Origin of the sequence: Saccharopolyspora sp. ID03-671, from assembly GCF_045278815.1 — a bacterium.
Lineage (GTDB): Bacteria > Actinomycetota > Actinomycetes > Mycobacteriales > Pseudonocardiaceae > Saccharopolyspora > Saccharopolyspora ipomoeae.
This window is the reverse complement of record NZ_CP134054.1, coordinates 7041206-7098876: the sequence shown is the minus strand read 5'-3', so window position 1 is coordinate 7098876 and position 57671 is coordinate 7041206. Positions and strand designations below refer to the sequence as shown.

Sequence of the window (57671 nt, the reverse complement as noted above, 5' to 3'; positions counted from 1 at the left end):
AACCGTCGTCGGAGATGTCGTGAACCTTGTTGGCGCTGATCCGATGTCCGGTGCCGAAGAACCGGATCCCGTCGGCATCGTTCGACTCGCGCATGACCGAACGGCTCACGTCATTGGTCAGCACGGAGATCCGGTCGCCCTCGATCCTGATCCCGGTGCCGTCCGTCTCGCGCACGACGTTGTCCGTGATGTCCGTGTGGGTGCACTGGCAGCTGATGCCGTCGTCGCGCGCACGCAGCACTTCGTTTCCCCGGGCGGTGAGGCCCGTCCCGTCGAGCGTCAGGCCGTCGCCGTCGACGGTGGTGAAGCCGTCAACGATCACGTGGTCGGCCTCCACCGAGACCGCGCCGACGGTGGTATCCCGACCGACCAGCACGATCGGTTGCTGCGGAGTGCCCGACGCCGTCGCCTTCAAATCGGCGCCGTGGAATCGATCGCCCGCGAAGCACAGAGTCTGACCGGGCGCGGCCTGAGCGAGCAGAGCGCTGGCCTGCTCCGGATCGGTCGCGGTGTGCGTGCAGGTGATGGGGGGCAGGGCTCGCGGAGGCTGGGCAACCGCGGCCGGAGCTCGTTCCGGCCGGGACGGCCCCTCGGGTCCGCCCCCACTGCCGGTGCACGCGCCCGCGAGCAGCACCACCGTCGTCCCCACGACCGCGATCAACATCTTGACGCTCATGGTTTCCCTCCCCATCTGAAACCCGAGCAGTTGTTTTCCGAGATTAGAGCCTGGCCCCGATTCATGCAGCGACGACGGGGCGGCCCGACGTGCTCGGAGCTCGGCCGATCGCGCGCACCGCTCAGTGGTTCTTCGGCCCGCACGCGCCCTGCGTAAGAGCATCCAGGAGCTCGTGTGCGAACTCAGCGGGGTAGGCCAAGTAACCGACGTGACCGCCGGGTAGTTCGATGACGTCGAGACCCAGCTTGCTCCCCAGTACGACGTTGACTTCACGGGACGGGTAACCACGCGCTTCCCGTCCGGCCGCCAGCATGATCCGCTCGGCGCGTGAGGCGAGCGTGTCCAGGTCGAGGTCGACTTTGGGGTATTGACGCAGTTCGTGCTCGAACCAGTAGCTCGCGTTGGCTTCGTTCTTCGGGGCACGGGCCATGACCTGCCGGTCCGCGTCCGGGAAGGCGTGCTGACGGAACCTTCTCATGGCCGGCTCGATGCCTGCTTCGCGGTAGAGGTCGTAGACCTCGTGGAAGAAGGCCACCCACTGCTGCCCGTCGGGCAGTTGCAGCACGGCCGCCGGCTCGAAGGGAACTAGCGTGTGCACCACCTCGGGGTGGCGGGTCAGTAGGTCCAGGGCGACGACCCCTCCGGAGCTGGCTCCGAACACGACCGCGGGTACGTCACCGACGTGCTCGATCAGGCGCCGCGCGTCGTCGGCGTCGGTCTGCAGACGGCGGGAGTAGTCCTGCGGACCGTCGAGCTGGCTTCGGGAAAAGCCACGCCTGTCGTAGAGGACGACGGTGTAATGCGCCGCCAAATGCTCGGCCGCCCTGCGGAAACCCTCAGTCACGCCGTTGGCCCCGGGAATCATGAGCATGGTCCTGCCATCGCCGTGGACCTCGTAGTAGAGACGGGCCCCGGGCACACCTAGGACAGTCATGGACGCTCATCGCTCCGCACGCTCCCGGCCGCGGACGAGATCGCGGCTGCTTCGGAGGTTGACCGCCTCAGTTTCCAGCGGGTGTGGACGGCTTTGCCCTGACGAAAGGCGAAGCGACCCAGAACGAGGTGGCCAGCCACAAAAACAGCCTTGATCAGGATGATCGCCACGATGGCGTTGCTGGTCCAGCCCGCCCACGCCGCGGCAGAGACTGCGGGTCCGAAGAGCCCCAGGTGCACGGCGATGACCAACGCACCACCTACCACCAGGGCGAGCGTGCCGAGTCGGCCGCACCATCGGTTCTTTCCGGCTGTCGAGTCAGGTGCAGATGCCGCGCCGGGGGCTTCCTCTCCGGACGGGGTTGTGGACGTCGGCAGTCGTTGCCAGGTCACCACCAGCTGGTTGCGCCGGCCGATCTTCTCCAAGCGGGCGCCGATGCCGTCCTGGAGTCGCCGCAGGATGGCCTCATCGGCTGCTTGAACGCGAAGCGTCAGGATGCCCTCGGCGGCCTCCAGGGTGCAGCGGCCCTCCGCAAAGCGAACGCTCCCATAGGTGTCGGAGTAGTCCACGTGGTCCACGCCGGGGGGCATCAGACCACCGCCGTGATGGGTAGGCGGCTGATGCCGCATCCGGCGCATGTGGTCGATGTGCCGGCACAACTGAACGAGATAGCGGCTCGCGCGGTCAGTCGGGACACGGGCTTCTGCGATGAGCATGGCATTCCTTTCCTGATCTGCGGCGCAGGTACTCAAGGCCGTGCGCCTAGCAAATGGTCAGATCCTGATGCCGACGACCCGAGCGCGTGTACCGGCCCCCGGGCCGGAACCCGCGGTCGAAACGACGCCCGAAGTGCAGTGCAGATCCGTGGCCGACTGCTCGGCGTTCGACACCGCCCGGACCGTCGCGACACCCCAATCTGATCGATACAAACTGTCTCCCTCCGGACAGAGTGTCACGCCGGGGGCGACACGCATACTCCGGAGATGACCATGCTGTCCACGAGCAACGGCACCTTCACGCCATGGTCCGTGACTTGATCAGCGAGGTGGCCCGGGCCAGGCAGATCCGCAGCGACATCGCGCCCGAAGAAACTGATCCGCTACCGCCTGCACGCCCTCACCGCCGCCGGTGACCTACCCTCGTCCGCAGCGGTCCACCGCCTCGTCCAAATCACCTTGGCGGGGCTACGCCCTCCCTCCTGACGCGCGCTCCCTCAACTGTCCCCGCCCAACATCAAGCAATCGCGAGCACAGCCACATCCGCAACGAAAACCATCGCACAGGCCGCCATGGTCACTACGCGCCCTTTCTTGGTCCGCGACTCACTGCGGAGCGGGAACAGCAGCTGCCTGCCGAAGGTGTAGATCGCGATCGCTCCGACGAACACCGCGCCACGGACAGTGGGATGGCCCTGCAGCACCACGTACAAGGCCACGAGCCCGATCAGCAGGGCCATCGCAGCCTCTACGAGCTGGACGGGGAAGCGTCGAATCGCAATACGCCGATCAGAAGACCACAGTCCCCACTTCGAACTGGTCGGACGACCGGCGCAGCAGCCGGTGAGGAAGCAGCCTGGACGGCCGATCGCCATCCCGAGGAAGACCCCTGGCGCGGTCGCGTCCAACAAGGTTCCGACCGGGAGCTGAAAGATCGCTGCACCGAGCAGCACGACGGCGAAGGCCCCGACCAAGAAACCTTGAATGCAGGCCCCGGCCGTCATGAAGTGGCGTGGGTGCTTCCGGTGCAGGCCGAGCCACCAGCCCTTGGCGCCGGCGACACCGACGACGCATGCGAACAGCGAGAGCGCGACGGCGCTCAGAACGCTGACGTTCTCACGGGCCAACAGCAGCGTCTGTAGCGCGATGGCGACAATCGCGCCGACGCCAACCAGGGTGGGCCAGCTCGGGAGTCGTACGCCGGGGCCTTGCACCAATGGTGCGTAGCGTGTTCGTGCCGTCACGGTGCGGTGCGAGAGGAGCTTGACGTCGGGCGCGTATGGATCGTCTGCCCCGTCCTGCTTGATGGGGGTCGCGGTCACTCGCCATTGACCTGCGTTGAGTCCGGACACCCTCGTCGTGACCGCGACCGGCCCTCGAGCCGCGGCGATCCCGTGGAACTGCTCGATCTTCTCGAAACGATCACGCGGCTGTCGTGAGCCCTTGATCCCGATGCGGGTGCCGGCGAACCGAATCGTCAGCGTGTAGGGCTTGGGCGAGGGCACCGGGTCGACCCAGTAGGTCACGGCCACAGCCTGCGGTTCGACCTCGGCAATCGCCGAAGCGCAGCCGCCGGCGCCCGACTGCGCCGGTTCAGCCGCACCATGCGTCACTTGCGACTGCTCTCTCGCCTCACGCTCGGGTGTGACCTCGGACCGCACCGTCGTCTCCGCTGATGCCCTCGTGACCGGTGTCGACCCCTGCACGGCGCGACCTGCCAGCGCTGGCGGGATCCCACTCGCCTGGTGCGGCTGCTGACTCGGGCCAGACGAACGAACGCTGGCCGTCCTCTTTCGCGGTTTCTTGCCCACGACCGGTCCTTCCCGGCAGAGCTACATCCGAGTTAGCCGGATTCAGGACGCTCCTGTCACCCAACAGCTCTGCCTACCGCCACCCTACTATTACACCTAGTAGGGTGGCGGTGTGGCAGTGCGCGATCGACGAAACGCCAACGAGGTGGCGCCGATAGCTCATTGGTTCGAGAGGAGCTTCGCCAGCACGCGCTCGAACTCGTCGAGTTCTTGAGTCGTGTTGTAGTAGTGCACCGACGCCCGCACCACCGCGTCGAGCCCGCGAGTCTCCATGTCGAGCCGTGTCGAGGGCGCGCGCGAGACACTGACGTTGATCCCGTCGTTGCTGAGGCTTTCCTTCACCTCCATCGGCGCAACCCCATCGGCGGTGAAGGCCACGATCCCGCACCGGTCTGCGCCGTGATCACGAATCTCAACCCCGGCGAAGCCCGACAGCCGTGCTCTGAGTTCGTTCGCCAGCGCGTTGACCCGGGATTGGATGGCGGCCAGGCCCCACTCCAGCGCATAGTCGATCGCCGCTCCCAGACCGACCTTCGCTGCGTAGTTGCACTCCCAGGTCTCGAATCGACGAGCGCCCGGGGCCAGTTCGTAGGTGTCCGACGATGTCCAGGTTGCGGCGCGCAAGTCCAGCATGGGCGGCGTCAGTTCTTCGAGAACCTTCCGCCGGACGTAGAGCAAGCCGGTTCCCCTCGGGCCACGCAGGTACTTGCGGCCAGTGATCGAGAGCATGTCGCAACCGATCACGTCAACATCGAGCGGGATCTGACCTGCGGATTGGCAGGCGTCGAGCAGGTAGAGCACACCAGCCTCACGGGCGACCCGACCCACTTCGACTGCGGGGTTGACCAGGCCGCAGTTCGTCGGCACGTGGGTCAGAGAGATCAGCCGCACCCGGTCGTCCATCATGTTCTCCAGCGCTTCAACGGAAAGCTGCCCGGTTTCATCGTTGGGCACGACATCAACGGTGAGATCGAACCGCTGCGCGAGTTGGAGGTAGCTGATGAAGTTGCTCGCGTATTCCGCGGTACTGGTCAGGATTCGATCGCCGCGCTGGAACGGGATCGAGTAGAAGGCCATGTCCCAAGCCCTCGTTGCGCTGTCCACGACGGCGATCTCGTCTGTCGCGCAACCCAACAAGGAGGCCGCAGAGGTGTAGACGCCATCGATCGCGCGTGCCGATGCCGCAGCAGCCTCGTAGCCACCGATGTTCGCCTCTTGGTGCAGATATTCCACCGTCGCATCCAGCACCGGGGAAGGCATCAAGGATGCTCCGGCGTTGTTCAGGTGGATGACGTTGGTGCAGCCCGGCGTGTCCCGCCGCGCACGTGTCACGTCGAAGGACTCGCTGGTCATACGTGCTCCTGTTCAGCTGACCGGGGCTTGGGCAGAGGTTCTGTCCAAGGCTCGGAATGTTCGAGTAGCCGAAGGAACGATCGGGTCCTGGGGTTGCTGGGATTTGTGAAGAACACGCTCGGCTCGGCCTCTTCCAGCATGACACCGCCTTCCATCAGCACCACGCGATCCGCCAGGCCGCGGGCGAACTGCGTCTCATGCGTCACGACCACCATCGTGAGGCCGTCATCAGCGAGCTCACGCATCACCTCCAGGACCTCCGAGCGCAGTTCGGGATCCAGCGCCGAGGTGGGCTCGTCGAACAACACGACCTCAGGCTCCATGGCGAGTGAGCGAGCGATGGCGACGCGCTGCTTCTGCCCGCCCGACAGACGCGAAGGATAGGCGTCGCGTTTGTCAGCGAGCCCGACACGATCCAACAGCTTCTCACCGAGCTCAACAGCTTGTGCTTTCGACAGGCCGCGCACGTAGCGAGCACCCTCGATCACATTGGCCAGCGCTGACATGTGCGGGAACAAGTTGAAGTGCTGGAAGACCATGGCCGTGTGGCGCCTGGCCTGCATCACCAGCCGATTCCGCTGACGTTTCTGCGCCGCCTTGGCTCCGCATTCGACGGAACATCCGCAGATCTCCACCCGACCGCTGTCCGGTTCCTCTAGGAGGTTCATACACCTCAGCAGCGTGGTCTTACCCGAGCCGGATGGGCCCATGAGCACCACGACCTCGCCACGGGAGACCGACATGTCGATGCCCTTGAGGACTTCCAACTCGCCAAAACACTTGCGTAACTCATGTACTCGGATTGGCGACTCATTCATGATCAGTATGCCCTTCCCAGCCGTCGTTCCAGAGCTCCCTGGCCCACGGAGAGCACATTGTTGATCAGCCAGTAGACCGCGCCGGCGAGAAAGAACGCCTCCATGTAACGGAACGTGGAGCTTCCGACGCTCTCGGCAACCCGTGTGAGCTCCACGACGGTGACCACTGACGCAAGCGAAGTGTCCTTCATCAGCGCGATGAACCGCCCTCCCACCGCGGGGGTGGCGATGCGTGCCGCCTGCGGCGCCACCACCCGCCGGAAGGTCCGCCAGTACGGCAGTCCCATCGACGAGGCAGCCTCCCATTGCCCCTTGTCCACTCCCAGGATCCCGCCGCGGAAGTTTTCACTCAGATAAGCCGCCGCGAACAGGGTCAGGGCCAGGATGGACGAGGGGATCGGCGATATCTGCACGCCGATCTGCGGAAGTCCGAAGTAGAGAATCATGATCTGGATGAGCAGTGGCGTCCCCCGGAACACGGAGACGTACGCGATAGCCACCGCGCGCAGCAACCTGAATCGCGACAGCCGGGCAAGCGCGATCAGCGCTCCCAAGATGCTGCCGAGCACAAAGGACGCCACACCGAGAAAGAGAGTAATTCCCAAGCCTTGCAACAGAAGCGGAATGGAGTTGGAGATCAAGTCCACGATCTCCTCCTTTCAGCTGAGCAGATCGCGGTCAGTTAGGAGGCTGCGCCGGGATCTGCTTGAGCTCAGCCGCCATGTCGAGCCCGCCCAGCCACTTCTTCGATATCGCCGCGAGCGTGCCGTCGTTGATCATGTCGTTGATGGCCTGATCGACCGCGGGCTTGAACCCTCCAGCGTTCTTGCGGAACGACATGCCGTTGACCTCGCGGTCCAACAGCTCCCCCACTGGTTTGACGGGAAGTTTGTTGTTGCTGGCCAAGTATGCGCCCTGGAAGCGGGAGACGAGCATCGCATCCGCATTGCCGCGAGCCAGATCGGTCAAGCCGAGCGTGGCGTTCTGGTAGGTCTTGGGCTGAGCCCCCGGGACCTTCTCGCGGACGTAGGACTCCTGCGAAGTGCCGGCGGACACCGCGATCGTCTTGTCAGCGAGATCGCTGGCACCACGAACCTCGTTGTTGTTCGGGCCTACGAACACCGAGACGCCATTGACCTGATACGGACGGGAGAAGTCCACCTGCTGCGCGCGCTCCGCGGTGATCGTCTGCCCAGAAATCACGATGTCGAACCGGTTGGCTCTCACGCCTTCGATGAAGCTCTGGAAGTTGGAAGCAACGAACTCAACGTTGCCGACGCCCAACCGCTTCGCGAGTTCGCGCGCGACGTCGACGTCGTAGCCCACCGGTTTCCCGCCACTGTCGACGAAGTTCCACGGCGGGTTCGCTTGAGTAAGGGCCACCCGGAGCGTACCGCTCTGCCGCACCTGCGAAAGCACGTCACCAGCTGCCGAACCACCCCCGCCAGAACATGCGGCCAGGATGGCCATCAACGGCGCCAACAGCGATAAGGATAATAATCTGCGATATCTACCAGAGCGAGTTCTGTTCATACCGCTCGCCTCTTCCTCGCACGAAGGAACAACGGCCAGGTTGCGGGACTCGTGTGCATAGCGATGGCCCCGCGTCCATCAACTATCGATCATCGGACCTGAGGCCCCGTTGCACGTGACCCGGCGGTCAACAACGTGTATCCGTTGGCCGGTCGGATCTTTCATTCTGGCTCTCGCGAGTGAATGGACTGTATGCCCCCGTACGGTATGTGGTCAACGCTTCACCGAAACGAGCGAAGCGGACGACCACGTCGGAGCGAACCAGCTGGATACCACGGAAGGCCCAGAAGGTCGATAGTGGACGCCCCTCTACCTGGCACTATGCAATCAAGGCCACTGAGCGTGATCTCGCTTGGATCGACAACTCGGACACGGATGATTGCTCCCAACCCGATAAGCGCAGGTCCAGGGGCCTGCGAACCAGGCACCTCCGCCCCGGTCAGCACGTGACTGCTATACCCCCCTCGGGTCTAGCGGATTGCGAAAGCAGACGAGGACGCCGGGCGCGAGGAGGAAGGAAGCGCTTCCAGGGTGCGCCAGCAATCGCGCCCCGATCGCAACGTTCGACAACTGCTTCCAGAACAACCATCCGGACCCGGCGAGCAAGAAGCCTTCGCAAGCGGGCCGCGGTCAGCCCTGCGCGAGCCGACGCAGCCGGCCCCACCGCGAACGCCTGCTGACGGTAAGCGAGCCTGCTCGCCGGAGAAGAGCCGCCAGCGACATAAACGATCCAATTCTGATCAAAGGCGAGATCAGCACCCAAACCACGATCGAGGCGGAGATTCGTGGCAGCAAAACGACGCCTTTGCAGGCCGGGCACCCGACGGACGCGCAGCGGGCAGGAACAGCCCGCCGGCGACGCAGGCCCCAGCGAAGAGACCGTCGGCGTCATCGAGCTGACCTCACGGCAGGAACGCTCAGCCGCGCCGACGCCACCGACTGGAGCCCTCGAAGCGAGCTCAAACACGACCACGTAGAGCCCGAACTACCGCAGCGTCGTGTCGCTGCCCGTACATGGCCGACACCACCGCGGTGCTTTCCGGCGCGCTGCCCGTCCCCAACCAGACGCCGAAGCTGGTCGAGGTCAACGCCCAGCCCTTCGACCTGCGACGATTCCTGTAGTTGCACGCGACCCCAACACACCATGAGCCCGAACCCCTACCCGGACGACAGCTACGCACGATGATCGACTATCGTCGGTAGTATGCGACTCCGCTCCTCCCGGATTAGCACTTGAACTTGGTTGCGGCTTACCGAGCGACTTCGAAACTGAAATGCCTTCGCCTCATGCAGGAAACCATCGTGCGAGAGATGACGTGCCAGTTAGCGAGCTTCCGAACTCACTTCTAGTGTGGTGGCCGTGAGGAAGCCAACCGCAGGGCCACACAGTTGGGGGAAGCTTCTTGCGCTTTCCCTGCTACTGTGCTTCCTCGTTGTCCCATTTGTCCTGCTGCCAGCACATTGCCTTCCCGGTCACGCGAGCGAAATGCTGACATCAGCTTTTGCTGCTGCCCATGACGACACGCACCACACCGCAGGAGCCGTTCATACGGCAGCACCGACGTTTGTCGATGACACCCTGTCAACGGATCACGATGAGCAGGGCCACGAAGGCCCCTACTGCGACGCAAGCCCGCACTACCTCAGCCTCGCATCCGGCCGATCACCCTCCGAGAAGCTTCTTGACCTGGCGTTTCTTCTCCTAGCTCTAGCCGCTGCCACTTTCGCAAGCGGAAGCTCCACTCGCCTTTTCGCATGGAGCTCATCCCTCCGAAAGTGGCCGTCAAGGCCGAGTTGGATACCGTCCAGCAGGGCTTTTCTGTCACTCGCGAGCATCTCGCGAACCTGATTCACATCAGGCAGTGCTCGTTCAGGTGAACGTCGGGGTAATCCAACCCGAATTTCGAACCTAGTGCAGTTGCCCGCTTTCAGCGGCACTGCCGAAGCCCGCGATGAGCACGCCAGTCCAGCGCGCAACCGCCATCCCGAACCTGGGATATCGGTACACGAGCGCGCCGTTTTCACGCGCACGAGTTCGTCCTTATCTCATCTTCTCGCACCCGGTCTTGTCGTCGGCGTGCGCCCAAAATCAGGAGGTTCGCGTGATCCACGATTCCGTGATCGACTGCGTTGGCTCGACCCCGATGGTCCGGCTCAACCGATGCTTTCCCGAACCCGACGTGGAAGTGCTCGCCAAGCTTGAGATGCTCAATCCCGGCGGCAGCATGAAGGACCGTCCGGCACGGTTCATCGTCGAGCAAGGGCTTCGGGATGGAACCCTTCGGCCCGGCATGCGGTTGGTGGAGAGCACGTCCGGGAACCTGGGCATCGCCCTGGCGATGGTGGCCGACCTGCATGGCCTTTCCTTCACCGCCGTGGTGGACCCGAAGACGTCGCCGACGAACCTGCGACTCTTGGAACTCTTCGGTGCCGATGTCGAGATGGTGACCGAGCCCGACGAAGCGGGCGGTTACCTGCACACCCGAGTCCGCCGCGCCCGCGAACTGGTCGAGACGACCCCGAATGCGGTGCAGATCAACCAGTACGCCAACGAGCTCAACTGGCGCGCCTACCACGAGACAGCAGGTGAGGAAATCCTCCGGGCCGTGGAAGAGCCGGTGGACTACCTCGTGGCGGCGGTGTCCACCACGGGTTCCATTCAGGGGATCGCGCGTCGCCTCCGCACGGAACACCCCAGGCTCAAGGTCGTCGCCGTGGACGCCATCGGTTCCGTCATCTTCGGAGCGCCAGCTGCGCCCCGCCAGATCCCGGGATTCGGCGCCAGCCGGGTGCCCGAGATCCTCAACGAGGAGGAAATCGACCGCGTTCTGCATGTTGCCGACGCGGAATCGGCAGCGGGATGCCGACGTCTGTTGAGCACGGAGAAGATCTTCGCTGGGGGCTCCGCCGGTGCGGCCATCGCGGGCATCGAACATCTGATCTCGAGGCTGGATGAGCCAGCGCGCATCGTCACGGTCCTGCCGGACCGGGGTGAGCGTTACCTCGACCTGGTCTACAACGACGAGTGGGTCGCGAATCTCCCAGACCCGTGGCAGGAGCCGGAAGCGGCGGTCACCTCATGACCCGCACACTCCAGGCCAAACCGCAGGGAAGACCAGGGCATCATGCTTCGGACGGCGGTCGTTGGAATCTGGTGCTGCTGTGGGCGGGGCAGTTCGTCAACACCGCCGGCCTGATGATGCTGGTACCGATCATGCCCTTCTACCTCGAACAGATCGGCACCAACAGCACCACCGAAACCCAAACCTGGGCGGGAGTGGCCATCGCCGCCCCCGCCCTAGCCCTCACCATCGCCACACCACTCTGGGGCCGACTCGGCGACCGAATCGGCCGCAAATGGATGGTCGTACGCGCCCTGGTCGGACTCGCAGTGGCCATGCTCGTCATGGCCACCGCCACCACCCCACTACTCCTCGTCGCCGGACGCCTCCTCCAAGGCACCCTCGGCGGCGTCGTCGAAGCCGCCGCAGCCTTCGCCGGATCAACCGGATCCGACAAAAAACGCGGCTCATCCCTCGGCAAATCCTTCAGCGCCACCGCAGCCGGAGCACTCGCCGGCCCCATCGCCGGCGGACTCCTCATCGGCACCGGCGGACTACCCCAACTCATGATCACCATCGCCGGCACCGCAACACTACTAGCCATCGCATGCGCAATCGGCCTACACGAACCCCAACGGGAACCCGGTAAGGAAGCCGTCTCACCGAAGAGGGACCGCGCACGTCCGTCGGCGATGCGGGTGCCGAATGCTGTTCCACTGGCGATGGCGGCAGCGTGCGCATACTTCGGTGTCTACGGACTCATCCCGGTCTTCGCCGAACACGTCCGCGAAATCGTCCCCGAGCCCAACGCTGCGAGCCTGTGGGTTGGTGTGCTCCACTCCGTGATGTGGGGCGCGACCTTGATCGGGTCGTTCTGGTGGGGCAAGCACAACGACCTCACTCAGCGCCCGCTGCGCACGTTCGCCCTCGCGGCGGCGGGATGCGCTGCAAGCATCGCGATCCTCAGCTTGCCGCTCGACCCGTTCGCGCTCATCCCGTTCCGGCTAGCACAAGGCTTCTGCTTCGCAGCACTCGCCCAGTCCCTCTTCCTGCACTTCAGCAAGCACGCACCGAGTGAGAACAAGAGCGCCTTCGTCAGCACCGCCAACAGCTACCTCCTCATCGGTCAATCTGCCGGCCCACTGCTGGCCGGCCCGATGGTGGGGGCACTTCCGGTAGCCGGAACGGTCCTCGTGATGGCCGCAATGGGCGGGCTCGGTGCCATCTTGGCGCTCGGGCCGACACGTGCCGAGAAGTACTCGATGGACGAGCTCGACGACGAGGTCACCGAAGGACAGTCCGAGCCGACGGCGGACGAGACCTTGTCGCTACCCGTCATCACTGAACCAGTTCGCAACGGCGTTACGATCGTCCCCTACTGCGGTTGGCACATCGCTCCCCACAGGCTCGGCACGCTCGCCGCTCGCTATGCCACGCCGTGGGACCAAAGTGGCGAAGCCCCGCCTGATGAAGCTGCACGCACCTTCGATGCCTGGCAGCGAAGCGGCACGCTCTTCCGCGACCACCAGCCGGCCTTCTACGCCTACGAGCAGAGCGGCCCGCGGGGAACGTTGCGCGGCGTGCTCGGAGCAGTTCACCTCGACAGCGGACTCCTCCCCCACGAAGACGTAATTTCCGAACGCATCGACCGCATAGTCGACCTCATGCACGAAGGTGCGATGAACCTCGACCCCCTGCTGCTCGGCTATTCCGGCGAGGGCCGGACGACAGCCTGCCTGGCACGAGCGGCACGGGCAGCACCCGTGTCGGAGATTCTCGCCGACGACGGACAACTGCACCGCGTATGGCGCATCAGCGACCGCAGCGCGCAGGACGAGGTCATCGGCGAGATGGCGGGCCGTGCTGCCTTCATCGCCGACGGCCACCACCGTCACGCCGCAGCACGGCAGCTCCGCCGCGAGTACTACGCCACAGGCAACGGACCAGGGCCGTGGGACTACATTGCAGGGCTACTGGTTGACGTCAAACGCAATCCGATGCAGCTGGCGCCCATGCACCGCGTTCTCCCGTACACGGATCCGCAGGCTGCGTTGAAGGCTGCATCTACCCGATTCCGCATTCGACCACTGCGCGGAGAACTCCGACAATGGCTACCTGTGCTCAAAGAGCACGCACGCGGCGGACCTGCCTTTGTTGTGGCCACGCCAAGAGGTGCTTTCCTGCTGAGCGAGCCGAACCAAGCGCTCTTGGACGCAAGCCTCAACAACTGCCCGCCGTCGCTTCGGCCGATGCACCTGTCGGTCCTGCACAATCTGCTGATCGACGAGCTGTGGCGAGTCCCTGATTTGCCCGAGTACGTCTCTTACGACGCGAGCGCGATCAACGCGGTCCGCCGGGTCCAACGGCAGGGAGGTTTCGCGGTCCTCCTCACCCCGCCTACCCAGAAAGACCTACGAACAGCCGCGGCGGCAGGTATGCGGCTACCCCGGAAGTCCACGTCATTCGGACCGAAGCCCCACCCGGGCCTGGTCTTCCGCACTACCGGCAAGCGGTGAACTCATGGCTGAGCGACAACTGCAGATCGTTTTGATGACACACCCCGCGGCCAGAGGCATCTCGCACCCACGCACCTCGGGCGGGTGCGCATGTCAGCCGCCCGTCGGCATGTACCGTCGCACGGCGTCTGCGACCTCGTCGGCGGTGCTGAAGGTGGCAGGCTCGCTGATGCGTTGCAGGCTGCCGTCGGGGCGCAGCAGATACGTGACCGGAAGAACGGGAGGCACCTGCAGCGCGCCTTGGAGCTGTCCGTTCACGTCTACGACTGACGGGTAGTGCACCCCGACTTCAGAGATCAGCTCCAATGCCGCGGATCCGCGATCCTGCACGTTGATGCCCACGACCGGGATCGCTTCCGCCCTGTTCGCATACTCCGCCAAGGCGGGCATTTCTTCCCGACACGGCAGGCACCACGATGCCCACACGTTCAACAGAGCCGGTCTGCCGGCGAGCGCAGCACTCAACTCCACTGGTCGCGTATCGCCGAGGCAAGGAACAACCACACCAGCCAGAGGTCCGGCCCCCCGTGCACCTTCGCCGGCGGTGGGACACGGCAACAATGCGGCCCTCTGCCGCAACGACGCCAGCACATCATCGCTTTCCAGCACAGTTGTTCGACCGCTTCGAGGCAGAGGACCACCCAGGTCATTTCCTCCTGGCGGGACGGCGGAATCCCGTGGCCACAAAGCGATCCCTCCCGCCACGGCGAGCACAATCACCACAATCGTCACTCGGATTTCGCGACCCCACCCGCGCACGCTCATGCACCTCCGCTTTGGCCGCCCCACCTGATCGGCGACTCTGCCACCACCTCAACGGGCCACCACGGGAGGGTTCAACGGGCATCCCGCTCGGCAGCTCGAAGCTGATCCACTTCAGCACGCAACCGCGCGATCTCGACATCATGATGCTGAACGGTGGGCTGCGGACCGTGCCGCTGCCCGCGCATCATCAACCACATCATGACGCCCATACCGATGGGGCACGCCAGCAAGGCCAGCAACGTCAGCGACTCCATTTTCGACACCTCCACGTAGGCCCGGCCCCAACAGTACTATGCTCAATCGTATGCTTCCCAAGACAGCAGATGAGGCTGTCGAGCAGGGACAAGCCGACTTCCAGACACTCCGAGGACCAGCGAGGCTGCCCGGGCTAGAGCCAAGTTCGCACTAGCCGAAACGCAGCGGCGTACCAGCGCGAAATCACGTGGGCGACTGACCTGGCGCGGGCTGGACGGTGCCCTGAACACGGGCGCCGGGTTGGCGCCCGGCGCGCATCTCATCGAGCGCAGCGGACAGCACGGGGTACGTAGCGGGTCCGGTAATCTTCCCCACGATCTTTCCGTTCTGGTCGATGAAGAAGGTCTCCGGTACGCCGAATACACCGAACTCCAGAGCCAGCTTCGAGTCCGGGTCCGTGACGTACCGGTAGCCGTCACCCCGCCCGAGCTCGTCGAGGAACGAAATCGCGGAGTCGCGCCGGTCCTGGTAGTTGACACCGACGAACGTCACGCCCGCCTGCTTGTAGTTGGTGGCAGCCGAGGTCAGGACGGCATGCTCCTCCCGGCACGGGACGCACCACGAGGCCCAGAAGTTGACCACGACGATCTGCCCGCGCAAGTCGTTCAGAGAGAGCGAACCCGTGCCCTCCAGCTCTGGCACTCGCTGGTTCGGCGCTGGCTTGCCGATCAACGGGCTGTCCACGAGCGTGGGATCCTTGCCCAGCTGGGCCCCGAACACCGCCCCGATCCCGATGGCCAACACGGTGACAAGAAGAGTGCTCCACCTCGCTATGCGCCAGGCAGTCCAGCGGTGCGGCTTTTCGGCTGGCTCGTGCGCGGGGCTGGTCCGGGTCACGATCCTCCCTCCCCAGCTGTCGCCGATACTTGCCGCAGCATCTCGTCGACCTGCTGCCGCAACTCCGGCGGAAGATCCGAGCGTTTCTGGAGTTGCCGCAGGATCTCGTGCGCCTGCGCAGAACCTCCACCCGCGACGGCGCTATTGGCCTTGAACCAGGCCGCGGACACGGAGGACGAGTCGATGGCAAGCGCCTTGTCGATGAAGCGCCCCGCCTCAGCCGGTTTGCCGATCTTGAACAACAGCCAACCCGACCAGGCCTGCACCTCAGGGTTCTCAGGCTGCTGCTTGATGGCGGTGCCGAGGTGTACGGATGCCTTGTCGAAGTTCTCCTCTGCGAGGTAGCGCTTGGCGAGTGCCAACCGCATGCCCACGACCTCGGGGTTCTGCGCGATCACGGCTTCCATCTCGTCGTTTGTCACCCTGGACAGATCACGCGGAGGCATCCCGGACTGCGCAGCACCACCCGGGGGTGGGGTGAGCGCCTCGTTGCCCGTCACGTAGCCGTTCTGCGGGCGGGTACCGACGTAACTCGGCAAAAGCACAGCGACCGCGAACACGGCCACCACCCCAGCTGCGACGTACAGGAGCAACCAGCCCCGCGACCGTTTCGGTCGGCTCACGCTTGATGTTGCTGAAGGCTGATTCTCCAGTTGCCTGATCGCCTCTGCCGCCCGCCGCTGGTACTGGACGCGTAGCAGGTCGGCTTCGTCCTGGGGGATTTCTCCCAGCGTGACCTGCTGATCCAAGCCCCGCAGGTCACCCAGGGCCTGGTCCCGTCGTTGTTCCAGTTCTGTCAGGTCGGCAGTCACGGCTCGTCGTCTCTCTTAGCGCCTGCGGGGAATTCCTGAAGGGCTGCTTCTACACGCTGACGGTCCTCGTCTGTGAGCTCGGCAGCCGCCATCGAGGACGGACGAGTCCGAGTCACCACCACCAGCGCCCCCACCACCCCGATGACGGCCGGGATCGCCCACACCAGAAGAGTGTTTCCACTGGCTGGCGGCTCCAGCACGACCCAGTCCCCGTACCGAGCCCGGAAGTAGTCGATGATCTCCTGGTCACTGCGTCCGGCGGCGACCTGTTCCTGAACCACGCGCCGCATCGACTGGGCGGTATCCGACATGGACTCCGCAACGGAAACGCTCTTGCACACCGGGCAGCGCAACTTCTGTTCGAGCTCGTACGCGCGGTCGGATTGGGCGGGTCCGCCGGTCATCAGTCCGATGATGGTGATGGCCAGCAGCGCGAGGATCGCACCGCCGATCAGGGCTTGGATGTATCGGTTTCGCAGTTCGATCACCTCGCCCCGACAGGTGGTTCAGGACTCGCATCCAGCAGCCGTGCACGAGCGCGCCGGCGTCCGCTCAACGCCCAAAACCCCCCAGCAGCGATAAGTGAGCCGCCCAGCCACATCCACACCATGAGCGGATAGCGGTAGAGGTTGATCGTGACCCGGTCCGGGTTGAACTGAGCCAACGCGACGTAGATGTCCTGGGTCGACGTCGACCACACCGAGGGGGCTGCCACGGCCTGGGCCTGACCGCGGAAGGAGCTCATGCGGGGCGTTGCCACCTGCAGCACTCCTCCGTCATCGCTGATCCTGATGTCAGCGACCGTGATCGCCCGTCCCGGCTCACGAACCTCACGTACACCGTCGAAGGTCACCTGGTATCCGGCGAACTCAGCCGATTGCCCACGCTCCAGGGTCACCGTCGAACGCTCGGCCATCGACCCAGAAACGGCGATGATCACAGCGACGAGCGCCACTCCAAGATGCGCGAGCTGGCCGCCCCAGTACCCGCGTTGTCCGCGCAAAAGACGGAACACAGCCAACGGCCGAAGACTTGGTGCGGCAGTCACCAGCTGTTGGACGGTGCCGACCACCATGGCGACCGCGATCGCGCACACGGCAACCACGCTGGTAACCCGGACCCCAGCCAGAACAAGCGCAGCTGCGCTGGCGCTGGCCGCCAACAGAGGCCACCGCAGGCGTCTCCAGATGAGCTGCCCGGTCGCCTTGCGGTAGGGGATGAACGGACCAACCCCCATCGCCAAGAGCAGCGCGAAGGACAACGGCACCGCCATGCGGTCGAAGAACGGACGGCCCACCGACACCTGGCTACCTGTGATCCCCTCCACGAGGATGGGGTAAACGGTGCCGGTCAGCACGACGAATGCGAACAAGGTCAACAAGAGGTTGTTGACCAGGAAAATTCCCTCGCGGCTCGCCAGTGACTCGGGACGCGCACCGGAAGCGAGGCGCTCCCCGCGGAAGGCGAACAGGGCGAACCCGCCTCCCAGGACGACCGCGAAGAAGGTCAGGAATGCCGGCCCGATGCTGGACTCCGAAAAGGCGTGGACCGAGGAAACCACGCCGGACCGGGTCAGGAAGGTCCCGAGGATCGTTAAGGCGAACGTCGCCAACACCAGCACGAAGTTCCAGGCTTGCAGCATGCCGCGCTTGACCTGCACAACAGCGGAATGCAGAAACGCAGTCGCGACCAGCCAAGGGATCAACGCGGCGTTCTCCACGGGATCCCACGCCCAGTAGCCACCCCAGCCCAGCACCTCGTAGGACCACCAGGCCCCGATGACGAGTCCGACGGTGAGGAAACTCCAGGCGACCAGATTGGCGCGGCGAGTCCGCTGCAACCACTCGACTCCACCTCGCTTCAGCAACAGGGCCGAGATCGCGAACGCGAACGGGACCGTGAACCCGACGTAGCCCAAGTACAGAGCAGGTGGGTGGAATGCGACGAGGATGTGGTCCTGGAGCAGCGGGTTGGGGCCCGGTCCGTCTGCAGGAGGCTTTTCCACGATCTTGAAGGGATTCGCAACGGTCGCCACAAGCCCGAAGAAGAACGCCGAGACCACGCCCATCACCCCGAGGGCCCCAGTACCGAGTCGATCCTCGGTGTCGCGCACTCCACGCAGCACGGCCGCCGTGTATCCGGCGAGTATGAGCGTCCACAACACGAGGCTGCCACCCAGCGCTGACCAGGCCGTGGTGATCGTGAACAGCAGCGAGCTCGTCCGGGAGTGCGTCTCCGCGACGTAGGACATCGAGAAGTCGTCCGTCAGGAGCGCGATCTCCAGTGCTGCCATGGAGAACGTTCCACCACCGACCATGCACCACACCGGGACGCTCAGCTGTCCACGCCGGACGGAAGCCGGGCGGTACTGGGCGCGAAAGCCCTGCAGGGCCAGAGAGAGCGAGGCCGCCACGCCGAGGAACGCCCCCACCCAGCCGACGGCAGGCAGGACACTGTTCATCGAGCATCACTCCCCGCGTTCTGTTCGGACTTGGGTGGCTTGTAGTTCTCATCGTGCTTGACGATCATGGAGTCCGACACGAATCCGGCTGCCTGCCAAGAACCTTCCAGCACGACACCAATTCCCGCACGGAACAGCTGCGCCGGCGCCCCGTTGTGGATGACGTGAATTTCCTCGCCCCCGCCAGCACTCTGAGATGCCACTGTGAACTCGATGCCCTGGGGGGTGCGAGCCACGCTGCCCTCCCGAACGAAGCCGCCGAGCTGAAATCTGCGCCCGTCGGGAAATTCCGCTCTCTTGGCGACCGCTTCCGTCGGTCAGGTAGTAGACCAGGTTCTGGTTGAGATTCCCAAAGGTGAGCAGCCCGACCAACGTCAGCAGCAAGCCGGCGAGGGAGATCACGAGGAGCCGGTAGCGTTTCACGACACTTCCTTGTTCTTGCGCTCGACGGCACGCCACCTGTGGTGCATTGCCGCGAAATACACCGCGAGCGCGCCATATGCGATGCTGTAGCCCAGTGCAACCCACATCCACTCAGACATCGACTTCCGAACCTTTCAGACGGGGAGCGACAACTGCATCTCCTGCGAGTGCCGGGTCTGCACTGGCCATCCGTTCCTGGACTGCGTCCTCGAGCACCGAGACGCGGATGCGTGCGCGGACTGCGACCGCGTACAGCAGCGTGAACACCAGAACATTGGCGACCAACGCCAGAAGCATCGTGTGGTCGATGCTGGGATCACCGGGTTTAAGCACCGTGGGCGGCTGGTGGAGTGTCCGCCACCAGATCACCGACATGTGCACGATCGGGACCTGGACGAACGCGACGATCCCGAACACCGCCGACCTGCGGGCGCGGGCGATCGGATCGAGGGTGGCGCGTCGCAAGGCGAGGTACCCCAGGTACACGAAGAACATCACCGCAGTGGTCACGAGTCGCGGGTCCCAAACCCACCAGACTCCCCACACCGGCTTGCCCCACACAGATCCGAGCACCAGAGCCAGGCCGGTGAAGAACACACCGGCCTCGGCACTTGCGGCAGCCAACCGGTCGTAACGGACGTCCCTGCGCCACAACCACACAACGCTGCCGACCAAGGTCACCGCAAAGCTCAGGTACGCGATCCACGCCGCCGGAACATGCACGTACATCAACCGCTGCAGATTCCCCTGCAACTGGTCCGGAGGAGCGACGAAGGCAGCAGCCAAGGCGATCACCAACGCGACCCCGGACACGATGGGCAGAGTCCGACCGAATGGCTTCATGCCATCTCCTCCAGATAGTCCGCAGTCAGCAGAACACCCAACGCCACGACGACATCCACGATCGCGATCAGCAACACCCATGGCCAGGCTCGTCCCAAGTCAACGCTGCGCACGATCTGAGTCGCGGCCAACAGCATCGGCACGGCAAGAGGAACGACCAGCAATGGGCCCAACGCGGTCCGCCCGGCCAAGCCCCGCGCAAGGGTGTTCGCCAGCGTTCCGAGCAAGCTCAGCCCGCCCGCCACCAACACCACGGGGACCAGCATCCAAGCCCAGCCGGTCAGCTCCGGGCTGTACAGCGCGATCGCGACCGGCGCGAGCAGCAGCTCGAAAAGCAGCAACAACACAGCGTTGGCCAACGCACGCCCGGCCAGCCGGACTGCCGGATCCACACCGCACAGCCGCAGCACTGCCAGCTGTTCGGGCCTCTCGACAGCCGTGTCGCGGAACGTGACCAACACCCCGAAGAGGAGAACGACAACCCAGTACAAACCTGGGCCGAGTTGGCGCAGCAGCGGGGTGTTCGTGTCAATCGCCATCGGGATCAACAACAACGACACCGCACCGAACGGTGCGATGACTAGCCCGACCTCCCTGGCCCGCATTTCCAGCCGAAGATCCTTGAGCGCGATCTCGAGGAATTGTCGGAAGTCGCCAGAGTCCGCAACTGGTAACAACTTCGTTTTCCCGCCGGTCATCCAGGACGCTCCAAGCTCGTCGCGGGAAGCGTGCTTCCACGGACAACGCGCACAGTGCGGTCAGCAACGGCATCTAGTCGATGCATGTCATGCGAGACGACCACGGCCGCGCCAGCGCGGCGCCGCACCTCGCTGATCAAACCGTCCACGAGACCAGTCGCAGTGACGTCAAGACCCGAGTAGACCTCGTCGAGAAGCAGCAGGTCAGGTTCGGTAAGCAGCACACGCGCCAGATCGGCGCGGCGCAGCATGCCCTGCGAGCACCGGTCGGCGGTCCTATGCGCCGCGCGCGCCAAACCAACCTCCCCAAGGGCCTCGTCGACCAGCGCATCGCTACGACCGAGGAGGCGTCCGACGAACCGGAGGTTCTCACGCAGCGTCAACTGCGGGTACAGCGCTGGCACGTGACCCACGAGGCTGATTCGGCGTCGAACATCGCGTACCGCAAGGCTTCCCAGCGGTACGCCCAGGACGGTGCCACTTCCGGCGTTGATCGGTCGCAGCGTCGCGATGACCGACAGCAGAGTGCTCTTGCCGGAGCCGTTCGCTCCCACCACTCCCAGGCACTCTCCTGCAAGTACCTCGAGGCTGAGACCCCGGAGAACAGAAGTCCGCTCCACATCGACCGAGACCCTCTCCAGGTCGACGACAGCAGCGTTTCGCGCCGGACCGGAGTCGTCGTCCAGTTCGGTCGGATGATCCTCCTCCCGGGCGCGAACCTGCATCTCTACCTCCGTCCGACGCCGCCTGCAGTAGGGCACCACGTCAGCTAGTACTACTGCCACTAGTAAGGTACCTGTTGCTCGAACCGCTACACGACGGGGGATCTGGCTGTATGCCCGAGGCAGCACGATTCACGGAATCGGACGAGGACTGAACGGTGGAACTGTTCGCGTTGATGTCACTGGCCGTCGTCGCCGGCGTGGTTTCGTTCAGTTCGCCCTGCACGCTCCCGCTGTTACCGGGGTACGTCTCCTACGTCGCGGGACTGTCGTCCGACGAAGCTCAACAGCGGCCAAAGCGAGACCGTCGACGGACGGTATCCGGCGCGCTACTGTTCACGCTGGGATTCTCCGCAGTGTTCACCGCGCTCGGGGCGACGGCCTCCGCACTCGGGTCCCTGCTATCCCGTCACGCACGCGCGCTGGAAATCGCCGCTGGTGGCCTGATCGTGCTCATGGCGCTGATGATGATCGGCCTAGTGCGCATCGGCTGGCTGCAACGTCAACTCCGGACGGATCTGACCCGCTTCGGCCGCGGCCCAGCCGCCGCGCTCCCGCTGGGCGCGGCCTTCGCCTTCAGCTGGACCCCCTGCGTGGGCCCCGTCTTGGCGTCGATCCTTGCCGCAGCTGCCGGAACGGCCACGATCACCAAGGGCGTTGCGCTTCTCGTGGCGTACTCCGCTGGGCTCGGGGCACCCTTCATCTTGCTCGCGATTGGGATCGCACGCGGCAAAGGCAGGCTCGCTTGGCTCCGCCGCAACACCAGGAGGATCGAAATCGCCGGTGGGATCTTGCTCGCAGCGATGGGCATCGCCGTGATGACCGGCGGCTGGACCGCGCTGATGAGCGGAGTACTCGGCCTCTACTCACGTCTGGGCTGGCCACCGATCTGACCGCGTTCCATCAGCTGTTCAGTCTGACCGCTATGAACACCCTTCACATAGATCGCGCCAGCGGGCAGGCTGCGGCCATAGGCCCGTGGGAGTTGATGGAACACATCAACCCGCGTGGCACATCTAGTACGGCCAGCTCGGCGTGCTGTGCTTGTCCCGACCGTGAAGGACTTCAGGCGGGCCTCGTTCCCAGACCTGGTGCGACGCCGTATCCTAGTTCCACAAGCGGGAGGTGAAATGCAAGGTCTGGGTGAGCTCGAAGGTACCGTGATGGACGTGCTGTGGCGCGCGTACGGCCCGATGTCGGTTCGCGAGATGTTGATCGAACTCAACGAGACTCGCAACCTCGCGTACACGACGGTCATGACGGTGATGGACAACTTGCACCGCAAGGGCTGGGTCAAGCGTGAGATGCACAACCGTGCCTACCACTACGCCCCGACCGCCTCACGCGAAGAAGCGGCGACTCGAGCGTTGCGTGAAATGCTGGACTCCAGCGGCAACCCGGAAGCGGTTCTGCTGCACTTCGCTAAGTCGACGTCGGAGGACGAGTCCGCAGCCCTGCGGCGCGGCCTGAGGCGTCGGCCGAAGCAATGATCCTGGCGCTCGCTCTTCTCGTCGGCGTCGTCGCGGTCGCCGGTAGCGGTCCAGCCTTCTTGGACCGCATGATTCGGCACAAGACCGATCCGCAAGCGGTACTGGTGACGTGGATCGTTCTGGTCGTTGCGACGTTCCTGACGATGATCGCCACGTTGACAGTCGTTCTGCTGCCCACTTCTGGGCCGACGCCGCTACTCGTCCAGCTCGTTCACCACTGCTGGCTCGCCGTCCGCCACGGCGCGGTGCCGCGGTTCCACGAAATCGCAGCGTTGGCTCTGATCGGGGCGCTTCTTCTTACCGCTGTCCAGACCGGCGTCGGCCTGCTGCGGTACGGGCGACACCAGCGAAAACTGCACCACAAGCACCTGCAGTTGCTCAGAGGCATCGCGAACTGCGAACAAGGCCCGTTCATCACGATGTGGTTGCCCCATTCGAAGCCGCTGGCGTACAGCGTGGCGGGAAGCCCGTCCTTCGTCGTGGCGACCGAAGGTGTCCGCAACGAACTCGCGGAGATCGATGCAGCGGCGGTGCTCGAGCACGAACGTGCTCATCTTCGCGGCCGCCACCACCTACTGGTGGGTCTCGCCGAAGCCCTGGCGAAGTCGGTGCCCTGGATCCCTCTGACTCGACGCTCACCCGAGTTGGTGCGCACCGCAGTGGAACTTGCCGCCGACCGCGCCGCTGCCCGGAAACACGGTCCCGGTGCCGTGCAGTCAGCCCTGCGCATGATGTCCGCGATGGGCGGGCCGGATACACCCCAGCACGCCCTCGGAATGACCGATAGCTGCGTAGCGCTCCGGTTGGATCATCTCGGTGAGCTGCCCGAGGGCGCTACGGTTGCGAAGCGCCTGCTTCTCTCCGGTACCGCAGGTCTCATGGCCGCGTCTGCCCCTGCTATGGCCGGCATCGGCAGTTTGACCGTGATCGGTATCCTGACCTGCCCGTTGTAGCGGGTATTGGTCGCTGCCTTTGCCTTCCGCAGACTCCACCCCGGGCAACGTACCCTCGACGAGGTTGATCGCGACTTCGGCACCGCTCCCCCATGCCAACCAGCAAGGAGCCCCTCTCCATCGGCTCCAACAGGGAACACCCTCAGCAATCTGTGGTGGTCATGTGGTGGCTGCCGGGTCGGATGCACGGCTGCGCTACTCGCCGAAGCAGTCTCAAGCCGCCCATTGATGAGAAGTGCGGACACAGGCGTCACCGGCGCCGGGAACGCAATGCTCCTGACGATCAGACCATCAGAGATCGCATTTCGCGTTTCTCAGAACGACGCTGCACCAGGCGTACGAGTACCGCGCTTGCAAGAAGCATCAAAGATCCGACCGCGAGAACGGGCTGCAACGGCGCCCAGATCGCAAGTGAGCCGGACACGCCGAGCAGCCACACGACAATCTTGTTGCAGACAGGACAACCGACGGCAAGGATGCTCAAGGCGTTGGACCCGAACACGCTCGCTTTGCGACGCCGGCTTCCGGATCGCCCGACGGCGATCCACGCGCCGGTGAGCAGTGCCGTCGCCACCAGCACCGGCAATTCCCACCATCGAACGGGAGTCATCCGGGTGAACCAAGGGGTGTTGAGCACGTCGGTAGGCACGCCTACGGCCACAGCACTTCCGAGCCCCGCCACTACTGCCCAAGCCAGGCGTCGCGTGAGCGGAGCCTCCCGCGTAGCACACGCCGCGACAACAGGATGTCCGCTGCCGGACGTCGCAGGAACATAGCCGTTCTGATCAACAGCTAGGCCGCGCCCGTCCCGAACGGTCATCTCTGCACCACTTTCGCCGAGCATGCACCCAAACATACGCGCATAATTACTATTGCATCTAGTAGACTAGCACGCTACGACGAGACCACATGGCGATCAGGTTGATACGCGGGTCACGGCTAACCGGAACGCTCGAAGGTAAGCAGGCCCACACCGCGTCCACCAACGGAGCGGGAATCTGCGCATAACGCTCACGACCGAAGCAGCGCCACGACTCTTCACAGCCCCCGCGTCATCACGTTGCCCACGGAGACGCCGCGTTCACCGAGCGTGAGAACGGCCATCTGGTTCGTTCGACTCCCCGATCGAACCCTTCCGCGACCGCGGTCGAGCATTGGGGAGAAACCTCAAGCCCAAGAAGAAAATCGTCCTTGCGGCGAGGCGGTACTATATTCCATAGTTCTCTTGTTCGGAGGTCCCCAGCCACCGACGCTAGGAGCGGACCCAGCCCAGCCTCCCACCCGGCACGCTGGGCCCGCTCCCATATTCCTGCACTGGGCATCCGTCGCTCACGATTCTGTCGAAGACTTCGCCGCGAGCCCGCTTGACCATCGCTCCTCCAGGCGCCCCCATCGCCACACTGCGATCGCGATCAGCCAAGTGACCACGAACAGAGCGACCAAGGCGTAACCGACCGAGTCGAGTTCGATGGAACCGATCCAGGCCAGCGGTCCGGTGGTGATCTCCAGCTTTTCGGCTAACAACCCGATCAGCTCGATGCCACCGATGAGGACCGCCACCAGGACGGAGAGGCCGGTGACGACGATGTTGTAGTAGATCTTGCGGATGGGGTTCGACAGCGCCCAGCCGTAGGCGTAGCTCATGAAGACCCCGTCTGCAGCGTCGAGAAGGCTCATCCCGGCTGCGAAGAGCACGGGCAGGCAAAGAATGGCGTACCAGGGGAGGCTGACCGCGGCGGCTCCACCGGCAAGCACCAGCAGCGAAATCTCGGTGGCAGTGTCGAATCCGAGCCCGAAGAGGAAGCCGACCGGGTACATCTGCCACGGCTTGGTGATCGCACGGAACACCCGCCCCAAGATGCGGTTGAAGAAGCCGCGATTGTTCAGCTGGCGCTCCAGCTCCGCCTCGTCCCACTCCCCCTGGCGCATCCGCCGGAACACTCCCAGGATGCCGACGAGCACGACCATGTTCAGCAACGCGATCAGCACGAGGAACACACCGGACACCAGGGTACCGATGACCCCGGTGAGCTGCTGGAGGCTGGATCCGTCGTCTTCGACCTGGCGTGCGAGCGCCTTCACGCCGAAGCTGATCAGCAGGCACAGGAGGAATACGACGGACGAATGACCGAGCGAGAACCAGAAACCGACCGACAGCGGCCTCCGACGCTCCTCCATCAGCTTGCGCGTGGTGTTGTCGATGGCCGCGATGTGATCGGCGTCGAAGGCGTGGCGCATGCCCAGCATGTACGCGGTGATACCCAGCCCCACTCCGAAGACCTGGCTACCGAGGGCGTACTGATTCGGCACCACCAGGCCGAGCAGCACACCCCAGCCCACGACGTGCAGGAGCACGATGAACGCCGCCATGCCGAAGAGGCTGCGGCGTTCACCGGGGCCGAGGGTGGCCCACCTGGTCTTTGTCGTTTCGCCCATCTCGATGCCAGCCACGCCGACCCCTTCGAACACCCACCGCTACTACTGATGCTCGTAGGCTAATGCAAGAGTGCTGCAACAACAAAGGGGAACAAACGTGCGAACTAGGTGACGGGCGAGTCGCAGATCAGCTATGACGGGATGAAACGTCAGCCTGAAAAGACTCTTCGGCAGGCATCGACGCAGCGGACAGCAGACGTCGTCGCCCGAACCATGCGAGTGCGACAACAGCGATCACAGCAACGACCGCACCTAGCCAGATCACCAAATTTGACGCAGTGACGCCGACAAGGGCCCCACCGACCGTGACGTAGGCGATATTCGCCGGCAGCGTACCCACCGCCGTACCCGCGAGGAACGCCATCGATCGGACTCGGGTGACTCCAGCGCCATAATTGATCACCGCATATGGCAAGAGAGGAAGCAGTCGACACACCACGGTCGCTGTGAATCCGCGTCTGGCGAACAACGAATCCAGGGTCTCCAAACGGCCCTTGTTCAATCGCGGCGCGACAGCATCCCGTCCGAGCATCCGAGCCAGGCCGAAGGCCACACCTGCCCCGAACACCGTGCCGGCCACCACAACGGGCAGCGCCACCGGTAGATCGAACACGACTCCGGCAACGGCAGCGAGGGCGGGCCTGGGCACGAACAGCAGCGCAGCCACTCCGAAGAACAGCACGAAGAGCAGCGGCGTCCAGACATCACCGCCACTACGCCAGTGCTCAACGTTCAACAATGGCGCAGCCGGGCGCATCCACAGAGCCACTGCACCTGCTGCAAGGAGAAGCACCCCAAGGAGGGCGAGCCGCACCATCGGTCGGCGTGCCCACACCCGTGGGCGGGTCAGCCACAAGCCGATCCGACGCAACAGCTTCCCCTCACGTTTGAAGTTACTAGATTACCTAGTACCCAGCTTAGCTTTGCACTAGGTGGATGTACGCGACCTGCTTCGGCGTTCGCCTGCCCAACCAAACCCTGCCGCCGATGCGCCTGGTGCTTAGTCCGCCGAACAGTACGATCCCAGTGATCCCGCGTGCCATTCCCCTGGATCGCAGCGGCAGCAGCCGAAGCAGCGGGCATGCGAACCTCAGCGCAACCGCCTGCGGTCGGTCCACTACGGACTTCCGCTTCCGCGAAAAATCGATCTCCACCAGCACTACTGGGGCAATCCCGAAATCGGGAACACGCCGCCGAGACCCCTCAACTCTACTAGCATGCATAGTAGATGGTCTGGCTCGTGCCAAGTACGCTCGGGCGTGACAAGTCCTTGGCACTGAGACCGAAAGCTGGAGTTCGCCCGTGACCAACGCAAGCCGTCCTGTCGTTCTTCTCGCCGAGAAGTTGGCCCCGTCCGTGATCGACGCCCTCGGCGAAGAGGTCGAGATCCGCAACGTGGACGGCACCGACCGTCCGGCGCTGCTCGACGCTGTCGCCGACGCCGATGCGCTGCTGGTCCGTTCCGCCACCAAGGTCGATGCCGAGGTCCTGTCGGCGGCCAAGAACCTCAAGGTCGTCGCCCGCGCGGGCGTCGGTCTCGACAACGTCGAGGTGCCCGCCGCCACCGAGCGCGGCGTGATGGTGGTCAACGCCCCCACCTCCAACATCGTCTCCGCCGCCGAGCACGCCATGGCGCTGCTGCTGTCGGTGGTCCGCAACGTGCCGCAGGCCGACGCGAGCCTGAAGGGCGGCGCCTGGAAGCGCAGCTCCTACGGCGGTGTCGAGCTCAACGGCAAGACCGTCGGTGTCGTCGGCCTGGGCAAGATCGGGCAGCTGTTCGCCGCCCGCGTCGCCGCCTTCGGCACCAAGCTCATCGCCTACGACCCCTACGTGTCGCCGGCCCGCGCCGCGCAGCTGGGCATCGAGCTGGTCTCGCTGGAGGAGCTGCTCAGCCGCGCCGACGCGCTGTCGATCCACCTCCCCAAGACCGCTGAGACCCTGGGCCTGATCGGTGCCGAGGAGCTCAAGAAGGCCAAGCCGAACCTGATCATCATCAACGCCGCTCGCGGTGGCCTGGTCGACGAGGACGCGCTGGCGGACGCGCTGCGCAACGGCACCATCGCCGGCGCAGGCATCGACGTGTTCAAGTCCGAGCCGATCACCGACAGCCCGCTGTTCTCCCTGGACAACGTCGTGGTGACCCCGCACCTGGGCGCCTCCACCACCGAGGCCCAGGACCGCGCCGGCACCGACGTGGCCAAGTCCGTCCGGCTGGCGCTGCGCGGCGACTTCGTCCCGGACGCGGTCAACGTCCAGGGCGGTGCGGTCGGTGAAGAGGTCCGCCCGTACCTGTCGCTGACCCAGAAGCTGGGCCAGCTGCTGTCCGCGCTGCAGGGCGGCACCCCGAGCTCGGTGACCATCGAGGCCCGCGGCGAGCTCGCCGACGAGGACATCTCGGTGCTGCAGCTGGCAGCGCTGCGCGGCGTGTTCTCCGGTGCGGTCGAGAGCCAGGTGACCTTCGTCAACGCTCCGCAGCTGGCCGAGGAGCTGGGCGTTCAGGTCGAGATCAAGACGACCTCGGAGAGCCCGAACCACCGCAGCGTCGTGTCGCTGCGCGCGCACATGGCCGACGGCACCACCGCGGTCGTCTCCGGTGCCCTGTCGGGTGCCAACCAGGTCGAGAAGCTGATCGAGGTCAACGGCCGTCACTTCGACCTGCGGGCCGAGGGCAACGTGCTGCTGCTGGAGTACCCGGACCGCCCGGGCGTGATGGGCAAGGTCGGCACGCTGCTGGGCGAGGTCGGCGTGAACATCGAGGCCGCCACGGTCAGCCAGACCACCGAGCGCTCCGAGGCGATCATGCTGCTGCGCGTGGACCGTCCGGTCGAGCAGGGCGTGCTGGAGCCGATCGGCGCCGCCGTGGGCGCGCGCATCGTGCGCACCGTCAGCCTCTTCTAACACAGAGGAGGGGCTTTGCCACAAACATCGACTATGTGACACAGTTAAAGAACGGCGAGCCCTCTCCCCCCAGGCTCGCCGCCCCCAAGGGCACGGATCCTCTGATGATGCGTCAGACGAGAGGGTCCGTGCCCTCTTTCGTTCCAATCGGAATTCAGGATTCCACATCGGTGAGCCTCAGCAACAATCGCCGAGCACGCTGCCGGTGGGCTGTATCTCGAGCCATGTTGGAGATTCTGTTCAGGAAATTTGGAGGCTGAGAGTTGTGCGCGATTCGAGCGCGACGTCGACCAGCAAAAACGGCCTCCAAGTCGAATCCTGGCGGACAACTAGGGACTCGAACGGCCCGTCCATCTCGGCGTTGGCGCGTGGTTCGGTCGCTGCAATTTTCGCCGCCTTCGGTATCTGGAACCTGCGACTTGCCGCCTGATCCCAGCCGGACCCTGCCCTCTTGCAAACAGTCCGCATCACGGAGCGAACAGGACTGAACACTCCACGGATAAAGGCCAGGCCACAGCCGCGCCACACCCCGATGGAGTCGCCATCACACGGCCTACTACTCTAGGTAGTATATAGTTTCCTTCTTCCTTTATGTGGAGGAGGCGTTGCCGGTTGCATTTGACTCGTCGGGGTCGACGTGAAGAGACTTGCGGCGAGGTCCAGCACAACGAAAACAAGTGGTGTGAGAGATGACATACGGGTTCGACAGCTTCCGCCGACATCTCTAGTGTTGCGACCATGAGGAGCCTTATTGCGCGGCAAAAGAGCTGGGGGAAGTTACTCGCACTTCCCCTGCTGCTGGGCTTCCTCATCGTCCCATTTGCACTTCTCCCGGCCCATGGACTGCCCGGCCACGCGGCCACGATGTCGAAATCAGTTTCGGCTGGCACTGAGCACAACGACAGCAACGGACACGCGAACGACGCGGAGTCCGCATCCAACAACACCTTCGTATCCACAGATCACAATGGACCCAAACACGGCGGTCCGTACTGTGACACTGGATCGGATTACAGCCCCCTGGCGCCCAGCAGGTCGCTGACCAACGACAGCGTCTACCTGGCCTTTTTGTCCCTGGCGCTGGCCTTGGCCGTGGTGGCCGCAGAGCCGTTCCTGTTTCGGCAGCATTGGCGAGCGTACCTTCGTCTATGGGCGACAAAACCACCGTGGAGATCAGCCGGGGCTTCGTTCCTTTCTTTTGCGTGCATCTCGCGAACCTGAGGTGAACAAGTGGCCTCGCCCAGATGAACCGCAAGCGAATTGATTCATAGCACTCATTATCGCTGAGGCTCGTTATGCCTCCTGCAGCGGTTTCACCTGGACGGGAACGTCCATTCAACGCCCGACGGACAGAAACTTCTATTGTTGCCGATCAGAGGCAAATTGCTGCCGTCGTGTGCGCGCCTAGTTCACCTTTCCCGCGCTATTTCAGGCGCGTTGCGCCCCGACATGCGCCCAAAACCTGGAGGTTCGCAGTGATCCACGATTCGGTGCTCGATTGTGTCGGTTCAACCCCGCTGGTCCGACTCAACCGATGCTTCCCCGAACCCGACGTGGAAGTGCTCGCCAAGCTCGAGATGCTCAATCCCGGCGGCAGCATGAAGGACCGCCCAGCACGGTTCATCATCGAGCAAGGGCTCCGAGACGGGACGTTCCGTCCCGGAATGCGCCTCGTTGAAAGCACGTCCGGCAATCTCGGCATCGCTCTTGCGATGGCGGCCGGGCTGCACGATCTGTCCTTCACCGCGGTCGTCGACCCGAAGACCTCACCGACCAATCTGCGGTTGCTGGAACTCTTCGGCGCCGAGGTCGAAATGGTCACCGAGCCGGATGAGGCAGGCGGCTACCTGCACACGCGTGTTCGCCGAGCCCGCGAACTGGTGGAGACGACCCCGAATGCGGTGCAGATCAACCAGTACGCCAACGAACTGAACTGGCGCGCCTACCACGAGACAGCGGGCGAGGAAATCCTGCGTGCCGTGGACGGTCCCCTCGACTATCTCGTGGCAGCTGTGTCCACGACCGGCTCAATCCAGGGCATTGCCCGTCGTCTGCGCCAGGAGCACCCGAAGCTGAAGGTCGTCGCGGTCGACGCCGTCGGCTCGGTCATCTTCGGCGCGCCTTCCGCGCCCCGCCAGATTCCGGGCTTCGGCGCCAGCCGGGTGCCTGAGATCTTCGACCCTGAGGAGATCGATGACGTCTTGCACGTTGCCGACGCGGAGTCCGCGGCTGGATGTCGTCGTCTGCTGTCGGAAGAGAAGATCTTCGCCGGCGGTTCCTCGGGTGCGGTGATCGCCGGGATCGAACACCTCGTTACTCGGCTCGACAGCCCAGCTCGCATCGTGAGCGTGTTGCCCGACCGGGGTGAGCGTTACCTCGACCTGGTCTACAACGACGAGTGGGTCGCGAACCTGCCCGACCCGTGGCAGGAACCGCAAGAGGCGGTGAAACCGTGACCCGGACGCTTCGGACGCAGGCTCGAGACCAGCAGCCTCACCGCCGCGGCGAGTCGTCGAGGGGGTCGGGCAAGAATCTGGTGCTGCTATGGGCGGGGCAGTTCGTCAACACCGCCGGCCTGATGATGCTGGTACCGATCATGCCCTTCTACCTCGAACAGATCGGCACCAACAGCACCACCGAAACCCAAACCTGGGCGGGAGTGGCCATCGCCGCCCCCGCCCTAGCCCTCACCATCGCCACACCACTCTGGGGCCGACTCGGCGACCGAATCGGCCGCAAATGGATGGTCGTACGCGCCCTGGTCGGACTCGCAGTGGCCATGCTCGTCATGGCCACCGCCACCACCCCACTACTCCTCGTCGCCGGACGCCTCCTCCAAGGCACCCTCGGCGGCGTCGTCGAAGCCGCCGCAGCCTTCGCCGGATCAACCGGATCCGACAAAAAACGCGGCTCATCCCTCGGCAAATCCTTCAGCGCCACCGCAGCCGGAGCACTCGCCGGCCCCATCGCCGGCGGACTCCTCATCGGCACCGGCGGACTACCCCAACTCATGATCACCATCGCCGGCACCGCAACACTACTAGCCATCGCATGCGCAATCGGCCTACACGAACCCGAGCGCGATACTCCCAACAACGTCGACACGTCCGCAAAGAACGACAGGAAACGCCCGTCGGTCATGCAGGTTCCGGGTGCGGCGTTGCTCGCGGTTGCCGCAATCGGTGCCTACTTCGGCGTCTACGGGCTCATCCCTGTCTACGCCGAGCAGGTGGAGCGAGTCGTCGCGGACCACGCCGCGGCAAGCCTGTGGGTTGGTGTGCTCCATGCGGTGATGTGGGGCGCGACCTTGATCGGATCATTCTGGTGGGGCAAGCACAACGACCTCACGCAGCGCCCGATGCGCACGTTCGCGGTCGCCGCTGGTGGTTGCGCCGCGAGCATCGCGATCGTCGCGCTCCCACTGGACCCGTTCGGAATGATCCCGTTCCGCCTGGTTCAGGGCTTCTCCTTCGCTGCGCTCGCCCAGTCCCTGTTCCTGCACTTCAGCAAGCACGCGCCTGGCACGCAGAAGAGCTCATTCGTCAGCACGGCCAACAGCTACCTGCTCGTCGGCCAATCTGTCGGTCCGCTGCTAGCCGGTCCAATGGTTGGGATCATGCCCGTGCCCAGCGTCATTCTGGTCATGGCGACAGCGTGCGCACTCGGTTTCTTCCTCGCCCTCGGGCCCGCGCGGGCTGAGAAGCACAGGCTGGCCGAAGACGATGTGCACGGGGACGACCACCAAGACGGCGACCAGCCAGGTACCGAGACCACCGCTCCATTCCCTGCCCTCAGGACGCCACGCAACGGTGTCGGCGTCGTGCCCTTCCGTGGCTGGCGCATCACCACACGCCACCTCGATTCCCTTGCGTCCCAATATGCGACCTTGTCGGGCAAGAACAGCGGAACGCCTGCTGGGCTTGACCACACCTTCCGCGCGTGGCAGCGGAGTGGTGCGGTCATCCAGGATCGTCGCCCGGCCTTTTACGTCTACGAACAATCCGGACCGCACGGGTCTGTTCGCGGCATCCTGGCCGCGGTGCACCTCGACAGTGGTCTTCTCCCCCACGAGGACGTCATCCCGGAGCGGGTTGACAGCCTCATCGAGGTACTGCAGGGCGGGCAGGTCAACCCCGAGCCGGTCCTACTCGGTTTCTCGGGCGATGGGCGGACGACCAAACGCATCGCAGATGCCACGCAGGAAGCACCTGTCACGGAGGTGCTGGCCAACGACGGACAGTCGCATCGGCTTTGGCGCATCACCGACTACGCCGACCAGGACGAAATCATCGACGAGCTCGATGCTCGCGCGGCATACATCGCCGACGGCCACCACCGCCACGCTGCCACCAGACAGCTGCGGCGCTCGATCTACGCGGAAGGCCACGGGCCAGGCCCGTGGGATTTTCTGCCAGGTCTCCTCGTCGACGTCAAGGCCAGTCCGCTGCGCCTCGCGCCGATCCACCGGGTACTACCCTTCGCTGACCCGCAACTGGCGCTCAAGGCATCGCGCACCAGGTTTCGGGTACAACCATTACGTGGTGAGCTCCCACATTGGGCTACAGTTCTCAAACACCACGCACGTAGAGGCCCGGCCTTCGTACTCGCGACCCCGCAAGGGGGGTTCTTGGTGAGCGATCCTGAGCCGGGATTCCTGGATGCGGCGATGCGCGACACCCAACCCGCAATCCGCAACATGCACGTTGCGGTCCTGCACACAGCTCTGATAGATCAGCTGTGGCAGATTCACGATTCACCAGAAGACATCCGCTACGAGCAGAATGCAGTCGAGGCAGTACGACAGGTACGCCGCAACGGCGGTGTCGCGGTGCTCACGAATCCTCCTGCGCAGGAGGATCTCGTGAAGGCAGCCGCGGCAGGAGTGCGTTTACCCCGCAAGTCCACGTCCTTCGGCCCGAAGCCTCACCCTGGCCTCATTTTCCGGACTCTCGAGGAACCCGTGAGCCAGTTCCGGAAGCTCACGTGAGGTAGTCCTTCAGGGAATCTGGAAGATATCCACAGGACACCCCGACTGGCCTCCTAGGTTCGCTGGGAGGCCAGTCGACGACCTCGGCAGTCGAGATTTCTTTACTGTCGCCGTTGTGTTGCTGCGTCGAACTCCTGCCGCAGGAAAGGAGTGTGAAGACCTCGCTACCGAAACATCCCGAAAAGTACCGTGTCCCAGCACGTTAGCTGCCAGGTTCGCTGCGGCTCCTGAGCGGCCTCGTCAGTGGTGGTATTTGTGCACGACCGCGTGCCCTTTGCCCCGGGCGATCAACATCCGGTTGACCGGGACCGTCAGCACGAATGCGATCAGCAGCGAGACCGCCAGGGCACCCCAGAACAGCGCGCTGTCCAGCCCAGCATCCATCGCGCCGGGAATGACCACCATGATGAGGTTGTCCACGATCTCCATCACGGTGATCGACAGGGTGTCGGCAGCGAGCGCGACACCGAGCGCCGCGCCGAAGGCCAGCCCGGAGCGCAACACGGGCAGGATGGTCAGGCTGTAGCCGAAGAAGAACGCCAGCACGATCGCCACCACGATGGTCACGGCGTTCGACAGGCCCAACGCCGTGCCGATCACCATGCCCAGCACCTCGCCGATCGCACACCCGGTCAAGCAGTGCGCGGTGGCCGACACTGCCGAGCGGGTCAGCGCGCGACCTTCCAGCGGTCGGTGATCGTGCTCTTCCTCATGCCCCTCGTGCACGCGGTCATGATGGAACTGGTCGCGGCTTTGCATGTGATCGTCCATGACTTCTCCCCGGTGAAGAAAACGCCCAACAAGTAGGAGGCGGATTCGCATCCGCTTGCGCCGCTGCACTCTGCGTACCCCGTGGGGGTAGACGCAGAGGCCCGACGATAACGTATCGGCCCCGCCGGGCCCCACAAGCGATGTGTGCCGCCCGGACTGAAGCGCGAGGCACGCTAACGCTTCGCTGCCCTGAGACCTTGACCTCGGCCTCCTTGTCATTACTGGCAGTCACCTCAGCGAGACAGTGCCTCAGGTGCACATCCAGGCGACCGATCGACACGACCTTGAGCGTCCGCAACACGGCGGACACCTGGGCGAGGACATCGATGCAGTACTTGTCCTCCTCGACCATGCGGTCGACGCCTCGGACCGGCCCTTAAGGTGCCCCGGAGGTGTTGGAGCCGCCTCCGGGTTGCCGTGCACTGCTGTGACTCCCATCAGTCGCCCGCCTCGACGCAAATACCCCCTGAGGGTAGGATGGCCACTGTGTTCACGCATCACGTCCACATGAGCCGTCCGGCGCCGGATCGCCGTGGCCTCCCGCACGCCAGCACAACCGCAGCCGAATAGTCGTTTATCGTGAACCTCGTGAGCACGCACGCAAGCCGTCGAGCCCTGCTGTGGGCGCTGCTCTGCGGGCTGCTCCTCGGTTTGCTCGGAATGCACCACCTCAGCGCGAACGGCGCGGCCGGCACGCACGCCACTACCGCATCGAGCAGCACGACCACATCGGCGGCTGCGCATAGCGAAGACTCTCACCGCAGTGACTGCTGCACCCCCAGGACCAGCATCGGGTCAGAGGTGGCAGAAGGCGGACACGGATCCGACTCCCACAACCTCATGCACCTCTGCCTAGCGGTGCTGTGCGCGATCACCGCACTCACCGGGGCAGTGCTGATCTTCCGCGGCAGCAAGCACCTCCAGGAGCCAGGGACCGGACGCTTCCCGGCACAGGCCTCCCCTCATCGACCGGCGCGGGCGCGCGCGGGCCCGGACTTGCTCTCGTCGATCTGCGTTCTCCGGCTGTGACCGGCAAGCTGCACGGTCTGCAGCGACACCGAAGCACATCCAACCTCAGGTGAACCAGAACGACGAGGAAACACCCATGCGCAAGAAGACCTTGATCGCAACCACCTTTGCCGCTCTGACGGCAGGGGCTGTACTCGCCGGATGCAGCGGCAACACTGGCGGCGGCCACGACATGGGCAACATGGCCCCCTCGACCGCCGCCCCGGCACCCGGCACCGCGCAACAGGGCGACCACAATCAGGCCGACATCACCTTCACCCAGCAGATGATCCCGCACCACGTGGGGGCACTGGACATGGCCAAGATGGTCCAGGGCCGCACATCCAACCCGCAGGTGCTCGACCTCGCCGGCCGCATCGAGCAGGCGCAGGACCCCGAGATCAAGCAGATGACCGGCTGGCTCCAGGCATGGGGAGCACAGACGCCCCCCACCGGCATGCCGGGAATGGACCACGGCTCGATGCCCGGCATGGAGTCCGGCGCGCCGATGCCGGGCATGATGAGCCAGGACGAGATGAACCAGCTCATGGCGGCCAAGGACGGCGAGTTCGACAAGCTGTTCCTCGAGATGATGATCAAACATCACCAGGGCGCCGTCGACATGGCCAAGGTCGAACTGAGCCAGGGCAGCAACGCCGAGGCCAAGGCACTCGCCCAGCGCATCATCGATTCCCAGCAGGCCGAGATCGACGAGATGCACAAGCTGCTCCAGGGATAACGCATGAGGCATGGGGTGGGTTCTCACGCCCACCCCATCCTTGGCGGCTCACATCGGCAACAGGCACAAGGTCTTCAGAACAAGTTGGGCCGATTTAGCCGTCCGAAATCTTGCGACGGCATGATCCCGCCGGCTAAAGGCTCTCCAGACGAGCGCTGCCCGCCGTGTCAGTTCGAGGCCGGCCGTCTCATCGGAGAAGATCCGCATCCTGCGGATTCCACGAGTGCGCGCCACCCACCCGGACCGCACGTGTGGCTCTCCGGAGGCATCGCGCCCAACTACCTCGCAGCAAACCGCCGGCTGGAGGCAACGCATCGTCGCTAGAACAAAGGACTACCGGTTCTGCCACACCGACAGAACCGATCGCGCAGGAACCACATGAAACCTCGACGATCGAGCAACAACCCGCGACGCACGGTGCTGTTTTCGACCACCGCGCTGCTGATCATCGCTGTGGCTGTTGCCACGGTTTGGACCAGCTACAACAGGCATGAACGCGGCCTCGGTAGTCCCGCCACCGAGCCCCTCGGGCACGTGCACGGCCTGGGCGTCGACCCCGCAGATGGAATGCTCTACAGCGCAACCCACTACGGACTGTTCCGCTTGCCCGAAGGAGGCAAGCCCGAGCGAGTCAGTGACCTGCGACAGGACACCATGAGCTTCACTGTCGTCGGGCCCGGCCACTTCCTCGGCAGCGGTCACCCGGATCCCCGCACAGGCGAGGCACAGGCAAACCTCGGGCTGATCGAAAGCACCGACACCGGACGCACCTGGCACCCCCTGTCGTTGTCCGGACAGGTCGACTTCCACAGCCTGGAAGCCAAACACGGGAAGGTCGTCGGGCACAGCAGAACGGCTGGCGCTCTGCTGTCCAGCGAGGATCGGACCTCCTGGGAGCGCTTGGCAACCGCGCCGCTAGCCGACTTCACGGTGAGTCCCGCCTCCCCCGAGGAACTGGTGGCAACCACCGAGCAAGGCCCAATCCGCAGCACCGACGGCGGCCGGAATTTCACCTCGACCCCGAACACACCATTGCTGTACCTCCTCGACTGGTCCAAACCGGATCAGCTCCACGGCTTGGATCCCCGGGGTCGCGCCTTCATGAGCCCCGACGGTGGCACAACGTGGGAAGCACGCGGACAGCTCGGAAGCACCCCGCAGGCCATGACTGTTGACCGCGACCGGTGGTACGTCGCGACTGCGAACGCGGTGCTGGTGTCCTCGGACGGTGGACGCACCTTCACAACGCGAACGCCCTTCACCTGACCGAGCGCCCTGCGCAACACCGCTGCCCGTCATTCCAGACAGCGGTAAGAAACTGCGCCAAGAACACCTCGCGGAACCGGGCGTGTTTCAGGTCCGCAAGGGCGGCGGCCGGGCCGCTCACTGCTTCGTGAGACCGAGTTCGATCGCCCGTTCTGACTGAAGTATCGAGAAGTTGCACGCCCCGGTCCGCGCTGCACCGAAGCGAGCGAACGGCGCCCGTAACCACATTCCCGCGCAACGTCAATCGCCCGACCTTGTCGGCAGCAACGCCTCGGCGACCCGCCACAGCCGCGCGGTGTTGGACGCCTTGACCAGCACGACATCGTCTGCACCAAGTCGCTGATCGAGCACAGCGGTGGCGACGTCGGCATCCGGCACGAGAATTGCGTCCCCGCGGTCCGAACCTTCGCGGCAAGCTGCGAGGTACATGTCCGTCGTTCGATCGCCCACGGCCAGCAGGTGGTTGATACCCAGCGCCATAGCGAGACGTCCGATCTCGGCATGTTCCTCGGCTTCTGTTTCGCCCAGTTCCGTCATCGGACCGAGGACGGCCCAACACCGTCGCGACCTCGCTCCTGCGATAGCGGCGAGGCTCTCCAACGCCGCGCGCACGGACTCGGGATTGGCGTTGTAGGCGTCATTGATCACTGTGACCCCGTCGGCACGGGTATTCACGTCCATGCGGTGCGCGGATCGCCGACGGGCTTGGGACAGCAGCGCAGCAACCTGGTCAACGCCTGCACCCAGCTCAATCCCCACAGCGGCGGCCGCCAGTGCGTTGGCCACCTGGTGCGCGCCATGCAAACGGAGCATAACTGGCGCCTCCCCGGCGGGGCTGACCAGCCGAAACCTGGCTCTCGCCTGATCGTCGAGTATCACGTCGACTCCGCGGATGTCGGCGCTGGCGTGCGTGCCGAAACGCACCACCTTGGCCGATGTCCGCTCGACCATCGCCGCGACCAGCGGGTCGTCCGCATTGAGCACCGCAACACCTCCCATCGCTGCTGGGGGCAGGGCTTCCACCAACTCTCCCTTGGTCTGTGCAATGGCGTCACGGGAGCGGAACGAGCCGAGGTGTGCGCTGCCGACGTTGAGCACCACGCCGACTCGGGGCGGTGCGGTCCGGCAAAGCGCGGCGATATCGCCGGGAGCCGTGGCAGCCAGTTCCAGCACGAGATGGCGGGTCGCCTCGTCGGCGCGCAGCACCGTCCACGGATGGCCGAGTTCGTTGTTGAACGAGCCGGGCGGGGCCACGGTTGTCCCCACTGGTTCCAATACCTGGGCGATCAGGTCTTTCGTGGATGTCTTCCCGCAGGAGCCGGTCACCCCGACTACCTGCATTCGTCCGGAACGACCGAGGTCGGCAACGACGCTGCGGGCCAGGGACGCCAACCCCGCCAGCACCGACGGTGCTTTACCAGGTCCGTCTGTACGTGGAGTGGTGTCGCCATCGAGCGCAGGAACGATCACGGCGGGTGCCGGGACCTCCCGGGTTGCCAGCACGCCGACCGCGCCGGCCCGCATCGCGGCTTCGGCGAAGTCATGCCCGTCGACCCGCTCCCCTGGCACGGCGACGAACAAATCACCGGGGCCGACCTGTCGTGTGTCGAACTCGACGCTGCCGGTCACCACGGGGCTACCGTCGGTGCGGTGAAGACGCCCGCCGATTGCGTCCGCGATCTCCCTCATAGTGCGCTTGATCATCGCCACGCCCCCAGCGCCTCGGAAGATCCCGCCTGCTGTTGTGTGGAGCGCTCTTCCCAGCCCTGGTCCATTAGGGACGACCTGGCAACGTCAACATCGCTGAACCGATGCCGGATCCCCTTGGTCGTCTGGTAGCGCTCGTGGCCACGTCCAGCGATAAGCACGACGTCATCGGTTTCGGCACGCCTGATCGCCGCGCCGATCGCCTGCTTGCGATCTGGCTCAACCTCGACCTCCGCTCCCTCACAACCGATCGTGCCGGTGAGCATCTGCGCGATGATCTCCTCAGGGTCCTCTTCGTAGGGATCATCGGCGGTGAAGAGCACGGTATCCGCCGCTAGAGCCACACGTCCCATATCAGGCCGGTTGAACCGGTCTCGATTCCCCGCGCACCCCACGACCAAGTGGACTCGACCGCCTGTGCTCGCCGCACGGGCGGACGCGAGCACTTCGGCCAATGCCGCCGGTGTGTGCGCGAAGTCCACCACCACCAGGAACGGCTGGCCGTTGTCCACGTGTTCGAACCGGCCGGGCGGCGGAGCGGCCTCGAGGCCTGCAACCACATCGTCTCGGGATGCATCCATCAGACGAGCCGTGGCATAGGCAACTGCCAGGTTCGTGACGTGACCTCCGCCGGCGATGGAGATGGCCAGTTCCACTGGTTGGTCCCCCTCGTGCACGGTCAGACGCGCCCCGTCGAGGGCAGAAGTGGACACATCAATTCGCACGTCCGCCTTCGAGTTGTGCCCTACGGTCACAGTCGGCACCTGCGACTGAGCCGCTAACCGTTGCCCCCAGGGATCATCGATGTTGACCACCGCCTTGCGGCAGCGGTCCGGGGTGAACAACGCCGCCTTCGTCGCGTAGTACTGCTCCACAGTGCCGTGGTAGTCTAGGTGCTCCGAACTGAGATTCGTGAACACAGCGACCTCGGCCATCACGGGATCAATTCGGTGCTGGTCGATCGCGTGCGAAGACACCTCCATAGCTGCCACCTGAACGCCAGCCGCACGCATGCGGCATAACGTCCGATGCAGTTCCGCGGCATCCGGAGTGGTCAACGTCGCCGGGCTCCGCCACCCTGGGGCACGCGTTTCGACCGTGGACATCAGGCCGGTGCGATAGCCTGCTGCGGCTAGCGCCGCTTCGACCAGGTGAACCGTGGTCGTCTTGCCGTTTGTTCCGGTCACCGAGGCGATCCTGAGCTCATCTGCCGGGTGTCCGTGCACCGCCGCAGCAACCGGCCCCACCGCCGACCGCACCGACGGCACCCGCACTTGGGGAACGGGCACGTCGGCAAAGCGTTTCACCAGCAAAGCACTGGCGCCAGCGGCCGCTGCCTCGCCCACAAAGGCATGCCCATCCTGCCGGGTTCCTGGCACAGCGCAGAACAGACCACCACGTCGTACAAGCCTGCTGTCACCGCTGACATCAACGACATCGGCATCGCCGCGCAGTTCGAACTCAGGAAGTCCCCGCACGGCCATCGACAAGCTGACCCCGCCGTGTTGGCAACCGCATTCCATTCGCCACCACCATGAACTTCCCGGACGACCACACTTGTTGCTTCAACCGACATGGCTACATCCGCCTGGTACCTGCTGGGCGCGACGCTCGCTGCCCACCGGCACGAGGAACAGTGTGGGTCTCCTGCCGCTGAGCCGCGAATCGCAGTGCGGCAACAGCAGCCGAGTCCAACCCATCCAGAAACCGGCGCGGGCTCGAGCCGCCGCCGATCTGGGCAAGGTGAACACCGATCGAACATAACGACTCTAGATCGTACTATGTTTGATCGTAGACTGAAGCAGGCTCCCGTCCCCGACTCAGAAGGCGCTGACGAGATGGACACGGCCTCAGCGTTGGCCCCGGTATGACGACGTTCGTAGCGACAACCGCTGCTCGAGCTTGTCAGATCGAGTGTTGATCCAGATATCTTCGCCGACCTCCGTGGCGCACACCCTCTACGACGATGGCAGGGTAGTATTTGAACCGTGGGACGCCCGGCAGGCACGTCTGATCTCGGATCGCTTGAGGCAGAGGTCATGGCCGTGCTGTGGCAGGCTGATTCGGCAATGCGAGTTCGCGAGGTACTGGCCGAGCTCAATAGCGGTCGTGATCCGGCGCTGGCCTACACCACGGTCATGACTGTGCTCTCACGGCTGGCCAAGCGAGGAGTAGCACAGCGGGAGCGGGCTGGCCGCGGGTACGCCTACCTACCAGCTGTTGGCAGCGCCGCTGAGATCGGGGTACGACGCCTGCTCAACGACTACGGCGAAGCAGCCCTCGTGTCCTTCGTCGACCACGTCAGCGAAGATGAGCACCTGCGGGCACGGCTACGTCGCCTGGTCGACGAGCAATGAAGGCGGACCGTCCACTGTGGGCACTGGTGGTCGCGACGACGGCCACCTATCCCGCGCTCTGCCTATCCTGGTGCTTGATCGCGGCTTTCACGATCAACCCCGACGCCCGCGCCCTCGGTATCGCGGGCCATCCCGGCGCGCTTTCCTCGATCCTGCTGGTCCTCTCCGGCACGGTTGCGGTCGGCAACTCAGTGCGTGCCGTGGCGCTCGGACTGCTGCAGACCCACCGGTTCCATGCCTTGGTCGCTCGCCGGCGAGTATCGACGCCCGCCTCCGTCCACGCTGTCGTGACCGAACTCAGGCAGCTTGAACGGGTCACAGTGGTAGACACTCAGGAGCAGGTAGCTGTAACCATCGGACTCCTACGACCTTCGATTGTGATCAGCACCGGCCTGGCAGAGAGCTTGAACGATGCTGAGCTACACGCGGTGTTGGCCCACGAACAAGCGCACGTGCAACGGAGAGATCCATTGCGCGCGCTGCTCGGACGATTGCTCGCTGCCCACCTGTGGTTCATGCCAGCAGCCCAGGACATGCGGTCCCGTGCCCGGCGCGACTACGAACTGGCAGCCGATCGCCATGCGGTGAACGTTTGCGGACGATCGGCACTCGCGGGGGCGCTACTGCGCGTGTTGTCTCCAGTCGCGAAACCCGAGTTCGTGGCCCCGTTCGCGGAACCCGGCCTACTGGACGCACGGATCGCTCAGCTTGAATCCGGTCAGGCACCGCGGCGGGCACCGATTTCACCGCTTCGCTCGGCGTGGACCGCGGTGGGAGTGCTCGCCTTCATGACCGCAGTCGTCGGGTCGTGCCTGTTCATACCTCACGTTTGCCCAACGCAATGACGGAGCGTCGGGCCTCGTAAGGATCCGAGTGGCAGATGCCGCGCCACTCGAAGAGCTCATCCGAGGCTGTCCGCCGTCATTACAGCGTCGGCGTGGGATCACGACCATCCGCAACCGACCGAAGCACGCATCCAGGAATCAATCAGGAAACTCCTGGACCATCAGGGATCGGCTTGCGAGCGACCATCCTTTCGACGATGCCCAGCTTGAACCGCTCGTGCTCCTCGATGAGGAAGCCGGCTGCCCGCACGTATCGGATGGGGCGACGACGGAAGTTTTCCCCAGCTGTCGGGACGGTCACCAGATCCAGCATCCGTTGCACGATCCGCGCCGACCAGGAGGTGCTGATGACGTGGTCTGCAAGCAGCAACTGACCACCGGGCTTCAGAACGCGCTTCATCTCGTCGACCACCCCGCGGTCATCCGGAACCGCGCAGAGGGAGAAGGTGCAGACCACGGTGTCGAATGACTCGTCCGCGAACTCCAGCTGCTGCGCGTTGCCAACGCTCAGCTCAACCACGCGACCGGTGGCATCCGCTCGACGACGCGCGAGGTCCAGCATGCGCGAGCTCAGGTCGATGCCCGTCAACCGCGTCTCGTCCGGATACCAATCGAGGTTCAACCCGGTACCCACAGCTACCTCGAGCACCTCGCCCCTAGCCTGACGGCACACCCACTTTCTGGTGTCACCGAAGAACTTGCGCTCCATGAACCCCATCTGCTTGTCATAGCTGCGAGAATGCTTGTCCCAATGCCGCCGCCGCAGTTCGAGGTCCTTCGATTCTGCCGACACTACGTCCACCGTCCCTGCTCGATCCGATGACCTCCAAGACTACTACTAAATATAGTAGGTTTCTTGGCTGTTGACCACGCCGCCATCGCAGTCGGAGTCGGCGATCTGACCCTCACCAGGGGGCAGCTTGCGAAGCCGCGGTCGACACCATCCCGCTCGCCGAATCACGCCGCCACGGGAAACCCGATCTGGGCCTTTGCCGACAACCTCGCCAGACTGCCGCCGACTTCGGCCGGGCGGCTCAATCCACTGATGCCGACCGGCAATGACCCTCGGCAACATGCTCCCCGTGCCCAACAGCCTGCACCTGCGGCTGTTGGGCGGCGGCACAGCGCGAGATCGGAATCAGCTGTCCAGCATGCCGAAGGCCCGCCGAAGTTCGGCGGGCCTTCAACTGCTCTTCAGTAGATGCTGTCGATCAGACGGCATACCCCTTGGTCTGGATCAGTGACGCGAGCTGATCGAGGCTCAGCCAGTGCTCCGTGATTCCGCTGAATCGCGCCGAATCGGAAATGTGCACTGTCTGGTTCTCCGCGTTGTAACCGATGACCGACACGTAGTGGTAGATCGTCTGGTCCGCAGGATATCCAGGCGGCTGGTTGTCAGGCGTCGCGACGATGTTGGCCACCGTCGCCTTGCCGGCATCAACGTTGCGGATGACGTCAGACCACAACTCGTTCTTCATCTCAGGAGTGATCGGACGGCCAGCCCACTCCTTGACCACGTAGGGCGCGCGGTTCCCGGCGAGCCGCTTGTTGAGCACATCGATGAACTGACTGATGTGATCGGTGCCGTTCTCGGTGGTACCGAGTTCGGTGGCCAGCGCGGCCTGACTCGGCAGATCCTTCGTCATGGCGGACAGGGCGATGCGCGCCGCAGCGGGACCACACCAGTATCCGGTTTCCTGCGCTTGGTAGTCGACGGCGAGCGACTTGGTGACGGCTTGCGGGCGGACCTCGGGAGCGCTCGGCACCACCGCTGCCGGAGCAGCAGCAGGCCCAGGAGGTAGCGCCGGAGCCGGAGCTGCTTGGGCGGCAGGCAAGACCTGCGAGGAGACCGGGGCAGGCTCTGGATCCGCGCCCGCTACTACTGGGTAACCAATCGCCACGACGGCGGTGCCGACGATGGCCGCGCTGAGAGCCTTGCCTGACACCTTGCTGCTACGGGCGTCACCACCCGAGTGTGAGCTGAGCTTTTGAGTGAGTGCGCGGACTGCCGCATTCGGGGCCTGGCCGTCCGTCTTTCGATGCTTGTACACGTGCGCCTTCCGGAGTCGGGGAAAGATCCGGCCACCACCGCCGGGGATGCGGCGGCCTCTCGAGCGAGGCGTCGTGACCAAATCGTGATGTAGCACCACCAACGTAACTGACGGTTATGAATACTTCAACGTGTCACCCGTTCAGGTCATCGAATTTCTTCTCGTTGACTCCGCGGAGTAGTGCCGATGTGGGGGGCGTCACCTGCGCTTGGTGATCACTTTCGGTATGTCATGCTGGCGGCAGCCGGGCTCCACTGGAGCGATCGTGGTAGTCACATTCGCTGAATCCGCGCCCCAGCAAGGATTTCCAGTCTCGGCGCACACGACCGCGAATGCGCACGCGAGGCGGGCGGCCTGCTGGTCGCAGATGGCCCGCTTCCGGAAGGGCTTCTCAAGCGGTCATTCAGGTCTCAGCGCGCCGGTAATCTCGGCAGGCGGGTGACCAGGGAGGAGGCTCCCGTCAGCTTCATAGTTAATCAACATCGCACGAGCTCCCCCCGGCACAACGCTCCGTGCCCAACCGCCCGCCCCACCGTCATCACCGCAAAATTGTCGGTGCGGAGTCGCACGGTCAAGCTGATCGTCGGAGTGCCGTAGGCCCCAGGTGCCTGTGGTTCTGTTCGGGTTCCGGTCCGGAGGTCTGTGCTGTTGGCGAGTTGGAATGCCTAATCGAACGCGTTTCCGGGTTCTGTGTTGCCGGGACGAGGGCTCCAGCGAGAGAAATCACTTTGCACGACGAGCAGCAAGGCAAGCCCGAACACCAAGAGGCCATGCGAGACGAGTCGGCTGATCGGGACGTTACCGTTGATGAGTTCGGGGATGCTGAATCCGCTCAACACGGTGAGAAATGCGGCCAGCACGGGCAGTAATCCGGAGCTCGCGCGGACTCGCCACGCGGTCCAGAGCATGCCCAGGCCGAGTGCCAGGTTCCATGCGCTGCTTTCATTGAACAGATGCCTGGCCATGAGGTGATCATATTCAGCGTGGCCGACTCCGAACATTTGCGCGCTCCCCAGCGCGATCTGGCCCAGTGCGACGCTGGCGAGCAGGATCCGGGGCCACCTGCGCAGGAAGCGGTCACGCAAGGGCAGTACGGCGTTGAGCACGGGCACGGTGAGGTCTGGTGTCGGTTCGACGGCACGCACCCGCAGCGCCCGGGTCAGTTCGGTGGCGCGGTGCTGCCAGAATCGGCAATCGGCGCACTCCGCGAGATGCCCCACGAGCTGTTCGTCTGGCAGCGGCGGCGCCTCGCCGTCCAGTCGTGCTGACAGCGCCTCGCGGCAGGTGTAACAGTCCACGTTCACACTCTCGCCTGAGAACTGGGAGAAGTTCCAGCCTTCTCTCCATCACGGCTGAAGCCGCCTGACAGGTATAGCCGCCGAGGTGCCGGAACACTGCGGATCATTTCGAGGCCCACATCACTCCGTTCCGAGCACTAAGCTTGGATCCACCGGTGGTCCAGGCTAAGCATGCTTGTAGGGCCCTGGCCGACTCAGATGGGAAGCGTGAACCCGGCGATCGGGCCACGCAACAAGGAGATCAACTCGCCCCACATGCCCGTCACCAACGCGAGACCGATCATGATCAAGAAGGCGCCACCGACCTGTTGCACTCGCCGCACGTGCCTGCGCAGCCAGCTCGTCGCACGAACCGCCCACCGTGCCCCGAGCGCGAGCACGATAAACGGCAACCCGAGGCCCAGGCAGTAAGCCGCGATGAGGAGCACACCTCGACCTGCGGCGGGACCGACGTCGGTGCCACTCGCCACCGCGATGACCCCGGTCAGCGTGGGGCCCAGGCATGGCGTCCAGCCCAAGCCGTAGACAGCACCCAGGAGCGGCGCACCCCACAGACCATCCGGCCGCGGCGGGCGTCGGATCTTCACGCTGAACTGAAGTTGCGGTACGAGGCCGAGGAAAACCAGGCCCATCGCAACGGTGATGACGCCGCCGATCCGCTGCAGCAGTTGTTCGTTGGCCAGGACGGCATCCGAGAAGCCGAGGACAGCGACCGTAGTCGCCGCGAACACGACCGTGAATCCCAACACGAACAACAACGCGGCGCCAGCTACTCGCCACCGCCCCTGCACCGGGTGCCGCTCCCGGTCGGCCAGGTCGATTGGCGGCGACTGGGCTCCCACCAGTCCCGCGAGGTAAGCGAGGTAACCCGGCACCAGCGGTAGGCAGCACGGGGAAGCGAAGGATACGGCCCCCGCAGTGACAGCCAGCAGGGCAGCCAGCAGCAGAGGCCCCGAGATTGCCAGGTCGGTCAGGTTCACGGCCGTCCTCCTGTCGATCCGTCCGGTTCGGCCGCGATCCGTTGGACGATTGGCAGCAGTTCGGAGTCGAGGATCTGCGTCAGATAGATAGCTGCGACGCGGTGCTGCCGGTCGAGCACGATCGTGGACGGCACCACACTGCGTGGATACCCCTTGAGCGCCATCAACGACCGGCCCGATGGATCGTAGATCGAGGGATACGTGATGCCGCGGTTGCGCACGAAGTCAACTGGCCCGCTGCGCATCCCGTCCCGTACATCGATCCCGAGGAACTCGACTCCGGAGCCCTTGGTCTGGTCGTAAACACGTTGCAAGTGCGGCATCTCACTCCGGCATGGTCCGCACCAGGAACCCCACACGTTAATTACGACGACTTTGCCCGCGAACTCGGAGAGCGAACGCTGCTTACCCGGTTCGAGCAGGTCTTCACCGGCCAAAGCGGAGACGGTTCCTCGTGACCCGGGTGGATCGTAGAAGATCTTGGTCTGACCCCCTGGCGAAACGAAGGTGAACCCACTTGCCTGCCCGGAGTCCGCACCAGAACCGCAACCCGCCAGCAAGAGGAGAGCAACGACGCCAAGGAGGGACCACGAACGCCTCGCACGCATTTTTCGCAGCACCGCACCCTTTCGTCACACCCAACCCTGGACTACTAGGCAGGGTAGTTTGAAGCGATGAGGATGCTTCTTCGGGGTATCCCGTTCCGGTACAACAAGATCGCCAGCGCCTCCCTGATCTCAGCGCGGCGAGGTTGCGAGCTCTCGTTCAATGGCAGCCCTGAGCGTCTCGTACGTCGGCATCGCGGACAGGTGGCGCCCGTTTACGAAAAACGTTGGGGTGCCTTCAACTCCGATGTTGATGCCCTCGCGGAAGTCTGCCTGGACGCGCTCGGCGGTCGTTGGGGCGTCGAGCGCTGCTTCGAATGTCGCGACGTCGAGTCCGAGCTCACGAGCGAATCCGACGAATGTCGCACGATGATCGACTTGCTGGTCGCCCCACTGCGCCTGCGTCTCGTACATCTTCCGATACATTTCTTCGAGCTTTCCCTGCTGCCCCGCAGCCTCGACGGACCGCGCCGCGAGATCGGAGTTGCGGTGGCTGGGGATCGGGAAGTAGCGCATCACGAAGGTGACCCGCCCGGCGTACTCCTGGCGAAGTTGTTCCACGACCGGGAAGGCAGCCCTGCACGCTTCACACTCGAGATCGAGGAACTCGACAACGGTAACCGCACCATCGGGCGCGGTCGAAAGCTTGTGACTGTCCGGGCGAACCAACACCTCGGCCGGCACCGGAGCTGACGGCGCGGGCTCAGCAACCTGCCCAGAGGGCCCACTGGGACGAGTGGCAACCAACAGCACCGCCACCACGATCGTGGCGACGGTCGCCACTAACACACTGAGTTTCAAGTTTGTCGTCACGTGCTCACACCCATTCCGCCGTACCAAATCCTGGACAAAACGGTAACGGACGACAAACCAGGCCAAGTGGGGGGCTCCACAAGAGGACCTCGCCGCTTCGAATTAGCCGGGAGTTGGGCTACAGCGGACAGCCTCAACGACAAGGGTCTGCAACAGCCGCCCATGACGACGCGCACTACCTTCCTCTACCGGGCAAACGAGAAACTTCCGACGAATGTGACTGCCAGAACATGATGGAGAATTATTGAATTGCCACTGGCCCGGGACACCTTCATTCACAGGTCGTTCTCAGCTGCACAACCAGCATTGACAAGACGTTATCTGCTAGCTGACAAGCAAACTGCAGCGCAGATAGCCGTCTAAACCTCTGCTCGCGGTCTAGGCGGCGGCCTCGCCGGGTCGGCGGCATGCGTCAGCTGTCAAGGCGCCGCGATCAGTTCGGCATCGGTAGTGGGCGAGCTCCGCGCGTCGCGAGCATCTGGGTCATGACGTCGATCTCGGAGCTCTGCGCGTTCAACATCTGTTGAGCCAGGTTGCGCACCTGGGGCTGGTCAGCGCGATCCACGGCCTCACGCATCATAGGCGCTCCTCCCTGGTGGTGACGAATCATGAGCTGGAGGAAGTAGGTGTCGAATTCGGGCTCGGCCAAAGCACGTAGCTTCGCCAGGTCCTCAGCAGACGCCATGCCGGGCATCATGGCGGGAGCCTTCGCACCCTGACCGTGCTGCTCGTGCGATGCATCTTGACGCATCCAGGTCATGTATGCGCCAGGCGGGAGGTCAGGCTGGTTCCACAAGCTCAGCCAGCCTTTCATCCGGCCGGCCTGCTCCAGCTGGGATGTTTCGATGTCGAAGGCCAACTGCCTCACGGCCGGATCTCTGCTCGTTTCGCGCGCGATGTTGGCCATCTGCACGCCTTGCAGGTGATGCACGCTCATGTCCTGGGCGAAGCCGACGTCCACCGAGCCGGAGGCCTTCGTCTCCTCCCGGTCAGGTGTCGCGAGGAACAACACGGCTGCCGCAACGAGCAGTCCAACGGCAAGCAGCATACCTGCGATGAGGGCGCCCCTCAGCGGACGTGAGGTTGCTTTCCAGGCCATCTCACTCACATCCAGTTGTCTTGACCGAGCTGCTGATCTGCCCGTGATCCCCTGCTAGCGGCCATGGGCACGGCATCCGGGCCGGGCGGATTCGGATCGAAGGATGGCGGCGCGTCGGGGTCGAACTGCCCCGGCCCCAGCGCATCGCACGAGGCGCCGACCTCCGGATGGGTGTACTGGTTTGCGCGAGTGGCTCGGATGAATTGGTCGACCCGCGGGTCAGCGGGACTATCCACCTTGAGCTGACGACCCCACGATTGCAACGAGATCGGCTTGTCCAGGCCCGGGTAGGGCGACATCGTCAGATACTGCTGGCCGTCGACAGCCTTCCGCAGCGCCTCAACCCCAGTAGCATCGACGCGCTCGGGGTTGTAGGTGATCCACACAGCACCGTGCTCGAGTGAGTGGACGAAGTTCTCCGTCCGGACGGGACTGTCATAGACCACGCCGTTGCAGGCGGCCCAGGCTCCGTCGTGCGGACCACCGAACGGCGGGCTCGCCTCGTATTTGACCCGCTGAGCAGGCTGCACGTGTTTGCCTGCCTCGTAGTCCTTGAAGGTGACGCCGGGAATGTTCCGCGCCGGATCACGATTCGAGTCCGAGGGCGTCCACGGGGCGACCGCTGCCTCGCGCTCAGTGTTCGCCGAATACCGCATGTAGACATACCCGAAGATACCGCCGGCGAATACCACGACGACCGTAACCGCTGCGATCATGATCCAGGGAACGGAACTGCCCCGCGCCGCTGCGACGCTGTTCTTACCGGGCTGCTTCTTGCTCGCCATCCTCGTCCGCCTCGAGTTCGTCGGTTACTAGCATCGATAGTACGTATCCCGGAGGCCGGACTCTACTCGGATTGCCCGGGCTCACCGCAACAGGGACCTCAGGAGGAACAGGCCGCAGCAATGGCGCCCGAGGAAATGAGGCCGCCCGGCGCTGGACCGCCCCTAACGAGTTCACACGACGATCCGATGAGCGCCGATATAGTGCCCGTCGCCCTTCGCTGACCACGACCACCAGCTGTCCCTCGGTCCCTCGGTCGGCGCGTCAATCATCTTCCCGCCACCGACCTGCATACCAACGTGGTGGATCGTGGATGGGTCGCCGCTGCCGTCGTCGAAGAAGATCAGATCTCCGGGTTGCAACTGGTCCTTCGGTACCGCTCTACCGGCACCCCACTGCGCCCTGCTGTTGCCCGGGATGGTGATCCCGGGCTGCTTGTGTGCCCAGTTGGTCAGGCCGGAGCAATCGAACGTCGCTGGCCCCTTGGAGCCCCACACGTACTCCGACCCCGTTTGGACGGGGCTGCCTGCAGGGCAGGGTTCGCCGCACCGGGCGGGCCCTAGGTAGCTGCCGGAATCGACCGGCCCACGCAACCCGGCCTTTTCATCGGAGCTCAACTCGCCCATCTCCTCGCGCAAGTCCTCGACCTGGCTTCCCAGGTCCTTCTTGCGCTGACGCACGTCAGCAAGGAGCTTGGCTGCCGTATTAGCTTGGCTGCGTCGAGCTCAGCCTGTTTCTTGGTGAGTCCATCTTGGGCGACGAGGACATCCTCATTCGCCTTGCTCGAATCTTCGCTCAGCTATTTGTAGCTCCGCATCGCGTCGGAACCACTCAACGGGTCCGACGGTTGCGCGAGCGCGGGTGCAGTCACCGCGACAGCCGCCACAGTCACCACAGAGGCCGAGATCGCACTCCGCAACGAACGCTTCACCTGACGTAAGGTCACGTTGGACCGTTCTCCCTCGTCTTCATGAGCTCCTACTGACGGTCAGACCAGTGCAGCAGGCCCCTCGCCGCCCCAGCGGCTCACCTTCGCGCAGTCAACGCAAGCTCCCCGCAGCTCGGACGGGAAACCTGCTCGACCCGGGATTAGCTTTCTACTAGACGCAGTAGTACACCCTTACGATGACCGGTAGTAGTTCATCTATAGTGTGGCTACAGCAGCGCTGGGCGCACTGCTCGGTTGCTTGAGCGGCCGGCTCATAGTCAGGAGGCAACGTTGACAACGGTGGCGTCACAACCGGCCCCGACCCGGCTTTCCCCGAACCGCAAGATGGCTAAGGGGTCGTTCCTGGCGCGGATGTTCCGCACGACGGACCACAAGCAGATCGGCATCCTCTACCTGGTCACATCGATGGCGTTCTTCATGGTCGGCGGCCTGATGGCGATGCTGATCCGCGGCGAGCTCGCCAAGCCCGGGCTGCAGTTCATCTCGCAGGAGCAGTACAACCAGCTGTTCACCATGCACGGCACGATCATGCTGCTGCTGTACGCGACCCCGATCCTGTTCGGCTTCGCGAACTACATCCTTCCGCTGCAGATCGGCTCGCCGGACGTCGCGTTCCCGCGGCTGAACGCCCTGAGCTACTGGCTCTACCTGTTCGGCGGCATCACCGTCGTGGCCGGATTCCTGACCCCGGGTGGAGCTGCCGACTTCGGATGGTTCGCCTACACCCCGCTGTCGAGCGCGATCTATTCGCCCGGCGCGGGAGCTGACCTGTGGATCTCAGGTCTGCTCGTCAGCGGCCTTGGCACGATCCTCGGAGCCGTGAACATGATCACCACCGTGGTCTGCCTGCGCGCGCCGGGCATGACGATGTTCCGGATGCCGATCTTCACCTGGAACATCCTCGTCACCAGCGTGCTGATCCTGATGGCGTTCCCGATCCTGACCGCCGCGCTGCTCGGGCTCATGGCCGACCGCCACCTGGGCGCCCACGTCTTCGACCCGGCCAACGGCGGCGTCATCCTCTGGCAGCACCTGTTCTGGTTCTTCGGCCACCCCGAGGTCTACATCGTCGCGCTGCCGTTCTTCGGCATCGTCTCGGAGATCTTCCCGGTGTTCAGCCGCAAGCCGCTGTTCGGGTACACGGGCCTGGTCTACGCGACGCTGGGCATCGCCGCGCTGTCCGTCGTCGTGTGGGCGCACCACATGTACGCCACCGGCGCCGTCATGCTGCCGTTCTTCGCGTTCACCACATTCCTGATCGCGATCCCGACCGGCGTGAAGTTCTTCAACTGGATCGGCACCATGTGGAAGGGGCAGCTGACCTTCGAAACGCCGATGATCTTCAGCGTCGGCTTCCTGGTCACCTTCCTCTTCGGCGGTCTCACCGGTGTCCTGCTGGCCATGCCGCCGATCGACTTCATGGTCTCCGACACCTACTTCGTGGTCGCGCACTTCCACTACGTGCTCTACGGCACGATCGTGTTCGCCACCTTCGCCGGCATCTACTTCTGGTTCCCGAAGATGACGGGCCGGATGATGGACGAGCGGCTCGGCAAGCTGCACTTCTGGCTGACCTTCATCGGCTTCCACGCCACGTTCCTGGTCCAGCACTGGCTGGGCAACGAGGGCATGCCGCGCCGCTACGCCGACTACCTGGAGTCCGACGGCTTCACCACGCTGAACACGATCTCCACCATCGGCGCGTTCATCCTCGGTGCGTCGATGCTGCCGTTCCTGTGGAACGTCTTCAAGAGCTACCGGTACGGCGAGGTCGCCGAGGTCGACGACCCGTGGGGCTACGGCAACTCCCTGGAGTGGGCGACCTCCTGCCCGCCGCCGCGGCACAACTTCACCGAGCTGCCGCGCATCCGCTCCGAACGTCCGGCGTTCGAGCTGCACTACCCGCACATCTCCGAGCGGATGCGGCTCGAAGCTCACCTGTCCCTCACCGGCAAGACCCTCGCCCACAAACACGGACCGAACAACGAATGATCGTGGAGAAGCCGGCCATGCTGATGTGCGACAGCCCGCGAAGATCGCTGTTCGGCCATGCCTGCGTCGTCATGCGCGGAACCGCTCGGCGGCATCGTGCAGCGCGGCCGCCAACTGATCCACCTGCTCACGAAGAGTGAACAACGCAGGAGTCACACGGACGCAACTTCCCTTGACAGGACCATCCCGCTCAACTGTGAAGATGCGGTATCGATCGAAGAGGTAGTTGCTGATCGCTTCGTTGTCCGCCTTGGAGATCCGTCCCGTAATACGGAAACTCGTGATCGCACTGTACATCGACGGGTCCTCAGGGGTCAGAATCTCTATGTTGTCGATGTCGCTGACGGCTTTGACCCAGCAGTCGCGCAGGTGCTGAAGCCTCGCGTGCTTGACGGTGCTTCCCAACGAGACATGGTGGTCCAAAGCAGACGGCACCGATAGGACACAAGCGACGTCCCGGGTCCCAGAAACGACTCGAGACCGAATATCGTCCGGCGGGTACGACCGGTCGGCGAACGCTGGGTCGATAGCATTCAACCGATGCTGACGAACATAGAGGAATCCGGTTCCCAATGGGGCACCGATCCACTTGTGCAGGGAGAAGCCGACGAAGTCGGCTTCTAGGTCCGCGACCGTGAAGTCAAGTTGCCCCCAGGAATGGGCCGCATCGACGATCACATCGACACCGTGGTCACGTGCCATGCTCACGATCTCGCGAACAGGCAGGACGAGGCCGGTGCGATTGTTCACGTGGCTCAGCAGCAAGAGCTTGACCGCAGGATGGTCGCGAAACGCCGCAGCGTAAGCGTCAAGGACGGCCTGTCGAGTAGCGGGTTCGGGTATCGCGAGGGTCACGACCTTGACACCGCGGCGATCCTTCAACCAGTCCATGGAATTTTGCATATCTGGGTAGTCGAGGTCGGCATACATGACCGCGTCACCTGGGCGTAGTTCGTTGTAGCCACCGATGAGGTTCTGCAATGCTTCGGTCCCGCTCTGGGTCAGGGCGATCTCGCCCTGCTGAGCACCGAGGAGGTCGGCTATCCGTTGCCTGATCTTGTCAGCCTCAGACTTGTAGGTAGTGCGTAGAAGCCGTGAATTACGACTGTTCAGCAGATCGACGTTGCTGTGGAACGTCTGACGGACGGCGTCGGGCATGATCCCGTAATAGCCGTTCTCCAGGTTGATGAAGTCGTTCGTGACGTTGAACTGCTCGGCAACGTTGCGCCAGTAACGCTCGTCCTTTGCGATCTCGCCGGGTGTCTTGTCCTTCGACGGGGCGGGAGCCAAGGGCGATGCTGCACGAACGGGAGAGGCGGCCAGCGCGGGCACCAACGTTCCGATGGCACCGACCATGCTACGTCGTGAAATGGGCATCGATCCTCCGGTTTCAACAGGGCGCGTGGATGGGTCGGCCGAACGCCGCGGAAGCCAGGTTCGGCCGCCAACGAACTGGAGCGTTGACCCCCACCGATGTCCAACTGCTTCCTGGGACATCCGTGGGATCTTCCGAATCGACAAGCGCCACCAGCTGAGTCACATATCGCTGACCATGATCCGGACCCATTCGAACACAGGTCCACTGTAGATCCAATGACAACTCAAACGCGTTGCACCATAAGGACAAGAGTTCGCACGAAAGAAGGACGCGAAGAGCCTGCAGAGCCGACGCTGGCCCCAACCGGCATGTTGGCCACCGTGGGTGCCGATTGCTTCACTGACCGCATCATCAGTACTGGGAAGCTGTCGCTTGCTCTCCTGGCCCTGGCCACGTTCGTTGCGGTTCACGTGATGGTTGCGACCAGCAATGGCTCACCCGCACACACATGCGTCCCAGACTCGGTGGTCTCGGTCGGTGGTGACGACTCGTGCTCCGGCAACGACACCGGACATGGTGAAAACCACGATGACACCGAGCACTGCCCGGGAGACCATCACTGCTGGTCTTCGATGCGTTTTAATGCTGCGTGCGCGGATCTCCCGGTGCAACTGACGGTCAGCGTTGACGCGCCCTCGGTTGCTGCCCAGCTGGCTACGGCGCGGCCTATTCCGCCGATCTCGTATTCCGCCCATCCGGCCAGATCGCTGGGAGGCCGTGAAACCCTCCTCTGTCGAGCACGTCACGAACGTGAATCCCTCGCTTCGTCTCAGCTGAATCAAACTCTTTCTCGGCATGACTTTTGCGCCGTGCGACGAGAACTTTCCGTGTGCCGAAACGCGATCACGAGGGACAATTTCAGGCCGCGTTGTTCGCGGTGTCCGGAATCCTCGCGATCGCAGGACAAGTTCGGATCACTGCTGGGTGTAAGCGGCGATGGGGACCTGACCGTTGCCTCACCGCTGGCCTGCTATTGATGAGCGCGGCCTTCATCCCACCGCTGTTCACCGCCACCGCACCGAGCGCGACCGGGCACACTTCTCTCGGGGACGTCATCGCCCGAGCTGCCCCACTGCTCCTGTCTGCGGCGCTTCTCGCGGTCGGTCAGGTAATTGTGTTTCCCTTCGAGATGGACACGATCGTGACGTTGACAGGAAACCGGCTCGTTGCAACCTATTATTACGGCCTCTACAACACGGTCTGCGGAGTGGGAATCATGCTCGGCAACCTGCTGACACGAAGTGCACTCGATGCCGCCCGAACGTCCGGGGTCGCCATGCTGCCGTGGGTTGCCATGATCGTCATCGGTCTTTTCTGCGCTGCTGGGATCAGCACGCTCGATCGAGCCCAACGCTTGAGCCTCCAACCCGCCGTCGCAGCCGGCTGACAGGAGCAGCTTCTACAACAGACGGAGACGGTGGTGGCCTCTAGCGACGTGGAATCTCTAGAGGCCACACCGTCGCATACCGGCAATCGCCTGCATATCAACCACTTCTTGCTGTCATGCCCTGGCGCGCCTAGGCCGACCTCGGAAGCTGATCAACAACGCAACCACGCCCAACGCCAGCTGCTGCTTCGCGTATTCGTCGGCAGCCGCGAAGATCGATCGGCTCCAGAATCACCCTGCCCAACCCCACCCACTCGCCGCGGTGCCCGGTGTCGGTTCCTTGCACACGGAACCCGCCGTGAGCCAAAAGACGGGTTACCCCAGCAACGCCAGGTCGAGCTTTGCCGAGTGCTACGTCGCCTCAGCCCTTCGTTCGGACCGACGTAGCCAGAGGACGCCACGCCGAGGCAACGGCGCCGAGGCCGAACCACGGCCAGTCATAGCTCACCGGCGTTCTCGGTGCTCGAGCTCGACTGCGTGGCGCATCGTCTTGCGGCCTCGCTTGCGGTCGCCGGCGAGGTCGTAGGCCTGGGCCAAGGCGAACCACCGGCGCCAGTCCTGCGGTGCGGCTTCCAGTTCCGCCTGCTTCTCATCGAACCACGCGTCGGCGATCTCCCGCTCGACCCGGCCTGACGGGCGGCGCGGCAGGCACGAGACGTCCGGCATCGCATTCTCTGCGTAGAGCCGTCGCGCGAGCCGTTCAGTGCTCACACCGAACCGCAACTGGTCAACGACCAGCACGGCACCGAGCACCGGCAGGACGAAAACAGCCAACCCGAGCACGATGAACACCGGGTGCCCACTGCTGATCATGATGACTGCCCGGCCACCCATGAGCACCAGATAAGCCAGCAGCACAACGGCCACCACGAACGCGGACGTCCGCGGCGTCAGCATCCAGGATTGGACTGACGAGCTCACGTGACGACCACCTTCCACATCGACAAGGACGCCGCGAATCGTTGCAGCTCAACCCGGCATCATTACTACGCACTCTAGTACACGACCGACCGCGCGCCGGCCTCCTGCCTTCCAGCAGCGGAACCCGGGGATTCGAATTCGACATTATGTGCGCCGTCGCCCCCTCGCCGCGAACCGCTATCGTGGCCGTACGCCACAGCGCTGGGCACCAGGACCAGACGACGGGGGAACCGTCGCGCCGATTCGAACGCAGGCAGGCGCCAGATGACACCACCGGCTATCGGACTGATGGGCGGAGCGTTACTGGTGGCCACCACGGCACCAGCCCTGCTCCGCAGGTATCAGGGCATGCTCGCTGCGCCCACCGTCGGCCTGATCGCCTGGCTAGGTGCTGCCGGCGTCGCTCTCGGCATGATGTTCGCCGCGGGACCGTTGGCCCTTCTCGATGCGCATCTGTGGCTCGCGGCCCGCACGAAGTCCTTCAGCGGGTCTTTCCTGGCAGGGTGCATCGGCGTGCTGCATCGACCGGGTGCTGCGGCACTCACCGCCACGCTCGTGGCCACGACACTCGTGGTCTACGTCGCCTTCGTGTTGGCCAGGAACCGGGCCAAGCGACGGAACCAGACACGTCTCTACTCGCGTACCGTCGAGCGGCTTGGGCACCACGACGCCCGCCTTGGCGCACTCGTCGTTCCCTACGCGGAACCGGTGTGCTTCTGCCTGT

Annotated in this window: 52 protein-coding genes and 1 pseudogene (2 of these 53 running past the window's edge); 16 read left to right on the top strand and 37 right to left on the bottom strand. The window is 64.3% G+C overall.

From position 1 onward, the window contains the following. The 8 genes from REH65_RS33010 to REH65_RS32975 all read right to left on the bottom strand — a co-directional run. Nucleotides 1-637, bottom strand: the 5' portion of a protein-coding gene (locus REH65_RS33010; protein ID WP_406690639.1) for a right-handed parallel beta-helix repeat-containing protein. 413 nt of this gene lie to the left of the window's left edge; only the first 637 of its 1050 coding nucleotides appear in the window; the start codon lies at nucleotides 635-637; its stop codon lies off the left edge, out of view. A gap of 160 nt (nucleotides 638-797) precedes the next feature. Then, on the bottom strand, nucleotides 798-1610 hold the full coding sequence (locus REH65_RS33005) for an alpha/beta fold hydrolase (protein ID WP_406690638.1): 813 nt from the start codon (nucleotides 1608-1610) through the stop codon (nucleotides 798-800). Next, nucleotides 1607-2326, bottom strand: coding sequence for a DUF2218 domain-containing protein (locus tag REH65_RS33000; protein ID WP_406690637.1), 720 nt, complete (start codon nucleotides 2324-2326; stop codon nucleotides 1607-1609). Before REH65_RS33000 ends, REH65_RS33005 begins: the two co-directional genes overlap by 4 nt. Before the next feature lie 517 nt (nucleotides 2327-2843). Then, nucleotides 2844-3986 carry a prolipoprotein diacylglyceryl transferase gene (locus REH65_RS32995; RefSeq protein WP_406690636.1) on the bottom strand — a complete coding sequence of 381 codons (1143 nt, stop codon included), beginning with the start codon at nucleotides 3984-3986 and terminating at the stop codon, nucleotides 2844-2846. A gap of 309 nt (nucleotides 3987-4295) precedes the next feature. Then, nucleotides 4296-5489 (bottom strand): aminotransferase class V-fold PLP-dependent enzyme, encoded by a 1194-nt coding sequence (locus REH65_RS32990; protein ID WP_406690635.1) that lies wholly within the window; start codon nucleotides 5487-5489, stop codon nucleotides 4296-4298. Further along, nucleotides 5486-6307: an amino acid ABC transporter ATP-binding protein gene (locus REH65_RS32985; protein WP_406690634.1), complete on the bottom strand. Its 822-nt coding sequence runs from the start codon at nucleotides 6305-6307 to the stop codon at nucleotides 5486-5488. The genes REH65_RS32990 and REH65_RS32985 overlap by 4 nt, the downstream gene beginning before the upstream one ends. Before the next feature lie 2 nt (nucleotides 6308-6309). Next, nucleotides 6310-6954: an amino acid ABC transporter permease gene (locus REH65_RS32980; protein WP_406690633.1), complete on the bottom strand. Its 645-nt coding sequence runs from the start codon at nucleotides 6952-6954 to the stop codon at nucleotides 6310-6312. Between the two features lie 31 nt (nucleotides 6955-6985). Continuing rightward, complete coding sequence (locus REH65_RS32975; RefSeq protein ID WP_406690632.1) at nucleotides 6986-7789, bottom strand: transporter substrate-binding domain-containing protein; 804 nt, start codon at nucleotides 7787-7789, stop codon at nucleotides 6986-6988. 2153 nt (nucleotides 7790-9942) lie between these two features. On the opposite strand from REH65_RS32975, the gene sbnA (REH65_RS32970) reads away from it, so the two are divergent. Both sbnA (REH65_RS32970) and REH65_RS32965 read left to right on the top strand, forming a co-directional pair. Then, nucleotides 9943-10923, top strand: a complete 981-nt coding sequence (gene sbnA, locus REH65_RS32970; RefSeq protein ID WP_406690631.1) for a 2,3-diaminopropionate biosynthesis protein SbnA — start codon at nucleotides 9943-9945, stop codon at nucleotides 10921-10923. Then, nucleotides 10920-13418 (top strand): MFS transporter, encoded by a 2499-nt coding sequence (locus REH65_RS32965; RefSeq protein WP_406690630.1) that lies wholly within the window; start codon nucleotides 10920-10922, stop codon nucleotides 13416-13418. Before sbnA (REH65_RS32970) ends, REH65_RS32965 begins: the two co-directional genes overlap by 4 nt. Nucleotides 13419-13511: 93 nt before the next feature. Here the strand turns inward: REH65_RS32965 and REH65_RS32960 are convergent, their stop codons facing one another. The 11 genes and pseudogenes from REH65_RS32960 to REH65_RS32910 all read right to left on the bottom strand — a co-directional run bounded on the left by REH65_RS32960 (nucleotide 13512) and on the right by REH65_RS32910 (nucleotide 21237). Further along, entirely contained in the window at nucleotides 13512-14183 is a 672-nt protein-coding gene (locus REH65_RS32960; RefSeq protein WP_406690629.1) for a TlpA family protein disulfide reductase, read from the bottom strand. 71 nt (nucleotides 14184-14254) lie between these two features. Then, on the bottom strand, nucleotides 14255-14437 hold the full coding sequence (locus REH65_RS32955; protein ID WP_406690628.1) for a hypothetical protein: 183 nt from the start codon (nucleotides 14435-14437) through the stop codon (nucleotides 14255-14257). A 184-nt stretch (nucleotides 14438-14621) separates the two neighbouring features. After that, the gene (locus tag REH65_RS32950) at nucleotides 14622-15275 is read right to left on the bottom strand and encodes a TlpA family protein disulfide reductase (protein ID WP_406690627.1); all 654 of its coding nucleotides are present in this window, start codon (nucleotides 15273-15275) and stop codon (nucleotides 14622-14624) included. Then, entirely contained in the window at nucleotides 15272-16087 is an 816-nt protein-coding gene (locus tag REH65_RS32945) for a tetratricopeptide repeat protein (protein ID WP_406690626.1), read from the bottom strand. The genes REH65_RS32950 and REH65_RS32945 overlap by 4 nt, the downstream gene beginning before the upstream one ends. Next, complete coding sequence (locus REH65_RS32940; RefSeq protein ID WP_406690625.1) at nucleotides 16084-16575, bottom strand: cytochrome c-type biogenesis protein CcmH; 492 nt, start codon at nucleotides 16573-16575, stop codon at nucleotides 16084-16086. Before REH65_RS32940 ends, REH65_RS32945 begins: the two co-directional genes overlap by 4 nt. Continuing rightward, entirely contained in the window at nucleotides 16572-18548 is a 1977-nt protein-coding gene (locus REH65_RS32935; RefSeq protein ID WP_406690624.1) for a heme lyase CcmF/NrfE family subunit, read from the bottom strand. Before REH65_RS32935 ends, REH65_RS32940 begins: the two co-directional genes overlap by 4 nt. After that, nucleotides 18545-18805 (bottom strand): annotated as a pseudogene (locus REH65_RS32930) (cytochrome c maturation protein CcmE); the annotation flags it as partial. The gene REH65_RS32935 and the pseudogene REH65_RS32930, both read right to left, overlap by 4 nt. Before the next feature lie 162 nt (nucleotides 18806-18967). Beyond that, the gene (locus tag REH65_RS32925; RefSeq protein ID WP_406690623.1) at nucleotides 18968-19090 is read right to left on the bottom strand and encodes a hypothetical protein; all 123 of its coding nucleotides are present in this window, start codon (nucleotides 19088-19090) and stop codon (nucleotides 18968-18970) included. Next, nucleotides 19083-19814 (bottom strand): cytochrome c biogenesis protein CcsA, encoded by a 732-nt coding sequence (ccsA, locus tag REH65_RS32920; RefSeq protein ID WP_406690622.1) that lies wholly within the window; start codon nucleotides 19812-19814, stop codon nucleotides 19083-19085. The genes REH65_RS32925 and ccsA overlap by 8 nt, the downstream gene beginning before the upstream one ends. Continuing rightward, complete coding sequence (locus REH65_RS32915; RefSeq protein WP_406690621.1) at nucleotides 19811-20512, bottom strand: heme exporter protein CcmB; 702 nt, start codon at nucleotides 20510-20512, stop codon at nucleotides 19811-19813. The genes ccsA and REH65_RS32915 overlap by 4 nt, the downstream gene beginning before the upstream one ends. Then, nucleotides 20509-21237 carry an ATP-binding cassette domain-containing protein gene (locus tag REH65_RS32910; RefSeq protein ID WP_406690620.1) on the bottom strand — a complete coding sequence of 243 codons (729 nt, stop codon included), beginning with the start codon at nucleotides 21235-21237 and terminating at the stop codon, nucleotides 20509-20511. Before REH65_RS32910 ends, REH65_RS32915 begins: the two co-directional genes overlap by 4 nt. 155 nt (nucleotides 21238-21392) lie before the next feature. Here REH65_RS32910 and REH65_RS32905 point away from each other — a divergent pair, with 155 nt between their 5' ends. From REH65_RS32905 to REH65_RS32895, 3 genes are all read left to right on the top strand, one after another. Next, the gene (locus tag REH65_RS32905; RefSeq protein ID WP_406690619.1) at nucleotides 21393-22127 is read left to right on the top strand and encodes a cytochrome c biogenesis CcdA family protein; all 735 of its coding nucleotides are present in this window, start codon (nucleotides 21393-21395) and stop codon (nucleotides 22125-22127) included. 237 nt (nucleotides 22128-22364) lie between these two features. Then, nucleotides 22365-22724, top strand: a complete 360-nt coding sequence (locus REH65_RS32900; protein ID WP_406690618.1) for a BlaI/MecI/CopY family transcriptional regulator — start codon at nucleotides 22365-22367, stop codon at nucleotides 22722-22724. Beyond that, complete coding sequence (locus REH65_RS32895; protein WP_406690617.1) at nucleotides 22721-23677, top strand: M56 family metallopeptidase; 957 nt, start codon at nucleotides 22721-22723, stop codon at nucleotides 23675-23677. Before REH65_RS32900 ends, REH65_RS32895 begins: the two co-directional genes overlap by 4 nt. A 283-nt stretch (nucleotides 23678-23960) precedes the next feature. Here REH65_RS32895 and REH65_RS32890 read toward each other — a convergent pair whose 3' ends face one another. The 3 genes from REH65_RS32890 to REH65_RS32880 all read right to left on the bottom strand — a co-directional run bounded on the left by REH65_RS32890 (nucleotide 23961) and on the right by REH65_RS32880 (nucleotide 26882). Beyond that, nucleotides 23961-24326 carry a hypothetical protein gene (locus REH65_RS32890; RefSeq protein ID WP_406690616.1) on the bottom strand — a complete coding sequence of 122 codons (366 nt, stop codon included), beginning with the start codon at nucleotides 24324-24326 and terminating at the stop codon, nucleotides 23961-23963. A 680-nt stretch (nucleotides 24327-25006) separates the two neighbouring features. Then, entirely contained in the window at nucleotides 25007-26113 is a 1107-nt protein-coding gene (locus tag REH65_RS32885; RefSeq protein WP_406693286.1) for a HoxN/HupN/NixA family nickel/cobalt transporter, read from the bottom strand. Between the two features lie 127 nt (nucleotides 26114-26240). Then, nucleotides 26241-26882: a TVP38/TMEM64 family protein gene (locus REH65_RS32880; protein WP_406690615.1), complete on the bottom strand. Its 642-nt coding sequence runs from the start codon at nucleotides 26880-26882 to the stop codon at nucleotides 26241-26243. Nucleotides 26883-27415: 533 nt separating this feature from the next. On the opposite strand from REH65_RS32880, the gene serA reads away from it, so the two are divergent. From serA to REH65_RS32865, 3 genes are all read left to right on the top strand, one after another. Further along, the gene (serA, locus tag REH65_RS32875; RefSeq protein WP_406690614.1) at nucleotides 27416-29011 is read left to right on the top strand and encodes a phosphoglycerate dehydrogenase; all 1596 of its coding nucleotides are present in this window, start codon (nucleotides 27416-27418) and stop codon (nucleotides 29009-29011) included. A gap of 1475 nt (nucleotides 29012-30486) precedes the next feature. After that, a complete protein-coding gene (gene sbnA / locus REH65_RS32870) occupies nucleotides 30487-31467 on the top strand; it encodes a 2,3-diaminopropionate biosynthesis protein SbnA (protein WP_406690613.1) in 981 nt (326 codons plus the stop codon). Then, nucleotides 31464-33998, top strand: coding sequence for an MFS transporter (locus REH65_RS32865; RefSeq protein WP_406690612.1), 2535 nt, complete (start codon nucleotides 31464-31466; stop codon nucleotides 33996-33998). The genes sbnA (REH65_RS32870) and REH65_RS32865 overlap by 4 nt, the downstream gene beginning before the upstream one ends. A 240-nt stretch (nucleotides 33999-34238) precedes the next feature. Here REH65_RS32865 and REH65_RS32860 read toward each other — a convergent pair whose 3' ends face one another. Both REH65_RS32860 and REH65_RS32855 read right to left on the bottom strand, forming a co-directional pair. Further along, entirely contained in the window at nucleotides 34239-34757 is a 519-nt protein-coding gene (locus tag REH65_RS32860; RefSeq protein WP_406693285.1) for a DUF4396 domain-containing protein, read from the bottom strand. Then, on the bottom strand, nucleotides 34729-35121 hold the full coding sequence (locus tag REH65_RS32855; RefSeq protein WP_406690611.1) for a metal-sensitive transcriptional regulator: 393 nt from the start codon (nucleotides 35119-35121) through the stop codon (nucleotides 34729-34731). Before REH65_RS32855 ends, REH65_RS32860 begins: the two co-directional genes overlap by 29 nt. 227 nt (nucleotides 35122-35348) lie before the next feature. Between REH65_RS32855 and REH65_RS32850 the strand changes: the two genes are divergently transcribed. The 3 genes from REH65_RS32850 to REH65_RS32840 all read left to right on the top strand — a co-directional run bounded on the left by REH65_RS32850 (nucleotide 35349) and on the right by REH65_RS32840 (nucleotide 37782). Continuing rightward, nucleotides 35349-35798, top strand: coding sequence for a DUF6153 family protein (locus REH65_RS32850; RefSeq protein ID WP_406690610.1), 450 nt, complete (start codon nucleotides 35349-35351; stop codon nucleotides 35796-35798). A gap of 76 nt (nucleotides 35799-35874) precedes the next feature. Further along, nucleotides 35875-36516 (top strand): DUF305 domain-containing protein, encoded by a 642-nt coding sequence (locus REH65_RS32845; RefSeq protein ID WP_406693284.1) that lies wholly within the window; start codon nucleotides 35875-35877, stop codon nucleotides 36514-36516. Nucleotides 36517-36894: 378 nt separating this feature from the next. Continuing rightward, nucleotides 36895-37782 carry a F510_1955 family glycosylhydrolase gene (locus REH65_RS32840; protein ID WP_406690609.1) on the top strand — a complete coding sequence of 296 codons (888 nt, stop codon included), beginning with the start codon at nucleotides 36895-36897 and terminating at the stop codon, nucleotides 37780-37782. Between the two features lie 240 nt (nucleotides 37783-38022). Here the strand turns inward: REH65_RS32840 and murF are convergent, their stop codons facing one another. After that, nucleotides 38023-39486, bottom strand: coding sequence for a UDP-N-acetylmuramoyl-tripeptide--D-alanyl-D-alanine ligase (gene murF, locus REH65_RS32835; RefSeq protein ID WP_406693283.1), 1464 nt, complete (start codon nucleotides 39484-39486; stop codon nucleotides 38023-38025). Further along, nucleotides 39483-40973, bottom strand: a complete 1491-nt coding sequence (locus REH65_RS32830) for a UDP-N-acetylmuramoyl-L-alanyl-D-glutamate--2,6-diaminopimelate ligase (protein ID WP_406693282.1) — start codon at nucleotides 40971-40973, stop codon at nucleotides 39483-39485. The genes murF and REH65_RS32830 overlap by 4 nt, the downstream gene beginning before the upstream one ends. A 504-nt stretch (nucleotides 40974-41477) precedes the next feature. Here REH65_RS32830 and REH65_RS32825 point away from each other — a divergent pair. Further along, entirely contained in the window at nucleotides 41478-41846 is a 369-nt protein-coding gene (locus tag REH65_RS32825) for a BlaI/MecI/CopY family transcriptional regulator (protein WP_406690608.1), read from the top strand. A 26-nt stretch (nucleotides 41847-41872) separates the two neighbouring features. Next, nucleotides 41873-42691: a M56 family metallopeptidase gene (locus REH65_RS32820; protein WP_406690607.1), complete on the top strand. Its 819-nt coding sequence runs from the start codon at nucleotides 41873-41875 to the stop codon at nucleotides 42689-42691. A 142-nt stretch (nucleotides 42692-42833) separates the two neighbouring features. On the opposite strand, the gene REH65_RS32815 is transcribed toward REH65_RS32820, so the two are convergent. The 9 genes from REH65_RS32815 to REH65_RS32775 all read right to left on the bottom strand — a co-directional run bounded on the left by REH65_RS32815 (nucleotide 42834) and on the right by REH65_RS32775 (nucleotide 51000). Next, nucleotides 42834-43493, bottom strand: a complete 660-nt coding sequence (locus tag REH65_RS32815) for a class I SAM-dependent methyltransferase (RefSeq protein ID WP_406690606.1) — start codon at nucleotides 43491-43493, stop codon at nucleotides 42834-42836. Between the two features lie 409 nt (nucleotides 43494-43902). Continuing rightward, a complete protein-coding gene (locus REH65_RS32810) occupies nucleotides 43903-44742 on the bottom strand; it encodes a C39 family peptidase (RefSeq protein WP_406690605.1) in 840 nt (279 codons plus the stop codon). Between the two features lie 665 nt (nucleotides 44743-45407). Next, nucleotides 45408-46040, bottom strand: coding sequence for a zf-HC2 domain-containing protein (locus REH65_RS32805; RefSeq protein WP_406690604.1), 633 nt, complete (start codon nucleotides 46038-46040; stop codon nucleotides 45408-45410). A gap of 194 nt (nucleotides 46041-46234) precedes the next feature. Beyond that, entirely contained in the window at nucleotides 46235-47020 is a 786-nt protein-coding gene (locus REH65_RS32800) for a cytochrome c biogenesis CcdA family protein (protein WP_406690603.1), read from the bottom strand. Further along, nucleotides 47017-47628 (bottom strand): TlpA disulfide reductase family protein, encoded by a 612-nt coding sequence (locus tag REH65_RS32795; RefSeq protein WP_406693281.1) that lies wholly within the window; start codon nucleotides 47626-47628, stop codon nucleotides 47017-47019. The genes REH65_RS32800 and REH65_RS32795 overlap by 4 nt, the downstream gene beginning before the upstream one ends. A gap of 129 nt (nucleotides 47629-47757) precedes the next feature. Further along, nucleotides 47758-48438, bottom strand: coding sequence for a DsbA family protein (locus REH65_RS32790; RefSeq protein ID WP_406690602.1), 681 nt, complete (start codon nucleotides 48436-48438; stop codon nucleotides 47758-47760). Between the two features lie 433 nt (nucleotides 48439-48871). Beyond that, nucleotides 48872-49486, bottom strand: a complete 615-nt coding sequence (locus REH65_RS32785; RefSeq protein ID WP_406690601.1) for a DUF305 domain-containing protein — start codon at nucleotides 49484-49486, stop codon at nucleotides 48872-48874. Between the two features lie 56 nt (nucleotides 49487-49542). Then, nucleotides 49543-50322 (bottom strand): DUF3105 domain-containing protein, encoded by a 780-nt coding sequence (locus REH65_RS32780; protein WP_406690600.1) that lies wholly within the window; start codon nucleotides 50320-50322, stop codon nucleotides 49543-49545. Nucleotides 50323-50493: 171 nt separating this feature from the next. After that, nucleotides 50494-51000, bottom strand: coding sequence for a C40 family peptidase (locus tag REH65_RS32775; RefSeq protein WP_406690599.1), 507 nt, complete (start codon nucleotides 50998-51000; stop codon nucleotides 50494-50496). 539 nt (nucleotides 51001-51539) lie between these two features. On the opposite strand from REH65_RS32775, the gene ctaD reads away from it, so the two are divergent. After that, nucleotides 51540-53261 (top strand): cytochrome c oxidase subunit I, encoded by a 1722-nt coding sequence (gene ctaD / locus REH65_RS32770; RefSeq protein WP_406690598.1) that lies wholly within the window; start codon nucleotides 51540-51542, stop codon nucleotides 53259-53261. Between the two features lie 69 nt (nucleotides 53262-53330). Here ctaD and REH65_RS32765 read toward each other — a convergent pair whose 3' ends face one another. Then, on the bottom strand, nucleotides 53331-54617 hold the full coding sequence (locus REH65_RS32765) for an aminotransferase class V-fold PLP-dependent enzyme (RefSeq protein WP_406690597.1): 1287 nt from the start codon (nucleotides 54615-54617) through the stop codon (nucleotides 53331-53333). Nucleotides 54618-55615: 998 nt separating this feature from the next. Between REH65_RS32765 and REH65_RS32760 the strand changes: the two genes are divergently transcribed. Next, nucleotides 55616-56026, top strand: coding sequence for a hypothetical protein (locus REH65_RS32760; protein WP_406690596.1), 411 nt, complete (start codon nucleotides 55616-55618; stop codon nucleotides 56024-56026). Nucleotides 56027-56470: 444 nt separating this feature from the next. Here REH65_RS32760 and REH65_RS32755 read toward each other — a convergent pair whose 3' ends face one another. Next, nucleotides 56471-56923, bottom strand: coding sequence for a hypothetical protein (locus REH65_RS32755; RefSeq protein ID WP_406693280.1), 453 nt, complete (start codon nucleotides 56921-56923; stop codon nucleotides 56471-56473). A gap of 330 nt (nucleotides 56924-57253) precedes the next feature. On the opposite strand from REH65_RS32755, the gene REH65_RS32750 reads away from it, so the two are divergent. Next, a protein-coding gene (locus REH65_RS32750; protein ID WP_406690595.1) for a M56 family metallopeptidase crosses the window boundary here: on the top strand, nucleotides 57254-57671 show its 5' portion. The gene runs 473 nt beyond the window's last position; only the first 418 of its 891 coding nucleotides appear in the window; the start codon lies at nucleotides 57254-57256; its stop codon lies off the right edge, out of view.

Bases quoted from the DNA above. Each gene is read 5' to 3' on its own strand.
- REH65_RS33005 (WP_406690638.1), bottom strand. From the start codon at position 1,610: ATGACTGTCCTAGGTGTGCCCGGGGCCCGTCTCTACTACGAGGTCCAC.
- REH65_RS32960 (WP_406690629.1), bottom strand. From the start codon at position 14,183: ATGAGCGTGCGCGGGTGGGGTCGCGAAATCCGAGTGACGATTGTGGTG.
- REH65_RS32795 (WP_406693281.1), bottom strand. From the start codon at position 47,628: ATGCGTGCGAGGCGTTCGTGGTCCCTCCTTGGCGTCGTTGCTCTCCTC.
- REH65_RS32990 (WP_406690635.1), bottom strand. From the start codon at position 5,489: ATGACCAGCGAGTCCTTCGACGTGACACGTGCGCGGCGGGACACGCCG.
- REH65_RS32900 (WP_406690618.1), top strand. From the start codon at position 22,365: ATGCAAGGTCTGGGTGAGCTCGAAGGTACCGTGATGGACGTGCTGTGG.
- REH65_RS32755 (WP_406693280.1), bottom strand. From the start codon at position 56,923: ATGCTGACGCCGCGGACGTCCGCGTTCGTGGTGGCCGTTGTGCTGCTG.
- REH65_RS32915 (WP_406690621.1), bottom strand. From the start codon at position 20,512: ATGACCGGCGGGAAAACGAAGTTGTTACCAGTTGCGGACTCTGGCGAC.
- REH65_RS32925 (WP_406690623.1), bottom strand. From the start codon at position 19,090: ATGTCTGAGTGGATGTGGGTTGCACTGGGCTACAGCATCGCATATGGC.
- REH65_RS32830 (WP_406693282.1), bottom strand. From the start codon at position 40,973: ATGGCCGTGCGGGGACTTCCTGAGTTCGAACTGCGCGGCGATGCCGAT.
- REH65_RS32910 (WP_406690620.1), bottom strand. From the start codon at position 21,237: ATGCAGGTTCGCGCCCGGGAGGAGGATCATCCGACCGAACTGGACGAC.
- REH65_RS32765 (WP_406690597.1), bottom strand. From the start codon at position 54,617: ATGGTCGGTGCCATCGGAACGTTGGTGCCCGCGCTGGCCGCCTCTCCC.
- REH65_RS32955 (WP_406690628.1), bottom strand. From the start codon at position 14,437: ATGGAGTCGCTGACGTTGCTGGCCTTGCTGGCGTGCCCCATCGGTATG.
- REH65_RS32935 (WP_406690624.1), bottom strand. From the start codon at position 18,548: ATGAACAGTGTCCTGCCTGCCGTCGGCTGGGTGGGGGCGTTCCTCGGC.
- REH65_RS32985 (WP_406690634.1), bottom strand. From the start codon at position 6,307: ATGAATGAGTCGCCAATCCGAGTACATGAGTTACGCAAGTGTTTTGGC.
- REH65_RS33000 (WP_406690637.1), bottom strand. From the start codon at position 2,326: ATGCTCATCGCAGAAGCCCGTGTCCCGACTGACCGCGCGAGCCGCTAT.
- REH65_RS32895 (WP_406690617.1), top strand. From the start codon at position 22,721: ATGATCCTGGCGCTCGCTCTTCTCGTCGGCGTCGTCGCGGTCGCCGGT.
- murF (WP_406693283.1), bottom strand. From the start codon at position 39,486: ATGATCAAGCGCACTATGAGGGAGATCGCGGACGCAATCGGCGGGCGT.
- REH65_RS32840 (WP_406690609.1), top strand. From the start codon at position 36,895: ATGAAACCTCGACGATCGAGCAACAACCCGCGACGCACGGTGCTGTTT.
- REH65_RS32855 (WP_406690611.1), bottom strand. From the start codon at position 35,121: ATGGTCGAGGAGGACAAGTACTGCATCGATGTCCTCGCCCAGGTGTCC.
- REH65_RS32860 (WP_406693285.1), bottom strand. From the start codon at position 34,757: ATGCAAAGCCGCGACCAGTTCCATCATGACCGCGTGCACGAGGGGCAT.
- REH65_RS32785 (WP_406690601.1), bottom strand. From the start codon at position 49,486: ATGCTGCTTGCCGTTGGACTGCTCGTTGCGGCAGCCGTGTTGTTCCTC.
- REH65_RS32885 (WP_406693286.1), bottom strand. From the start codon at position 26,113: ATGGGCGAAACGACAAAGACCAGGTGGGCCACCCTCGGCCCCGGTGAA.
- REH65_RS32780 (WP_406690600.1), bottom strand. From the start codon at position 50,322: ATGGCGAGCAAGAAGCAGCCCGGTAAGAACAGCGTCGCAGCGGCGCGG.
- REH65_RS32965 (WP_406690630.1), top strand. From the start codon at position 10,920: ATGACCCGCACACTCCAGGCCAAACCGCAGGGAAGACCAGGGCATCAT.
- ccsA (WP_406690622.1), bottom strand. From the start codon at position 19,814: ATGAAGCCATTCGGTCGGACTCTGCCCATCGTGTCCGGGGTCGCGTTG.
- REH65_RS32845 (WP_406693284.1), top strand. From the start codon at position 35,875: ATGCGCAAGAAGACCTTGATCGCAACCACCTTTGCCGCTCTGACGGCA.
- REH65_RS32760 (WP_406690596.1), top strand. From the start codon at position 55,616: ATGAGCGCGGCCTTCATCCCACCGCTGTTCACCGCCACCGCACCGAGC.